The sequence below is a fragment of the Acinetobacter sp. V89_7 genome (assembly GCF_029967895.1).
GTDB lineage: Bacteria > Pseudomonadota > Gammaproteobacteria > Pseudomonadales > Moraxellaceae > Acinetobacter > Acinetobacter soli.
Genome location: NZ_JASCAJ010000024.1, coordinates 1 through 57,671, shown reverse-complemented (window position 1 = coordinate 57,671; position 57,671 = coordinate 1). Strand labels below are relative to the sequence as shown.

At 43.3% G+C, this 57,671-nt stretch carries 47 protein-coding genes and 3 tRNA genes (1 of these 50 running past the window's edge); 32 read left to right on the top strand and 18 right to left on the bottom strand.

The annotated features are described in order from the left end of the window. Positions 1-975: the end of a choline BCCT transporter BetT gene (betT, locus tag QLG00_RS05985; protein WP_282470662.1), read on the top strand. 1,005 nt of this gene lie to the left of the window's left edge; 975 of the gene's 1,980 nt are visible here — the last part of the coding sequence; its start codon lies beyond the left edge, outside the window; its stop codon occupies positions 973-975. A gap of 60 nt (positions 976-1,035) precedes the next feature. On the opposite strand, the gene omp33-36 is transcribed toward betT, so the two are convergent. Continuing rightward, positions 1,036-1,938, bottom strand: a complete 903-nt coding sequence (omp33-36, locus tag QLG00_RS05980; RefSeq protein WP_004934013.1) for a porin Omp33-36 — start codon at positions 1,936-1,938, stop codon at positions 1,036-1,038. A gap of 1,086 nt (positions 1,939-3,024) precedes the next feature. Here omp33-36 and QLG00_RS05975 point away from each other — a divergent pair. Further along, positions 3,025-4,626, top strand: coding sequence for a GGDEF domain-containing protein (locus tag QLG00_RS05975; protein WP_282470661.1), 1,602 nt, complete (start codon positions 3,025-3,027; stop codon positions 4,624-4,626). Between the two features lie 75 nt (positions 4,627-4,701). Here the strand turns inward: QLG00_RS05975 and uvrA are convergent, their stop codons facing one another. Beyond that, positions 4,702-7,533 carry an excinuclease ABC subunit UvrA gene (uvrA, locus tag QLG00_RS05970; RefSeq protein ID WP_004934020.1) on the bottom strand — a complete coding sequence of 944 codons (2,832 nt, stop codon included), beginning with the start codon at positions 7,531-7,533 and terminating at the stop codon, positions 4,702-4,704. A 184-nt stretch (positions 7,534-7,717) separates the two neighbouring features. After that, the gene (locus tag QLG00_RS05965) at positions 7,718-8,731 is read right to left on the bottom strand and encodes a hypothetical protein (protein WP_282470660.1); all 1,014 of its coding nucleotides are present in this window, start codon (positions 8,729-8,731) and stop codon (positions 7,718-7,720) included. Between the two features lie 318 nt (positions 8,732-9,049). On the opposite strand from QLG00_RS05965, the gene QLG00_RS05960 reads away from it, so the two are divergent. From QLG00_RS05960 to QLG00_RS05950, 3 genes are all read left to right on the top strand, one after another. Beyond that, positions 9,050-9,403 carry a DUF1304 domain-containing protein gene (locus QLG00_RS05960; RefSeq protein ID WP_004944844.1) on the top strand — a complete coding sequence of 118 codons (354 nt, stop codon included), beginning with the start codon at positions 9,050-9,052 and terminating at the stop codon, positions 9,401-9,403. Between the two features lie 77 nt (positions 9,404-9,480). Then, complete coding sequence (locus QLG00_RS05955) at positions 9,481-9,822, top strand: GlpM family protein (protein ID WP_004934029.1); 342 nt, start codon at positions 9,481-9,483, stop codon at positions 9,820-9,822. A 42-nt stretch (positions 9,823-9,864) separates the two neighbouring features. Then, complete coding sequence (locus tag QLG00_RS05950; RefSeq protein WP_048765367.1) at positions 9,865-10,176, top strand: hypothetical protein; 312 nt, start codon at positions 9,865-9,867, stop codon at positions 10,174-10,176. A 50-nt stretch (positions 10,177-10,226) separates the two neighbouring features. Here QLG00_RS05950 and tenA read toward each other — a convergent pair whose 3' ends face one another. Then, the gene (gene tenA, locus QLG00_RS05945; RefSeq protein WP_282470659.1) at positions 10,227-10,898 is read right to left on the bottom strand and encodes a thiaminase II; all 672 of its coding nucleotides are present in this window, start codon (positions 10,896-10,898) and stop codon (positions 10,227-10,229) included. A gap of 201 nt (positions 10,899-11,099) precedes the next feature. On the opposite strand from tenA, the gene QLG00_RS05940 reads away from it, so the two are divergent. The 4 genes from QLG00_RS05940 to QLG00_RS05925 all read left to right on the top strand — a co-directional run bounded on the left by QLG00_RS05940 (position 11,100) and on the right by QLG00_RS05925 (position 16,208). After that, the gene (locus tag QLG00_RS05940; protein ID WP_004934038.1) at positions 11,100-12,182 is read left to right on the top strand and encodes a DUF475 domain-containing protein; all 1,083 of its coding nucleotides are present in this window, start codon (positions 11,100-11,102) and stop codon (positions 12,180-12,182) included. A 140-nt stretch (positions 12,183-12,322) separates the two neighbouring features. Then, complete coding sequence (locus QLG00_RS05935; protein ID WP_004934041.1) at positions 12,323-13,687, top strand: MFS transporter; 1,365 nt, start codon at positions 12,323-12,325, stop codon at positions 13,685-13,687. Positions 13,688-13,738: 51 nt separating this feature from the next. Then, entirely contained in the window at positions 13,739-14,314 is a 576-nt protein-coding gene (gene ssb, locus QLG00_RS05930; protein WP_004944846.1) for a single-stranded DNA-binding protein, read from the top strand. A 454-nt stretch (positions 14,315-14,768) separates the two neighbouring features. After that, the gene (locus QLG00_RS05925; protein ID WP_282470658.1) at positions 14,769-16,208 is read left to right on the top strand and encodes an amino acid permease; all 1,440 of its coding nucleotides are present in this window, start codon (positions 14,769-14,771) and stop codon (positions 16,206-16,208) included. Between the two features lie 70 nt (positions 16,209-16,278). On the opposite strand, the gene QLG00_RS05920 is transcribed toward QLG00_RS05925, so the two are convergent. Further along, positions 16,279-17,778, bottom strand: a complete 1,500-nt coding sequence (locus QLG00_RS05920; protein ID WP_048765311.1) for a PLP-dependent aminotransferase family protein — start codon at positions 17,776-17,778, stop codon at positions 16,279-16,281. Between the two features lie 151 nt (positions 17,779-17,929). On the opposite strand from QLG00_RS05920, the gene gabT reads away from it, so the two are divergent. The 4 genes from gabT to QLG00_RS05900 all read left to right on the top strand — a co-directional run bounded on the left by gabT (position 17,930) and on the right by QLG00_RS05900 (position 23,369). Further along, entirely contained in the window at positions 17,930-19,225 is a 1,296-nt protein-coding gene (gene gabT, locus QLG00_RS05915; protein ID WP_282470657.1) for a 4-aminobutyrate--2-oxoglutarate transaminase, read from the top strand. Then, positions 19,222-20,670, top strand: a complete 1,449-nt coding sequence (locus tag QLG00_RS05910) for an NAD-dependent succinate-semialdehyde dehydrogenase (RefSeq protein ID WP_088458765.1) — start codon at positions 19,222-19,224, stop codon at positions 20,668-20,670. The genes gabT and QLG00_RS05910 overlap by 4 nt, the downstream gene beginning before the upstream one ends. Before the next feature lie 557 nt (positions 20,671-21,227). Beyond that, positions 21,228-22,526 (top strand): FAD-dependent oxidoreductase, encoded by a 1,299-nt coding sequence (locus tag QLG00_RS05905; RefSeq protein ID WP_039909778.1) that lies wholly within the window; start codon positions 21,228-21,230, stop codon positions 22,524-22,526. 24 nt (positions 22,527-22,550) lie between these two features. Next, positions 22,551-23,369 (top strand): methyltransferase domain-containing protein, encoded by an 819-nt coding sequence (locus QLG00_RS05900; RefSeq protein WP_282470656.1) that lies wholly within the window; start codon positions 22,551-22,553, stop codon positions 23,367-23,369. Positions 23,370-23,415: 46 nt separating this feature from the next. Here QLG00_RS05900 and QLG00_RS05895 read toward each other — a convergent pair. Next, a tRNA-Thr gene (locus QLG00_RS05895) sits at positions 23,416-23,491 on the bottom strand. A gap of 181 nt (positions 23,492-23,672) precedes the next feature. Here QLG00_RS05895 and QLG00_RS05890 point away from each other — a divergent pair. Further along, positions 23,673-25,514: a monovalent cation:proton antiporter-2 (CPA2) family protein gene (locus QLG00_RS05890; RefSeq protein WP_282470655.1), complete on the top strand. Its 1,842-nt coding sequence runs from the start codon at positions 23,673-23,675 to the stop codon at positions 25,512-25,514. 61 nt (positions 25,515-25,575) lie between these two features. Here the strand turns inward: QLG00_RS05890 and QLG00_RS05885 are convergent, their stop codons facing one another. Then, positions 25,576-26,229 (bottom strand): DUF805 domain-containing protein, encoded by a 654-nt coding sequence (locus QLG00_RS05885; RefSeq protein ID WP_282470654.1) that lies wholly within the window; start codon positions 26,227-26,229, stop codon positions 25,576-25,578. 826 nt (positions 26,230-27,055) lie between these two features. Between QLG00_RS05885 and QLG00_RS05880 the strand changes: the two genes are divergently transcribed. The 5 genes from QLG00_RS05880 (at position 27,056) to QLG00_RS05860 (ending at position 30,262) form a co-directional block, all read left to right on the top strand. Beyond that, entirely contained in the window at positions 27,056-27,568 is a 513-nt protein-coding gene (locus tag QLG00_RS05880; RefSeq protein WP_048765324.1) for a PAAR domain-containing protein, read from the top strand. Continuing rightward, positions 27,561-28,229, top strand: a complete 669-nt coding sequence (locus QLG00_RS05875) for a hypothetical protein (RefSeq protein WP_048765326.1) — start codon at positions 27,561-27,563, stop codon at positions 28,227-28,229. The genes QLG00_RS05880 and QLG00_RS05875 overlap by 8 nt, the downstream gene beginning before the upstream one ends. 1 nt (position 28,230) lies before the next feature. Beyond that, positions 28,231-28,626 (top strand): NF045616 family extracytoplasmic (lipo)protein, encoded by a 396-nt coding sequence (locus QLG00_RS05870; RefSeq protein ID WP_282470653.1) that lies wholly within the window; start codon positions 28,231-28,233, stop codon positions 28,624-28,626. A gap of 116 nt (positions 28,627-28,742) precedes the next feature. Continuing rightward, positions 28,743-29,435, top strand: coding sequence for a hypothetical protein (locus QLG00_RS05865; RefSeq protein ID WP_282470652.1), 693 nt, complete (start codon positions 28,743-28,745; stop codon positions 29,433-29,435). Between the two features lie 557 nt (positions 29,436-29,992). Beyond that, positions 29,993-30,262, top strand: a complete 270-nt coding sequence (locus QLG00_RS05860; RefSeq protein ID WP_282470651.1) for a hypothetical protein — start codon at positions 29,993-29,995, stop codon at positions 30,260-30,262. A gap of 204 nt (positions 30,263-30,466) precedes the next feature. Here the strand turns inward: QLG00_RS05860 and QLG00_RS05855 are convergent, their stop codons facing one another. Genes QLG00_RS05855 through QLG00_RS05845 form a run of 3 tightly spaced genes read right to left on the bottom strand, consistent with a single transcriptional unit; the run spans position 30,467 to position 34,584 of the window. Further along, complete coding sequence (locus tag QLG00_RS05855) at positions 30,467-32,359, bottom strand: Z1 domain-containing protein (RefSeq protein ID WP_282470650.1); 1,893 nt, start codon at positions 32,357-32,359, stop codon at positions 30,467-30,469. Further along, positions 32,360-33,400 carry a restriction endonuclease PLD domain-containing protein gene (locus tag QLG00_RS05850; RefSeq protein WP_282470649.1) on the bottom strand — a complete coding sequence of 347 codons (1,041 nt, stop codon included), beginning with the start codon at positions 33,398-33,400 and terminating at the stop codon, positions 32,360-32,362. Between the two features lie 2 nt (positions 33,401-33,402). Further along, positions 33,403-34,584, bottom strand: coding sequence for a DNA cytosine methyltransferase (locus tag QLG00_RS05845; protein WP_282470648.1), 1,182 nt, complete (start codon positions 34,582-34,584; stop codon positions 33,403-33,405). A gap of 363 nt (positions 34,585-34,947) precedes the next feature. Here QLG00_RS05845 and QLG00_RS05840 point away from each other — a divergent pair, with 363 nt between their 5' ends. The 3 genes from QLG00_RS05840 to QLG00_RS05830 are packed head-to-tail and all read left to right on the top strand — an operon-like array spanning position 34,948 to position 40,506. Beyond that, on the top strand, positions 34,948-37,686 hold the full coding sequence (locus QLG00_RS05840) for a type VI secretion system Vgr family protein (RefSeq protein WP_282470647.1): 2,739 nt from the start codon (positions 34,948-34,950) through the stop codon (positions 37,684-37,686). 20 nt (positions 37,687-37,706) lie between these two features. After that, a complete protein-coding gene (locus QLG00_RS05835) occupies positions 37,707-38,765 on the top strand; it encodes a T6SS immunity protein Tli4 family protein (RefSeq protein ID WP_282470646.1) in 1,059 nt (352 codons plus the stop codon). Position 38,766: 1 nt separating this feature from the next. Continuing rightward, entirely contained in the window at positions 38,767-40,506 is a 1,740-nt protein-coding gene (locus QLG00_RS05830; protein ID WP_282470645.1) for an alpha/beta hydrolase, read from the top strand. Between the two features lie 89 nt (positions 40,507-40,595). On the opposite strand, the gene QLG00_RS05825 is transcribed toward QLG00_RS05830, so the two are convergent. Further along, positions 40,596-40,685, bottom strand: a tRNA-Ser gene (locus tag QLG00_RS05825). Positions 40,686-40,807: 122 nt separating this feature from the next. Here QLG00_RS05825 and QLG00_RS05820 point away from each other — a divergent pair. Then, positions 40,808-42,688 carry a potassium transporter Kup gene (locus QLG00_RS05820; RefSeq protein ID WP_004934101.1) on the top strand — a complete coding sequence of 627 codons (1,881 nt, stop codon included), beginning with the start codon at positions 40,808-40,810 and terminating at the stop codon, positions 42,686-42,688. A gap of 48 nt (positions 42,689-42,736) precedes the next feature. Here the strand turns inward: QLG00_RS05820 and QLG00_RS05815 are convergent, their stop codons facing one another. Next, entirely contained in the window at positions 42,737-43,153 is a 417-nt protein-coding gene (locus QLG00_RS05815; protein WP_004944895.1) for a hypothetical protein, read from the bottom strand. A 278-nt stretch (positions 43,154-43,431) separates the two neighbouring features. On the opposite strand from QLG00_RS05815, the gene QLG00_RS05810 reads away from it, so the two are divergent. Beyond that, positions 43,432-44,454 carry a DNA/RNA non-specific endonuclease gene (locus QLG00_RS05810; RefSeq protein WP_004944897.1) on the top strand — a complete coding sequence of 341 codons (1,023 nt, stop codon included), beginning with the start codon at positions 43,432-43,434 and terminating at the stop codon, positions 44,452-44,454. 84 nt (positions 44,455-44,538) lie between these two features. Then, the gene (locus QLG00_RS05805; RefSeq protein WP_004934110.1) at positions 44,539-44,781 is read left to right on the top strand and encodes a hypothetical protein; all 243 of its coding nucleotides are present in this window, start codon (positions 44,539-44,541) and stop codon (positions 44,779-44,781) included. Here QLG00_RS05805 and QLG00_RS05800 read toward each other — a convergent pair. Beyond that, positions 44,778-45,776 (bottom strand): AraC family transcriptional regulator, encoded by a 999-nt coding sequence (locus tag QLG00_RS05800; RefSeq protein WP_119690419.1) that lies wholly within the window; start codon positions 45,774-45,776, stop codon positions 44,778-44,780. The genes QLG00_RS05805 and QLG00_RS05800 overlap by 4 nt on opposite strands. A 103-nt stretch (positions 45,777-45,879) precedes the next feature. Here QLG00_RS05800 and QLG00_RS05795 point away from each other — a divergent pair, with 103 nt between their 5' ends. Further along, positions 45,880-46,521, top strand: a complete 642-nt coding sequence (locus QLG00_RS05795) for a hypothetical protein (protein WP_119690418.1) — start codon at positions 45,880-45,882, stop codon at positions 46,519-46,521. 14 nt (positions 46,522-46,535) lie between these two features. On the opposite strand, the gene hisF is transcribed toward QLG00_RS05795, so the two are convergent. Continuing rightward, positions 46,536-47,294, bottom strand: a complete 759-nt coding sequence (gene hisF, locus QLG00_RS05790) for an imidazole glycerol phosphate synthase subunit HisF (RefSeq protein WP_004934116.1) — start codon at positions 47,292-47,294, stop codon at positions 46,536-46,538. Positions 47,295-47,407: 113 nt separating this feature from the next. Between hisF and QLG00_RS05785 the strand changes: the two genes are divergently transcribed. From QLG00_RS05785 to QLG00_RS05770, 4 genes are all read left to right on the top strand, one after another. After that, entirely contained in the window at positions 47,408-48,358 is a 951-nt protein-coding gene (locus tag QLG00_RS05785; RefSeq protein ID WP_282470644.1) for a homoserine kinase, read from the top strand. A gap of 13 nt (positions 48,359-48,371) precedes the next feature. Next, positions 48,372-49,001: a cold shock and DUF1294 domain-containing protein gene (locus QLG00_RS05780; protein ID WP_025094638.1), complete on the top strand. Its 630-nt coding sequence runs from the start codon at positions 48,372-48,374 to the stop codon at positions 48,999-49,001. Positions 49,002-49,035: 34 nt separating this feature from the next. Then, positions 49,036-49,431, top strand: coding sequence for a hypothetical protein (locus tag QLG00_RS05775; protein WP_004934122.1), 396 nt, complete (start codon positions 49,036-49,038; stop codon positions 49,429-49,431). A 578-nt stretch (positions 49,432-50,009) separates the two neighbouring features. Next, on the top strand, positions 50,010-54,002 hold the full coding sequence (locus QLG00_RS05770; RefSeq protein ID WP_282470643.1) for a Pls/PosA family non-ribosomal peptide synthetase: 3,993 nt from the start codon (positions 50,010-50,012) through the stop codon (positions 54,000-54,002). A 60-nt stretch (positions 54,003-54,062) separates the two neighbouring features. Here the strand turns inward: QLG00_RS05770 and hisA are convergent, their stop codons facing one another. The 4 genes from hisA to hisB all read right to left on the bottom strand — a co-directional run bounded on the left by hisA (position 54,063) and on the right by hisB (position 56,806). Beyond that, a complete protein-coding gene (hisA, locus tag QLG00_RS05765; RefSeq protein ID WP_004934127.1) occupies positions 54,063-54,797 on the bottom strand; it encodes a 1-(5-phosphoribosyl)-5-[(5-phosphoribosylamino)methylideneamino]imidazole-4-carboxamide isomerase in 735 nt (244 codons plus the stop codon). A gap of 97 nt (positions 54,798-54,894) precedes the next feature. After that, positions 54,895-55,464 (bottom strand): DUF805 domain-containing protein, encoded by a 570-nt coding sequence (locus QLG00_RS05760; RefSeq protein ID WP_282470642.1) that lies wholly within the window; start codon positions 55,462-55,464, stop codon positions 54,895-54,897. Between the two features lie 131 nt (positions 55,465-55,595). After that, complete coding sequence (gene hisH, locus QLG00_RS05755) at positions 55,596-56,213, bottom strand: imidazole glycerol phosphate synthase subunit HisH (RefSeq protein WP_149930057.1); 618 nt, start codon at positions 56,211-56,213, stop codon at positions 55,596-55,598. Then, the gene (hisB, locus tag QLG00_RS05750; protein ID WP_004934134.1) at positions 56,213-56,806 is read right to left on the bottom strand and encodes an imidazoleglycerol-phosphate dehydratase HisB; all 594 of its coding nucleotides are present in this window, start codon (positions 56,804-56,806) and stop codon (positions 56,213-56,215) included. Before hisB ends, hisH begins: the two co-directional genes overlap by 1 nt. A gap of 101 nt (positions 56,807-56,907) precedes the next feature. On the opposite strand from hisB, the gene QLG00_RS05745 reads away from it, so the two are divergent. Both QLG00_RS05745 and QLG00_RS05740 read left to right on the top strand, forming a co-directional pair. Then, positions 56,908-57,291: a GNAT family N-acetyltransferase gene (locus tag QLG00_RS05745; RefSeq protein ID WP_004934135.1), complete on the top strand. Its 384-nt coding sequence runs from the start codon at positions 56,908-56,910 to the stop codon at positions 57,289-57,291. Between the two features lie 105 nt (positions 57,292-57,396). Continuing rightward, positions 57,397-57,472, top strand: a tRNA-Phe gene (locus tag QLG00_RS05740). The last annotated feature ends 199 nt before the right edge of the window (positions 57,473-57,671 follow it).

Here is a 57,671-nt window from a genome sequence, read left to right as displayed (position 1 = left end):
ATTGCGCGGGTGTCTCGTGGACGAACCATTCGCGAATTTATTGTCGGCGTCATGCTGATTCCAACAGGTTTTACCCTGATTTGGATGGGCTTTATGGGCAACGCAGGACTCTACAGTATTTTGCATGAAGGCAATCAGATGCTGTTGGCGGCGGTGCAACGTGATTCATCCGTGGCTTTATTTGAGTTTCTAAATTCATTGCCATTTGCTGGACCGATGAGCTTATTGGCCACAGTGTTGATCATTTTATTTTTTGTGACCTCTGCCGATTCTGGGGCTTTGGTGGTGGATTATCTTACCGCCAAGACGGATGATTCACCGATGTGGCAACGTCTTTTCTGGATTGTGGTAATGGCGGGGCTGTCGATTGTGCTGCTACTCGCTGGCGGACTCAATGCCTTACAGTCTGCGATTATCATGAGCGCCTTACCATTTACGGTCATCATGCTGTTTATTTGCTGGGGACTGATCAAGGCATTACGGATTGACTCCACCAAAATGCAGGCGATTCAGGAAGCAAGAACCACACCGCGGGCCATTCAGAATCCACGAAGCTGGCAGCAACGTCTTGGGCTGATCATGCATTATCCACACGCTAAAGCAGACGTGGATGCATTTATTCAAGGCCGCGTAAAAGATGCTTTTCATAACTTACAGCGCGAATTTAAGCGCCGTCAGTTAATGGTACAGATTCATGAAACCGACGAAGGCTTGATGCTCAAAGTGGATCATCACAATGAAATTAATTTTATCTATCATGTGGTTTCACGTGAAACAGTTCCACCAAGTTTCATGCTGCAATCCGAGCAGGAAAGTACCGATAAATATTTTCAGGCTGAAGTGTTTTTACGTGAGGGCGGGCAAAACTATGATGTGATGGACTGGACCGAAGAAGATTTGATTCAGGATATTATCGATCAGTATGAACGCCACCTGTATTTCTTAAATGTGATGCGAAGCCAAACCATCAACTGATTGAAGCAATAAAAAAAAGGACTCAAATGAGTCCTTTTTTTATGCGTAGTTCAGTTTCGATTAGAAACGAGCTTTTGCATTTAAACCGATTGTTTGCGTATCGAATGCAGAACCTTTAGCATCTGCTTTGATGTACGATGCGCCAACAGAGATTGCTGGAGTAACGAAGTAGTTTACGTTACCACCCCACGCTTGACGGAATTCACCAAGGTCTTGACCTTTGATGTTTGCTTCGCCATCGTTACCGATGAAGGTTGCACCAACGCTCAACTTAGGTGTGAGGTAAAGGTCAGTTTTTAAACCGTATTGGTTTTCTTGACCAAATGCACCAGCAGCTTCAAAGCCGATTGCCATGTTGGTACCATCGATTGGACCAACATATTTTGCACGAGCTGTTACTGCGTCTTGATCGTTTTGGATCGCAGCAGTTTGGTTCACAGCAGAATAAATACCGTTGTTTACGATACCAAAGTTATCTAATGCAAACTGGTTTGCAACGCTGGTGTAACCTACGCTCATCAAGAAATTAGGAAGCAACATTGCACCCACTTCTAATGCATAACGGTCACCGTTGTCATCACGAGAAATCGCATTTTTACCATCAACGTCAGTATGGTTATAAGTTGCGCTTGCGTATACTGGTAGGTATGGCGTAGGGATGTATGTTTCGCCCTTCACGCCGTAAGTACCTACATGGTAGTTAAGACCGTTGTTTTGGTCATATTGCTGGTAGCTATAACCAAGCGATACGCTAGATGCTTGGTTCAAGAACGCGGCTTCGGCTAAAGGCCCTTTAGACGCATCAACATCTTTCAAATAGAAAGTACCAGCAACGTCACCAGTGAAGTTTTTGTCGTTTGCAGTCGTATCTACATATTCAGATTGACCTTGAACTTCAACTTGATACGCTTGAGCGCCGGTCATGGCGAGTAATAAAGCAGTGGCTAAACCGAGTTTTTTCATAAGAGTTTCCAGCATTAACAAGAGATTAAGCTGTGGTCATTCTATTGTAACAATTTATTTAGTCAATGTGTCTTCAGCCCGGCATCTGTTGCTCAAAAAAACACTTAAAAATATTGCACAAAAAAAATACAGTTAAATTGAGTCGTGTCAACCTGAAAAATAGTCTGTATAACAATCGACTAGATGGAAAATGAAACAATAAATATTACATTTTGGTTAAATATACATCGTTTTTTCGATTGTAAAAATAGATGGTTATTATTTAAATTATCGGTAAAAACTTATTTTAAAACTGATTTTAATGTGACTTGTGTCACAGATTTTTACCAAAGTGAAGCTTATTTAAAGTTAAATCTTAATTTTACCTATTTTTACATTGTTACATATTGGTAACTGAATATGAATATCTGACTGAAATTAAATAGATTTTAATGTGATTTAAATCTCAATATATTTTAAATATGTTGATTGTTTATCATTATGGTGGTAGTTTGATTGGGTAGTACTTGTTTTTGCTGATAATACACGTCGAATGCAATGGATGATCCCTCTATCGTTCTGTAACGCTGTCGATTGTATTATTCAACTCACCCGGTTTTCCCTAAAACTGGGTATTTTTTTGCTTTTGAATGTGTCAATTGTGTGGAACGTGACAATTATTCAGACAAAAAAAAGCCTAGTGCTCAAGAGGGGTCACTAGGCGAAAAGGATGTTATTTGATTGGGAGAACATCCTTAGAGGAAGCTAAAAACATCATGATTTAATCCTTAAGTGTATGATGCGGAATTTTTCATCATTTGCAAAATTGTTTATTTTTATAATTATGATTGAGAAACACGATGATTTCAGAGCTTCAGTGCTCGTATCGTTTCACTATGACAAGTTCTTGACAAATTTTAAGCAACTTCAGTTAAACTATGGTGACATAATCAGCAAAAAATAAATGTAGTGAAGTCAAAAAAAATAGATCCTCAGCGTCAAATTGTTTTTACTTCCACTAAAGCCAATTCATCAATACGTCATCGTTTATTCTTTTTTGTTTTCATTTTAATACTTTGTTTTTTAGTAATTGCAATTCCACTTATTTTGAGCAGCTATAAGCAATACCAGCAAAGTAATGATGCTTTAATTGAAATTAAATTATTAAAAGCACTTTCTGAGGGTGCCAATCATATTTCTAAAGAACGTGCGTTTGCCAATAAACTGATGTCTAGTCCGCCAGAGCAAATCGATCAGCGACGTGCACAATTACTTGATTATCGTACTCAGGTCAATCAATCTTTGAACACGACAATTCAATTGCTGCGCTCAAACGATAATAAAGAAATTGCAGATTATTTAATCACGAAAGCACAACCAAATTTAAATTTAGCTCGTCTGTCCGTCGATCGTTATGCACAGACCCAGCCCGAACAAAAAAGTTTTCAACAATATGATCGTGCTGTAAAACAAATGTTTAATGCGTGGGATTATTATCGTGAAGCCTTGAAAATGAAGATCATCAATTCCGATCAACAAAATGACGAATTGTTTCGAAATATGATTTTAATTTTATTGGTTTCAGATCTTCGTGATCAGTCTGGGCGAGTGGCCTCAAATATCATTGCCTCGATTAGTTATCAACAACAAATTCCTGAAGAAAACCGTGCAAGATCATTGCAAACCCAGTATCAGGCGCTATACCTATGGAAAATGATCGATACATTGCAGACACAATATCCGCGTACTGCGGAATATAATTATTTATACCATCAAGTGAAAATCCAATTTCTCGATCAAGGAATCGGATTGGTATCGGGCCTGATTCAAGAAAGTGACCGCAAACAACCGTATTCACTCACGGCAACGCAACTGACCGAACATCTTGTGAAAAAATTTAGTGCGATTATTGAATTACAAAGCTATTTGGTTAAAGAAACACTCGATGAGGCGATTAGACAGCAGGCAGAAGCAAAACAAAAATTTATTACCACTGTGATATTGTCTTTGTTGTCTCTACTGGTGTCTGTGCTAACGCTACACTATATTGAGCGTTATATTTTATCGCCATTAATTCAAGCCCGCGAAGAAGTTTTACACTTGTTCGATCCACAGACGCCGCTGCGCCAAAAACCAAAAAGTAAACGCGTACATGGTGAATTTGTCGAGCTCTTTGACGCAATTGCGAGGCTGAGAGACGTTTTAGTGGAAAAAGATAAACTCGAGCTCAAGCTTCGCAAAATTGCCCATACCGATACCTTAAGTGGTGTAGCAAACCGTAAGGCCCTTAATGCCTATTTGGGAGCTAGAACGGCACCGTGGTCAGATTTATGCTTGATAATACTGGACATCGATTTTTTTAAAGAAATCAATGATCAACACGGACACATTGCAGGTGATCATGTGATTCAAGCGGTGGCTCGGCAACTCATGGCTCACGAATCAGAATTTGATCTGGTGGTGCGATATGGTGGAGATGAATTCTTACTTTTGATTGAGCGAATCGCACGAAATGATGCGCTTGATGTCGCAGAAATGATCCGTGCCCAAATTGAGGTTATTTCGATTGAATTACAGATTGATGTATCGGTGAGTATGGGAGTAGCGGTAGGAGCAGAAAACTGGCTGACGTTATTTCAAAAAGCCGATACCGCCTTACTCCAGTCGAAAGCCAAAGGAAAGAATCGGGTGGAAGCAGCGCTTTCATAATGATTATTTAACTATAAAAAAGGATGAATAAGTCGACCTTATTCACCCTTTATAGAAACGAAATGGTGGCTTAACTTAACTCAACATCGGCTTTAAGAAACGCCCCGTATGCGAAATCTCCACTTCGGCCACTTGTTCTGGTGTACCTTCGGCAATAATCTGACCGCCACCCGCACCACCTTCTGGCCCAAGATCAATCACCCAGTCTGCGGTTTTAATCACATCCAGATTATGCTCAATCACCACAATGGTATTTCCTTTGTTGCGAAGCTCATGCAAGATGTCGAGCAGCTTGGCAATATCATGAAAATGTAGGCCAGTCGTCGGTTCATCTAGCACATACAGGGTTTTGCCCGTATCGCGTTTGGCCAGCTCACGTGCCAGTTTCACACGCTGCGCTTCACCACCAGAGAGTGTGGTGGCTGCTTGGCCTAAACGGATATAGCCCAGCCCCACTTGGGTGAGGGTTTCCAAACGACGGTGAATCACCGGAATGGCACTAAAGAATTCGGCACCATCTTCTACCGTCATCTCCAGTACGTCAGAAATGTTTTTACCTTTATAGGTCACTTCCAGTGTTTCACGGTTATAACGTTTGCCATGACAGGCATCGCACGGTACATACATATCGGGTAAAAAGTGCATTGCCACTTTGATCATGCCGTCACCTTCACAGACCTCACAGCGACCGCCTTTAACATTAAATGAAAAGCGACCAGCCGCGTAGCCACGTGCCTTGGCTTCTGGCGTCTGTGCAAATAACTCACGAATAGGGGTGAACAGTCCGGTATAGGTGGCCGGGTTTGAACGTGGTGTACGGCCAATCGGACTCTGATCGATATCCACCACCTTGTCCAAATGCTGTAAGCCATTAATCGAATCAAATTTTTCTGCGGTAAGCGTGGTGGCCCCATTTAACTGAGTGGCAGCCAATGGCAGCAAGGTCCGGTTAATGAGGGTCGACTTGCCCGAACCCGATACACCCGTCACACAGGTCATGATGCCTAGTGGAATTGTTAAATCCACATTTTTAAGGTTATGTCCGGCTGCACCGCACAGTTTAATGGTCTGATCTGGTGTAGGTGAACTCAAACGCTGCGCTGGCACGGCGATTTTAAGCGCGCCTGAGAGGTATTGCCCGGTGAGAGAGTCCTGATGCTTTTTCAGTTCATCGGCTGTCCCTTCGGCAATAATTTCACCGCCATGCACCCCAGCACCCGGCCCGATATCAATAATATGATCGGCCGCACGGATTGCGTCTTCGTCGTGCTCGACCACCAGCACGGTATTGCCCAAATCACGTAAACGAATCAGGGTTTGTAGCAGACGGTCATTGTCACGCTGATGCAAACCAATCGAAGGTTCATCCAGCACATACATGACACCCATCAGGCCAGCACCAATTTGTGAGGCCAGTCGAATACGCTGTGCTTCACCGCCCGACAAGGTTTCGGCTGAACGAGCCAAACTTAAATAGTTCAAACCGACACTCACCAGAAAGTGCAGACGTTCACGAATTTCTTTAAAAATTTTATCGGCAATTTCGCCTTTAGCACCCTCAAGATTCAAATCTTGATAATACTGTTCGGCATCACCAATCGACATCTGGGTAATGTGTGCAATGGTTTTATCTTTCACTTTCACATTTCTGGAAATTTCATTCAGACGAGATCCACCACAGGCATCACATGCAGCATTTGACAAATACTGTGCCAGATCGTCACGCACATAATTACTTTCGGTTTCACGGTAACGGCGTTCGAGATGCGTTAAAATGCCTTCAAATGGCATGACGCGGTTATGTCGACGGCCACGTTCATCGATATAACTTAAATCGATTTTTTCTTTACCGGTACCGTATAAGAATTTCTTTTGTACCTCTTTTTCAAGCGTATTCCACGGTGTATCGAGCGAGTACTCAAAATGCTCCGCCACTTTTTGCAGCATCGAATAATAATACGGGCGCTGACGATCCCAACCGCGTACCGCACCTTGACTCAGTGACAAGCTCGGATCTGGAATCAGCTTTTCTGCACTAAAATGGCTGCGCGTGCCCAAGCCATCGCAGACCGGACAAGCACCAAACGGATTATTAAAAGAAAACATCCGTGGTTCTAGCTCTGCCACAGCACGATCACATTCCGGACAGGAGTGTTTGGCCGAAAATACACGATCGGGCTGTTCGGCGTTCATCCACGATAAAATAGCCAAGTCGCCACCGAGGCGTAGTGCAGTTTCAAACGATTCTGCAATCCGGTTGCCCAAGTCATCGCGTACTTTGAAACGATCCACGACCACTTCAATGGTGTGTTTCTTCTTTTTGTCTAATTCAGGTGCCGCATCGATATCGACAATTTCACCATCGACACGAGCCCGCACAAAGCCTTGACCTTGTAGTTGTTCAAAGAGCTGTGAATATTCACCTTTACGCTCACGTACCACAGGTGCCAGCAGCATCAGTGCTGTACCTTCTTCTAAGGCTTTGACTGCATCGACCATTTCGGAAACGGTTTGTGCCACCATCGGCAAATCGTGTTCTGGACAATAGGGCGTTCCGACGCGTGCATAGAGCAAACGTAAATAGTCATAAATTTCGGTAATGGTTCCCACAGTCGAACGCGGGTTATGGCTTGTCGATTTTTGCTCAATGGCAATTGCAGGACTGAGGCCTTCAATTGCATCGACATCAGGTTTTTCCATTTGCGATAAAAACTGACGCGCATAAGCCGATAACGATTCCACATAACGGCGTTGGCCTTCGGCATAAAGCGTATCAAATGCAAGAGATGACTTGCCAGAGCCTGAGAGTCCCGTAATCACCACAAATTTATCACGTGGGATATCGAGAGACACATTTTTTAGGTTATGGGTACGTGCACCTCGAATACGGATATGGCTTTGGCTCATAAATCGATCCTAAAATGAATTTTTAAAAGAGGTATATGATAGCGCATGAAAAATGTTCAAGCCCAAACTTTTCATTTTTGTGCGACATTTTGTGTCGGAGTGTCTGATTGGCAGGAGAAACCATCATACTGAGATCCGTCATGGCACGGCGCACCGTACCATGAGGCAAACTTAGATTATTTAATTAGCGGCGATATGCAGTTGCACCGAAACGACCTGCAAAAATCGTAACCAGCATTCCAATAAACAATCCAATGAACGACCACAACGCAGTTTTGGCAGCCGCTTTGGCAGCAGCAGCGGCCTGCTCACGGACTTGCTCTTTCAACTGTTCGTATTTTTTCTCTGAATTATTGATGTTGACGGTCAAATCGTTAAAGAAGGTTTGAACTTTAACCGTCGCTTGAGTACGTGCCTGCATAAAGTTTTCTGCGGCTTGATCAGCTTCAGCAGCGGTAAATGATGGATTGTTGGCCATAATGGCTTTTTTCACATCGTCTTTACTGATGGCAGCATTGATGGTTTGTACGCGTTGCTCGATAGTGGTTAACAGATTTTTAGTGATTTCTTTGTACTGACTCGGATTCAGCGCCACTTGTTTCACGGCTTCTTCCGTCTGTTTTTTCGCCCAGTCAACTTGTGAACTTAAGTAATTCGGTTGCAGCTCCGGCACCTTACTTTTTTCAAGCGCTTGAGCAATTTTAGAATCAGTGCCATCGGTCAGGTCAGAGATAGAGGGAATGACGTTGTCTAAAATATTGTTTTCTTTAATCAGTTCTACAGAGCTTTTGCCAATACCAGAGGCGAGTGTTCCGGTCACACTGGCAATTGAGCCGACTGTATTGGCTGTTGTTTTAACTGCACTGTTTAAAGTCATGATACTTAAGATCAGACCAATGAGCAGTGACAATGCCCAGACCAAAAATCCATGCATGCCACCATCTAAACCTGCGAACTTACCCGCCAGATAAGCACCAATGCCAAGGCTGACCAGTAACGAGATGAGCGTCCAAATGGTCACCACTGTGCCAGAGCCATTGGAAATGTCATCATGAGACATCGGGTCGAGTAAAGAAAATCCAAGCGCAGCGCCGAGTAATGAAAGCAAAAAGGAGATTGCAAGTACAGCGAGTACACCTGCAAAGATACTGGCCCAAGAAATTGTTTTAACAAATGTGCGATTGATAGTGTTATCCATTATTGTGTCCTTATTGAGTAAATAGTTGTTGGATTTCTCACGTGTTTTTGGAGCAAACACGTCAATAAGCTGTATTTATATTAATCACTCAAATCGTGTTTGACTGTTTAAAAAAAGAATTTTTTGTGATTTTTTACACAATTTGTAACGTATTCATGTAACTTTTTATGTCTGCGTCATCTGGTATTTATTTTCAGTCAGCTAGAGCTTTCATGAGTATAAAAACGGTCAGGTTCACAATTTATTCTGTTCAGCAATCATCTAATATGGCTATAGTGAGCGTTATCACATTGAATACAATAAACAAGAAGGAACACCATGCTTGCACTGATTTTGATTGCGCTGATTGCACTGCTGCATGTTTATATTCTGGTGGTCGAAATGTTTTTGTGGGATCGGCCTTATGGCTTAAAAGCCTTTGGAAATACGCCTGAAAAAGCCCGAATCACCAAAGTGATGGCACAAAATCAGGGCCTATATAATGGTTTTTTAGCAGCCGGTCTTTTTTGGGCATTGTGCGCGCCCGAAGCGTTATTTGTTCCACTGGCGAGCTTTTTTCTGGGTTGCGTATTGGTGGCTGGCCTCTATGGCGGCATGACCGCCAATAAAAAAATCTTTTTTATTCAGGCATTACCTGCATTTTTAGCACTGTTAAGTGTTTATTTACTATAGCGTGTAGCGATAGGCTTTATTTTGACGTCTAATCTGCATATGTTGTTTCAACTCAGCAAATAAAGTGACGTATTGGCATGCTTGGTTTGTTTTTTAAATGCACCCTAGGTGCAGCAGTTGTGCTGCTCATTTCCATTTTATCTAAAAGCAAAACCTTTTATATTGCGGGCTTGGTGCCGCTTTTTCCGACCTTTGCTTTGATTGCGCATATCATTGTATTTGGTCAGCAAGGTGCTGAGGCACTGCGTAAAACGGCGCTATTTGGTTTATGGTCACTGATTCCCTACGCAATCTATCTAGGGATGGTGTATTTTCTGGCTGAACGGGTCTCGATTGGGTGGTGCTTAAGTCTGGCGACACTGGCGTGGGTACTGGCTGCAGGTCTTCTGTTATTGGGCTGGAATACTTATTTTAATTAATATGAATTATCGTATATTTAATATATAGAGGAGATGACCGAAATGATTGTCAGAACATGGCATGGATGTGTACCACTACTACATGCTGAAGACTTTGCCTTACATTTGCAGCGTACAGGCGTAAAACATGCAAAGACGATTGCAGGAAATCAGGGTGCTTTTGTAAAACAGGTTATTCAGAATCAGTGGGCCCATTTTTTTCTGGCGACTTACTGGGATGATTTAAGCTCAATCAAGGCATTTGCAGGTGACGATTATCAGATTGCAGTCACGTATCCAGATGATGAGCAATACGAATTAATTTCAGATCCCTATGTTTTTCATCATGCAGTGAGTACACAAACCGAACTTTAATCTTGCCGTAACAGCAGATTCAATTTGTGACTCACTTTTGATAGATGATTTTAGTTGGATAAGCCTAACCACTGACGCTGATGGTAGGCGCTGTCCCAAAACAGCCATTCTAGCTTGGCACCCATGGTATAAGCCGCATGCATTTTTTCTAGCGTATCGGCGTCGCAGCGCGCTGCAACCTTATCGACGGTTGCAATCACATTACGCACGGCAGTGTGAAATTCTTCACCCGCATAGGTATCAATCCATGCCTGATACGGATTATTGGGCACCGACTGACTGACAATGGCACGGCCGACTTCGGCATAAATCCAGAAACAGGGCAGAAGCGCTGCCAATACCACAGGATAACTTTCAGACCACGCCGTCGCAGTCAAAAATGACGTGTAATGATGACAAGCCAAAGTTAGTGGTGTCGACTCAAAGGTTTCTTTACTCACATTAAATGCCGTCATAAAGTCATTGTGCAGACTACGCTCAACCACAATCGCGATTTTAGCAGCTTCAGAAAACTGCATTACGTCGTCTGCATCGTAAGCTTTGGCAGCTGCCACTGCCAAGGCACGACCATAGGCCAACAAATAATGCGCATCCTGAATCACATAATGACAAAATGCCTCAGGCGCCAATGTGCCAGTAGTCAGCTCCTGATTAAACGGTAAATTGAGGATCTGCTCATATAACGCGGTATTTTTTTGCCAAAGTAATTGAGTAAAGCTCATAAGTCGTCTGCTCTAAATCCGATTTTTTGCGTGCCAAGAACTATAACAAAAATCGATCGGCGTGAGCGTTGTAAACCACTTTATTAATTTAGACTTAATATTTTGCGTAAAAGTGATAAATGTCATCTGCTTTCAGCTAAAAAACGCGCATAATACATCCCGAAATTCTAATACTTGATCTTATTTTGATTTAGGGCATTCATGAAGCATTTTCGTTTTTCCATTTTCTTTACCGTCATCTGTCTGGCGTTATCGGCGTATTGGGGCTATACCCATGGTCCGGAAGCAGGCATTTCGACCATGTTTAAAGCACTCACCATTACCGCTATTCTGGCGGTGATGGAAGTGTCGCTGTCGTTTGATAATGCAGTCGTCAATGCGTCTGTTTTGCGTGGTTGGGATCATTTTTGGAAAATGCTTTTTCTCACTGTCGGCATCTTAATTGCCGTATTTGGCATGCGTTTGATTTTTCCGGTGGCCATCGTGGCGGTCACCGCCGACATGGGCATGATTGAAGTGGCCCAAATGGCACTGAATGATCCAAAAACCTATTCTGCACGCCTGATGGAACATCATGCTGAAATTGCAGCATTTGGTGGAACGTTCCTGCTCATGGTGTTTTTAAACTTCTTTTTCGACGACGGCAAAGACACTCACTGGTTCAAATGGATTGAAGCCAAGCTGGCCAATCTGGCCAATGTGCCGGCAATGTCGGTCTTTATTGCCTTGGTTGCGCTGCTGATCATGGCAACCTATGTGGCCGACGATAAACGCCTTGTGGTGACCATGGCGGGTATCTGGGGGCTGGTGGTGTATATCGGTGTTCAGGTGTTGAGTCACTTACTCGGCGGCGAGCCTGAAATTGATGAAAATGGCAATGCAGTATCGCATGATGCTTCTGGTGCATCTAAGGGTGTGATTAAAGCGGGTTTTGGTGGTTTCTTATATCTTGAAGTGCTCGATGCATCGTTCAGTTTCGACGGTGTGATTGGTGCTTTTGCCATTACCAGCGATGTGGTGATTATTATGCTCGGTCTGGCCATTGGTGCCATTTTTGTGCGCTCGATGACCGTTTATCTGGTCGAAAAGGGCACTCTCGATGCATACATTTACCTCGAGCACGGTGCGCATTATGCCATTGGTGCCTTGGCCTTTATCATGCTGGCAAGTGGGACTGGTGTACACGTACCTGAAGTGGTTACAGGGTTGATTGGGGTTGCGTTTATTGTATGGGCTGTCTTGGCTTCGATTCGATACAGCAAGCATCACGCGCAAACCGATTAAGCTGGCTTTCAGTTAGCTTGCGTAGTCTAAAAAGGGTGCTTCGGCACCCTTTTTTATCAGGTATCAGAATTTCGTCAATTTAGGCGAAGTTTAATCTTGAATCCTCTATAATTTGATTAAGTTTAGATAAGCGTGTCGATATGATGAATGCGTTGGAGCGTCGCTCAACCTTTGCATTAAGCAGTATTTTTGCCTTGCGTATGTTGGGTCTGTTCATGATTATTCCTGTATTTTCAATTGCAGGGCAGTCCTATCAATACGCAACGCCCGCCTTAATTGGTCTTGCAGTCGGTATTTATGGTTTGAGTCAGGCCATTTTGCAAATTCCGTTTAGCCTGATAGCCGACCGCTTTAGCCGTAAACCGCTCGTGGTGCTGGGTTTGTTGCTGTTTGCTTTGGGCGGCGCGGTCGCGGCCATGTCGGACACCATTTATGGCGTGATCATCGGGCGTGCCATTGCAGGCGCCGGGGCTGTATCGGCGGTCGTTATGGCCTTGCTGGCCGATGTAACACGTGAAGAGCAGCGTACCAAAGCCATGGCCGCAATGGGCATGAGTATTGGTTTATCTTTTGTGGTGGCGTTTAGCCTAGGGCCTTGGCTCACCAGTCTGGTAGGCATTTCCGGACTATTCTGGGTCACCACCCTGATGGGGCTGGTGGCAATTTCGATGCTGCTATTGGTGCCTAAAGTCACGCGTCATCATAAAAATTATCAGCAGGGTTATCTGGCTCAGCTTAAACAAGTTATCAAGATGGGCGATTTAAACCGCTTGCATGTGTCGGTATTTTCACTGCATTTGTTGCTTACCGCGATGTTTATTTATGTGCCTTCTCAACTGATTGAGTTTGCCGATATTCCACTTTCCAAACATGGCTTAGTGTATTTACCGCTGCTTGTAGTAAGTTTGTTTTTTGCTTTTCCAAGTATCATTGTGGCAGAAAAATATCGCAAAATGCGCGGCATCTTCCTGACCGCGATTGCCGGTATTATTGCAGGTTTGCTCATTCTGATTTTTGGTTATGAGTCGAAGTATGTACTCTTAACAGGCTTGGGTATTTTCTTTATTGCATTTAACGTGATGGAAGCGCTGTTACCGTCTTGGTTATCGAAATCTGCCCCGATTCAATCTAAAGCCACTGCTATGGGCATCAATGCCAGTAGCCAGTTTTTGGGTGCCTTTTTTGGTGGTACGCTGGGTGGACAATTGCTGATGCTGCACAACACTTCACTGGGTTGGAGTATCTTGGCCGCGATTGCTATACTGTGGTTGCTGGTGAGCTTCGGGTTGGCGCAGCCGCGCTATTTGTCGTCGATTGTATTGCCTTTACCTGAGGTAACTCACACAGCCGAGTGGACGTCTAAACTGCTGGCGATCCGCGGAATTGAAGAAGTCGTGGTAATGACCGAACAGCGTGTAGCGTATATAAAAGTGGATAAACGCGTCATCGATGATGCTGCGCGACAACATTTAACGCAGTTGTTGGGGTCAGAGGTAGCCATTTAATCATAACTCTTATAAAGTAAAAGACAGAAATAGATAGGAAGATTAAAGCTCATGCGTGGTGTGAATAAAGTAATTTTAGTTGGGACCTTGGGCCGTGACCCGGAAACCAAAACGTTTCCAAATGGCGGGTCATTGACTCAATTTTCGATTGCAACCAGCGAATCGTGGACAGATAAAAGTACGGGTGAGCGTAAAGAGCAAACCGAATGGCATCGTATTGTGTTGAATAACCGTTTAGGTGAAATTGCACAGCAATATCTGCGTAAAGGTTCAAAAGTGTACATTGAGGGTTCATTGCGTACCCGCCAGTGGACAGACCAAAACGGTCAAGAGCGCTATACCACCGAAATTCGTGGCGACCAGATGCAAATGCTTGATACACGTAGCCAAGGCGAGCAGCCTATGGGTGGTGGTCAGGACTACAATCAGCCACGCTTTAACAACAATGCACCGCAGCAAAACACCGGCTACAACAACCAAGGCGGTGGTTATAACAACAAAAATAACGCTGGTGCCAATCAAGGTGGCGGTTATGGCAACAATGCTGCGGGCAATCAAGGTGGTTATGCGCCTAAAGCTCCACAGCAACCTGCTCCAGCAGATCTAGACGACGACTTACCGTTTTAAAATACATGACTTAAAAACCTCACCTTGCGTGAGGTTTTTTTATCTCTAAATTTTTATATTTTTTAAAAATATGATGATCTGAGCTATATCGTACACACTATTTTTTACTTAAATTAAAGAAAATATCGAAGCGCGATAAGTAAAAATAATAAATCAAAACATCCAATTAACCCGAGCGCATTTAGGAGCGCACTGATCCGAATCGTTTTTTAGCACTATTTTGGTGCAAAAAAACAAGATTGGCCCCCAATTACCATAGACAAATGGCTCTCGTTTATTGGCCACCAAAAAGACACATTAGATTCATTAGAAGTATGCATACGGAAACGTTCGATTGGGCCTTATACAGGCAGTTAAAGCCGGCATGGCCCAGTCAACAACAGGTTAAAAGGAGAGGCACACTGCAAAGGCGATGTTGCAGGCCTCTACTTTTGAGGTATTAAGGAAAATAGTTATGGCAGCGCTCAAAACAGCGACTGAATCAGGCCAAGCCGAAGGGCTTAAAAGTGGCTTGAAGTCGCGTCACCTCACCATGATTTCAATTGCCGGCGTGATTGGCGGCGCTTTATTTGTGGGCTCGGGCAGTGTGATTTATTCTGCGGGCCCCGCAGCGATTTTAGCTTATGCCATTGGGGGATTGCTGGTTTTACTGATTATGCGAATGCTCGGTGAAATGGCAGTCATGAATCCAGACAGCGGATCATTTTCTACTTATGCTGATCGTGCGATTGGTCGTTGGGCTGGTTTTACCATTGGCTGGCTGTATTGGTGTTTCTGGACTTTACTCATGGGTTGGGAAGCCTATGTGGCCGGTAAGATTCTCAACAGCTGGTTCCCGTTTATCCCCATTTGGGGCTATATGCTGATGGTGATTATTGGCTTGGTCTGGGTCAATCTGCAAGACGTGAAAAACTACGGTGAATTTGAATTCTGGTTTGCCTTGATCAAAGTTATTGCAATTGTATTGTTCTTGGTTGTGGGAAGCTTGGCTATTATGCATTTATGGCCATGGGGTGAACCTGCTGTAGCAGGCATTACCAACTTAACTGCACAAGGCTTTATGCCCGGGGGCTTTTCATCGGTAGTCACGGCATTGCTTGGGGTCATGTTTGCCTATATGGGCGCCGAGATTGTGACCGTTGCAGCCGCAGAATCAAAAAATCCGGCACGTGAAATCCGTAAAGCCTCAAATTCGATTGTGTGGCGGATTATCCTGTTTTATGTCGGCTCGATGTTTATCACTGTGTGCTTGATTCCACACAACAATCCATTGTTAAAAGACCCAACATGGGGAACCTATAGCGTCACGCTGTCTGCGCTTGGTATTCCAGAAGCGCGTCATATTGTGAACTTTGTGGTGCTGACTTCGGTGTGTAGCTGCTTTAACTCGGCACTTTATACCTGCTCACGCATGATGTTTTCATTGTCTAAGCGTGGTGATGCACCAAAAGCGTTTTCAAAAACCAACCACAACAGCAGTCCATGGGTTGGGGTCATTTTCTCAAGTATTTTCTCTATCGTGGCGGTGTACCTCACAGCCAGTGAAAGCATGAATGTATACGATGTTCTTATGCTGGCAACCGGCACGGTGGCATTGTATGTGTATCTTGCCGTGGCATTTTCTCAGCTACGTATGCGTAAGAAAATCGAAGCCGAAGGCAAAGCCATCGACTTTAAAATGTGGTTATTTCCATGGTTAACCTATCTGGTCATTTTCATTATCATTGGTGCGATTGTGACCATGTTGATCGAAGGAACATATTTTAAAGAGGTGATTTACACCACAGGACTGGCGCTGGTGATTGTGGCGCTGGGCGTACTGACCCACAAATTTAACTGGGGAAAGGAAGCTCGCCAACACATGCTGCAAGAAAATAAAAACTCAGCCAGCTAAATCATCTGGCTTAAAAAAAGAACCTCTTCAAGAGGTTCTTTTTTTGTCTGTCAATTCTGCTGGCTTGCCGTTATGAGCGGGTTGGAATATTGGCTTCGCGCAAACACTGCAGCAATACCCCAAAGGCCATGACCATGTCTTTTTCACTCACACAGGCAAAGCCCATGAGTAGGCCACGTTCGGCGTGGGCATGCGCATGCATATAATATTGCGACAATGCCCGAACCTTAATGCCCCGCTCGAGTGCAGCCGAGGCAACCGCAACGTCATCGCAATTGTCAGGTAATTTAAGCACCAAATGCAAACCAGAATCGTCGTTGTATTCATGCAAAAATTCTGGGCCTAAATAACGCTTAATCAGATCGACCAGATAAGCACGCCGTTTGCCGTACAACAGCCGCATACGGCGAATGTGTGCTTCGTAGTGGCCTTCCCGAATAAACTCGGCCAATGCCTTTTGCTCAAGCAAATGCCCGCCGCGATAAAGCTCGGCAGCCAATATCCGTAAAGATGAAAACAGCGGCTTTGGCACCACCAAATAGCCAATGCGTAAGGCAGGATAAATGGTTTTACTAAAAGTACCCATATAAATTACGGGCGCATCACTTTCGAGGCCCTGTAAAGACGGATAAGGCTGCCCAGAAAAACGAAATTCACTGTCGTAGTCGTCTTCTACAATCCAACTGCCGTAGCGCTTGGCCAAATTGAGCAAAGATTTGCGGCGCTCAAGACTCAAATGCGACCCCAGCGGATACTGATGCGACGGCGTCACAAAAATCAGTTTGGGGGGCTGTTCGGGATACTGCTTGGGAACAATACCATCGGCATCGACCGGCATGGGCTGAATATTCAGTCCATTGATGCGCAATGTATTGCGCATGCCCCAATAGGCCGGATCTTCAATCCAGACCGGATCGCCAATATCGCTCAGCGCACGCGACACCAGATCAATCGCCTGATGAATACCTTCGGTAATAATGATCTGATCGGGATCACACTGTACCGAGCGCGCCACGCGCAGATAATCGGCCAAGGCGCTACGCAGTTCGGTGCAACCGCCTGCATTACTGTAAATCAGGTGATGAATATCTGGCTCGCGACTTAACCGCGCTTGAATACGGCTAAAAATATGATGTGGAAATTCGGTCACATCTGGCGCACCCGGCACAAATGCACCCCATTGGTAAGGCGAGGCACCAGCATAACCAATCAGTTGGCTACCGCGCTGCGACAATTGATACGAGCGCGGCGGATTCCGCAGCCCCACGCGCTGTTTGCCGTTGGGCGTGTTTAAAAAGGCTTCGGGTAACTGCTCGGCCACCCATGTGCCATGTCCGGTTTTTGCCTCCAAATAGCCTTCAGCCTGAAGCTGTTCGTAGGCCGATAACACTGTATTTCGTGAAACATGAATTTCTTTGGCGAGGTCACGTGAAGCCGGCAAACGCGTTTTTGGGGGTATAACACCTTCAACAATCGCGCCTTGCAAACAGCGAAATAAACGTTGATGAAGTTTTCCGTCTACATCTTGTTGTAAACGTTGTAATAAATGATCGCCCAGCAAACTACGCAATTGGCTCTCTCCCTGAGTTGATAAATGGCTCTCGTCAGTCGACGCAAGACGCGCGAAATTACAGTGGTAGACAGCTATTGTAAAGCATCCTGTAAAAGATGGCGGGAATGTGTGACCAAAGCTGTAATGAATAACACTAGAGGATAGATAGATGGACACTAAACATTCTGCACTTAATCAGCGTAAACAGCAAGCAACTCCACGTGGTGTGGGTGTGATGTGCCAGTGGTATGCAGACAAGGCTGAAAACGCCACAATCTGGGATGCACAAGGCAATGCCTTTACCGATTTTGCAGGCGGTATTGCGGTGTTAAATACGGGTCATCGTCATCCGAAAGTGATTGCTGCCGTTCAAGCACAGCTTGAAAAATTCACACATACTGCTTATCAGGTTACACCATACGAAAGCTATGTATCGCTTGCAGAGCGTATTAATGCACTTGCACCGATTGCAGGCCCTGCCAAAACCGCATTTTTCACTACAGGTGCAGAAGCGGTTGAAAATGCAGTTAAAATCGCACGCTCATACACGGGTCGCCAAGGCATCATTACCTTTGGTAATGCGTTTCACGGCCGTTCATTCATGACCATGGCCATGACCGGTAAAACAGCACCTTACAAACGTGATTTCGGTTTAATGCCAGGCGGTGTGTTCCATGCGCGCTATCCAGTTGCATCACGTGGTATTACTGTCGATGCCGCAATGGAAAGTATCGACAACATTTTCAGTGAAGACGTTGCACCGCACGACGTTGCAGCGATTGTACTTGAGCCAGTACAGGGCGAAGGCGGCTTTAATATTGTACCGGCCGATTTCTTAAAACGCGTGCGCGCACTCTGTGACAAACACGGTATTTTACTGATTGCCGATGAAGTACAAAGTGGTTTTGCCCGTACAGGTAAAGTTTATGCGATGGATCATTACGAAACCAAAGCAGATCTCATCACCATGGCCAAGAGCTTGGGCGGTGGTTTCCCGATTTCAGGCGTCGTTGGCCGTGCAGAAGTGATGGATGCACCAAACCCGGGTGGTTTGGGCGGAACCTATGCAGGTAACCCAATTGCGGTTGCAGCAGCACACGCGGTGATTGATGCCATCGAAGAAGAGCAACTGTGCGAACGTGCCAATGTACTCGGTGCAGAGCTGGTGAGTGTACTTGAGCAGCTTCAGCAAGCAACCGATCAGGCGATTATCGATATTCGTGCTTTAGGCTCAATGGTTGCCGCAGAATTTGAAACAGCGGAACAGGCCAAAGCCGTACAAACCTATGCCATGGAGCATGGCTTGTTATTACTTACCTGTGGTAAGTATGCCAACGTCATCCGTTTCTTGTATCCATTGACGATTCCGACTGAACAGTTCCGTTCTGGTCTTGAAATCTTGAAACAAGGTGTTTTAGCGTTGAATGCAGAAACCTACAGCACAGCAGTTGGACAAACAGCATGATTCAAGAAAATTTACAGTATTTACTCGCACATCCGGATATCTCGTTTACTGCACCTGCAACTGGTACAGCAATTGAGGTCAAAGATGCCGCGACAGGTGCATCACTGGCTTGGGTAAAAACCAGTGACCGCGCCGCTGTAGAAGCCGCAATTCAACGTTCGGAAAAAGCGCAAGCGGCGTGGAAAACCCAAACTGCCTTGCAGCGCGCCGATATTTTGTGGGCGTGGCACAACCTTATGCTTGAGCATAAGGAAGATCTGGCACAGATTTTAACTGCCGAGCAAGGCAAGCCACTGGCAGAAGCGCGTGGTGAAATTGGTTATGCTGCTTCGTTTATTCGCTGGTTTGCAGAGCAGGCGCGCCGCATTGATGGCGAAATTTTACCGCCAACCGTTGCGCATCAGCGTTTACTGGTGATTAAGCAGGGCATTGGTGTTACGGCGGCCATCACACCGTGGAACTTCCCGGCGGCCATGATCACCCGTAAAGCAGCGCCGGCCATTGCTGCCGGATGCTCAATGCTGGTGAAGCCGGCAGACCTGACACCACTGACAGCCTATGCGCTCGAAGTACTGGCTTTAAAAGCAGGCTTGCCACAAGATGTATTGCTCAACATTAGCGGTGATGCAGTGGAAGTGGGCAAAACCCTGTGTGAAAGCGATGTGGTCAGAAAGCTCAGCTTTACAGGCTCTACGCCAGTGGGCCGTATCTTGATGCAGCAGTGCGCACCAAGCATCAAGAAGCTCTCGCTTGAGCTGGGCGGCAATGCGCCGGTGATCATTTTTGACGATGCCAACCTAGAGCAGGCGGTTGCAGGCATTATGGCCAGCAAATTCCGTAACAGCGGTCAAACCTGTGTCTGTGCCAACCGTATTTACGTTCAAGCGGGTATTTATGACCAGTTGACCGAACGTCTGACTCAAGTTGTGGCAGGCTTACGTGTGGGCGATGGCCGTGAAGATGGCGTGACGCAAGGGCCACTGATCGACGAGCGTGCCGTAGCCAAAGTGCAGTCGCATATCGATGATGCCACCCAAAAGGGCGCTAAGGTCGAAATCGGTGGCAAACTCGCGCCGCAGGGCGGCACCTTCTTTGAACCAACGGTACTCAGTGGTGTTACCCAAGACATGCGTGTTGCTAAAGAAGAAACCTTTGGCCCGCTGGCTGCGTTATTCCGCTTTGAAACCGAAGCGCAAGCCATTGAAATGGCCAACGATACCGAGTTTGGTCTGGCTGCGTATGTGTTTACCCAAAACGCAGCGCGTCAGTGGCGCGTGGGCGAAGCACTTGAGTATGGAATGGTTGGGGTCAATACCGGCGCTATTTCCAATGAAGTGGCACCATTTGGTGGGGTAAAACAGTCCGGTTTAGGTCGTGAAGGTTCCCAGCACGGAATTGAAGAATATTTGGAAATGAAATACCTGTGTATCGATGTTTCTGAGTAGGTTTCATAGCTGATCCTTTAAAACCCGTTATGCCCATTCATAACGGGTTTTTTATTGTTCGACAAAACCCAAAGGCAGGAGCAGCCTGATCAGTTTGGTCAACGCCAAATGCTCGTCATACACCGTGCTGTATTCAGGACGTTGAAGCAGAGCCAAAGAAAAAGCCCTTTATCAATTTTGATAAAGAGCCGTACGCTGTTGTTTCATTATTTTCATGCACTGATTGTTTGGAACCCTCATTTAATTAATGTGATGTGGTTCTCATTTTTGAAGCATGATAGCTCAAAATTTAAGATGATGAAAGTGCTGTTACAAAAAAATTGGTTAATTTATCTTACTTTTTTTTATCAGCTTTTTAAATAAAGCAGAGTTTTGATTGCCATTTTTATATCTGTAATACTTTATTAATGAATTGTTTCAATATGTATATGAAAAACCTCAAAAGATTGCAGGAGGCGCGCCGCACAAAACCCTTAAATCTGGTAGTTTTTAATACCGCATTTTAAGATTTTGTGGGTCATAATCAAAAGAAATATTCTCACGAATGGAACATCATTTTGGATATCGCAATTATAGGTAGCGGCATGGCAGGCCTTGCGACCGCAAGAATTTTAAAAGATGCAGGACATGCAATCACGATATTTGAAGCCCTTCCTGGTCGAGGAATGGATAGCCATAGTATTGAATTTGAGGGTGGAAACATCGATGCGCCACTGCGTGTGATGAATCCGTATTTATGGAAAAATACCTTAAGTTTGGCCACGCACCTGGGTATGACCATGTTTCCGGTGCGTACCTACATGGCGTGTAGCTGGTTGTTTGAAGACAAAACCGAAACATGGTTGACCACAACGCGTAGCCGCATTGGAAATTTTCCAATCATTAACAACCGTAAGGGCATCAAGCAGTATGGCTGGCGACTGGTCAAAGGCATGTTGCAGCTAAAAACCGCGATTAACCAGTTTTTCAAATCTAAAAATCAAGATATTACCCTTGCCGAGTTTATTAACCAAAACGATATCGAAGAAGTGTTTTGGCACGGCGCCGTGATGCCGGTGCTGTATACCATCTGTACCTGTAACCCAAAAACCATTGGCGACTGGCCTGCAAAACCACTTTTGACCTTTTTACGTCAGTTAACCGATGGCGATGCCTTGCTGCGTATGCAAGGCGGCACGCCGGCATTTGTCGACCGTTTGATTCAAGGTATCGACATCCGTAGTGGCTCTGCGATTGTGAAGGTTGAACAGCAAGGCGAAAAAGTACTGGTCGAAAATGATCAGGGCGAACAGCAGTTTTTTGATCGTGTGGTGGTGGCCACACCAACCGATAAAATTGATGTGTTTTTAAATACTACACAGTTTGCAGACGATTTGGCGCTGTTAAAGCAATTCCGTTTTGAGCAGGGTGATCTGGTGATTCATACCGATAGCACCGTAATGCCGCCAAAGCGTAAGGACTGGTCAGTACTGAGCTACATGATGGACCGTAAGTTTACCCGTCAACAGTTTACTGTATGGATGAACGCCGTCGAGCCAAGTTTGGTGGGTAAATCTCCAGTATTTCAAACGTGGCGCCCGGTTACTCCAATCGATCCGAAAAAAGTGATTTCGTCGGTGAAGCTGACGCGTGCTGTGGTCGATTCGCAAACTGTAGCGCTTAACCAAGAGTTGCAACAGCGCCATAAAGACCCAGATCGTAAAGTGTTTTACTGTGGTTCGTGGTCGTGTGATGGCTTACCGATTTTAGAATCGGCAGTGACCTCTGCCATGAATATTGCAGAAATTTTTGGTGCGCCGCTGCCATTTGTCGGGGTTAAACCTAAAGTAGAAGTGGCACCGCAACTGGGCTATTAAGTCTGGTTATTAGGTGAGTAAACTATGAAGCTACCGCACGCCCTGACACGCCGCCTACCGCATAAATATGCCATTAATGCGGCGGCGCTGGGCGATGCGCGCGCACTGGCATGGAGTAATCTGGGGTACTGGAAAGAGACCGCCGACTACCCAGCGGCCTGTGCACAACTGGCCGATCAACTGGCCGCTGCGGTCAGCTTAAAGCCGCATGACCGCCTGCTCGATCTGGGCTGTGGTCAGGGCGCCAGCTTACAGCACTGGCTCAGCGTGCATCATGTTCAACATGTCACGGGCGTGGAACTACAGCCGGCACAGGTAAAGCGGATGCAAAGCCAATTGGCCGCAGTCGATCAGGTATTACAAGGGTCTTTTCTGGCGCTCGATCCGGCTGTTTTTTCGCAGCCCTTCGATGTAGCTTTATGTATCGATGCTGCCTATCACAGCCCTTTGGCGGCATTTTTAACGTCCACCAAACGCGTACTTGCCACACACGGACGGCTGGGCTTTCATACCCTGATGCTTTCAGCGCAGTGGTATAAATTATCGATGTGGCAAAAACAGAAATATTATTATTTACTTCGGGCGGCCGATGTCGATTTAAGACAATTACACGACCAGCAGCGCCTTGAGCAAAGCATTGAGCAGCAAGGCTTTAAATTGTTAACACTGCGTGATATCAGTACGCCAGTTTTAAACGGATTTGCAGATTACATTACACAGCGGCAGGGTACACCAGATCACACACTCGACCTGCTTAAAATACAGATGACCGCGAAGCTATGTCGATATTTATATGACGATGGCGTGATTCGTTACGTCGAAATTGCCGCAGAAAAGCAATAAGCGAAGAAAATAAAATAGAGAAAGAGAAGAACAACAGAAGGGAAGATGGTGCCGGCACACGGATTCGAACTGTGGACCTACTGATTACAAGTCAGTTGCTCTACCAACTGAGCTATGCCGGCATCTTTGAATAGGCTGAATTTTACAGGAAGCTTAGCAAAGGTCAAGTATTGCGCGGTGTTATGTGCATAAACTGTGTGCAATTGCAGCACATACTGGCTTACATAGAAAAAAATTGTGCTTTTGAATTCATGCATTTCGCCCTATAGTCAAACCAAGAAACATAAAAAAGAGAAAAACAGCATGAGCGAGGAAGCGCATTCGATTGGTCTGTTGGCGCCTGTGGTGTTACTGGCGGCGGCCGTTATTGCGGTGCCGATATTTAAGCGGCTTGGTCTTGGCTCGGTACTGGGGTATCTGATTGCGGGGTTGGTGATCGGGCCATTTGGGCTGGCTTTTTTTCAAGATCCGGCTTCTATTTTACACATTGCCGAGCTGGGCATTGTGATGTACCTGTTTATTATCGGGCTTGAAATGCAGCCTTCGCATTTGTGGGGGCTACGCCGTCAGATTTTTGGTTTGGGCACCTTGCAAATTGTGGCCTGTGCGCTGGCGCTGACCGGCACCGCCATGCTGTTTGGCCTGAAGTGGCAAATTGCCTTTATTGCGGCGGCAGGCTTTGTACTGACCTCTACAGCCATTGTGATGCAGCTTCTGGGTGACCGTGGCGATCTGAACCAGCCCAAAGGGCAAAAAATTGTCTCGATTTTGCTGTTTGAAGATTTACTGATTGTACCGCTTCTGGCTTTGGTGGCCTTTATGGCGCCTACGCACGTGATCGAAACCACCAGCTCGCGCCTTGAAAGTATCGGCATTGGGTTACTTGCCATTGCCGGCCTGATTGCCGCAGGCTACTGGCTGCTCAATCCGCTGTTTCGTTTGCTGGCTGCCTCTAAAGCCCGCGAAGTGATGACTGCGGCCGCGCTGTTGGTGGTGCTGGGTGCAGCATTACTGATGCAGGTGAGTGGGCTTTCTATGGCAATGGGTGCATTTTTGGCGGGTGTGTTGCTGTCGGAATCGACATTTCGACACCAGATTGAAGCCGATATCGAACCCTTTCGGGGAATTTTACTGGGGCTATTTTTTCTGGGTGTGGGCATGTCGCTCGACCTGACCGTTGTAAGGCAGAACTGGCCATTTATTTTGGCGGCAGTGCTGGCTTTTATGGCGGTAAAAACTCTCATGATTTATATCGTGGCACGCATGACCCGCAGTTCGCACCATGAGGCGCTTGATCGTGGGGTATTAATGGCGCAAGGCGGCGAGTTTGCCTTTGTGCTGTTTGCCGCAGCGGCCAGCGCACAGGTGATTGATGCCAGCACCAAAGCCAATCTGACTGCGATTGTGGTGCTCTCGATGGTATTTACACCGGTACTCGGCATCTTGCTTAAGCGCTTTACCCAAGAGAAAAGCCAGCATTCACTGGATGAGGTTGAGGTGGCTAAAGACCTTTGCGGCAGTGTGCTCTTGATTGGTTTTGGGCGCTTTGGGCAGGTCACCAGTCAGCTTTTACTGGCACGCGGGGTAGATGTGACCATTATTGATACCGATATTGACATGATCAAAAATGCCGAGAGATTCGGTTTTAAAATTTACTATGGCGACGGCTCTCGGCTGGATATTTTACAGGCCTCCGGAGCGGCACATGCCGAAGCGATCTTGGTGTGTGTGAATCAGAAAGAGATGACCAATCAAATTGTCGATCTGGTGCAGCATGAGTTTCCACTGGCCAAGTTGCTGGTTCGATCTTACGACCGTGAGCATTCGCTGTATTTGGTTAAGCAAAATGTCGATTATATTTTGCGCGAGACTTTTGAGTCTGCCATTGTGTTTGGCGGGGCCGTGCTGAAAGAGCTGGGCATCGATGAGCGCGAGATTCTGCAGATTACCCGTGAAATTCGTGAGCGCGATGAAGAGCGCTATGAAACCGAAATTGCAGCCGACGATATGTATGCCAGTGTGGGCATGCAGTACACCAATACCCACCCACGGCCTACGGCGCCCTTAATTGCACCCAAGCATTCGGCACAGTTTTTAAATGATGCAGAAACCCAAGACGAACCCGACCAAAATGCGCCAAAATAAGCGCAGTGAAGGGAAGTGACGCAACCCGCTCACTTCCTGAATGCCTTGCACTAAACACATTTTACTTTGAGGCTGGGCCATAGCGATTGCTGTGCGTATCGCCTTCTTCAAGGGTAAAGAAAAAGATCACCATCACAATACCCACGATGGGCACTAAATTGATAAGTAATAGCCACCCCGTGCGGTTAATGTCATGCAGGCGGCGCACACTCACCGCAAGCGCAGGTATGAGCATAGCGAGCATAACGCCCCAAAACAGGCTATTTTCCAAGTTAAATACATGGCAACACACCAGCAGGCTTAAGCCGAGCAGGGTATAGCACCCCATAAATGACCAGTACTCGCGGCGGCGGGCACGGCCTTTAAAATCGAAGCTGTGCTTTATGCATTTTAACACCCAGTCTAAGGTGCGGTAGCGGGCTTGTTTTTCTAAATTTTTTTGATGCTGCGCAGCGCGTATATTGTAGGCGTTGGCCTTGGCCAAAACCGTGTGTGAATGGTCTGTTGGCGCAATAGGTGGCTCGTCGGTGGGCACATCGATAAATACCTCACTTACTTCGCCTTGCGCATCTAATTCAAAAGATACATGCATGCCCGGCATGGGGACAATCCACTCACGCCACACAGCGCCTAAAAATGAATAATGCTTTTGGTCTTCGGTACGAATAATGACGGTATTGGTTTGAACGGAATAATCGAGTATTTTGCCTTTCATCTATTGTTATCCTTATTTTTTATGATGGAATGATTTTTTTGGCGCTAGAGTTTTTTTGGGCAAGCGAACCTATGGAAAAGCATTCCAAATATTAAAAATTAAACGTAAATATGCCGTGATCTGAATTTAAAAAAAGATCATGAAGGTATGGGCGATCTGCGTTTGGATAAGCATAAAGACAAAACGAGCGGGTGCGATAAACAAAGAAATAAACGGGCGATGTGAGTCATGGTGACTGCTCCTGTATGTATCAAGAAGCTCTACCAACTTACTGCTAAATAATGGTGGCAGAACGAAAAGGGGTTAGCAGACTGGACATACAGAACCAGCACGCGCGGACGCGTCCCCCTCCCGTTCTACCGCAAAGGGGGACGAGAAGGTTTTACGCATGTGGGTAAGACTCAGAAGATTATACCCTGATGCGCTGTATGAAACGGTCTGCTAAAACCGACTGGCAATGTAGGCCAGTAGGAGAATGATAAAATTTAGGGTGGGTTTAGTCAATTGGATGTTTTTTCAAATTTTAAACGTTGAGTATAACTGGTGGTTGTAGCTACATTAGAACTTATATAAAGTGATTTCTTAATATGAAAAAACAAGACATATCAAATATTTATTCTGGAAAAGTAATTGCTGTATTTAATTAGCCTATAAAATGAATTTAAAATCTTATATCACAGAGATATTTATTTTTTTAATTTGACGATATATTACTTTATGGATATATTTAAAAAGATAGATAAAAATCAATTTTTAAAATATAGAAGATATTGTAAGTGAGCTAAATATTTTCTTGCATAACGTGAAGATAAATTTATATTGAAAAATGAAAGCATTAATAACAGTTGGTTGCATGACGGACCATGGTGGTCAAATTATAATTGGTGATCATACATTTTTAGTGGAAGGAAAAGCTGTCCATCTCGATGGTATGCCTCATTTTTGTCCAAAGTGTAAGATTGAAGCACGTGCTATTGCTTCAAATAAAGGATTTATGCTCGTTGGGGGTAAAAGTATTGTTGCTGTGGGGGATAAAGCAACATGTGGAGCAAAATACATAAAAATATCTGATCTTGCAGTATTATCAAATGGAATTGGTAACTCAAGAGATATAAAAAGTAGCGGAACTATTTCACCAATTAAGGCATATGGTCAACGTTTTGTATTGAAAGATGAGCTAACAGATGAGCCTTTAGCTAATGTCTGTTATGAGATTCATCAAAATGGCAATGTAATTCATGGTAAGAGTGATCACGATGGATTTACTCAATTGATTACTAGTGATCAGTTTGAGGAAATAGAAATCAGAATTATCTCTAAGGAACATAATCATGACTAGTAATCTTATATCAAATTATTTCGAAAAATTAAAAAAAATTGATGGAGATATGAAGAAAAATGCAACTGTTATAAAACTTAATACGAAAAGAAAAATGACATCGGGCGAAATCGAGATGTCGAAACTTATATTTAAAGACTCAATTGATTATTCCAAAGTTTGGATACATCTTGGAGGTTTAATACACACTCGAACAGGTAATGCTATGACACCTGCGGGTGAAATTTATTTGCCTAAAGATGAGTATTTAAATACTCCGGATTATAGTAAGGCACCTGGTGCTGATAGGCACTGGTTTATTCATGAAATGACTCATATCTGGCAGTATCAGATGGGAGTTTCTAATGGCTGGCTTGCCATAAAACAATTATGTAACGGAGGATATACGTCACAAGTTAATTCTGTCGATTCCGGAGATCGAGAGTTAAAAGCATATGATACTGACCTAGTAGGTCGAGATAAAAATAAAAAATTTCAGGATTTTAACTTTGAACAGCAAGGACGTATCATTGAGTTTTGGTTTGATGCAATGTATTTACAACATGTCAACCCTAATCGTAAACATCATCAAGTAAGTCTAAAATTGCAAGGTTATGTAGAACAAATATTGAGAAGTTTTTTATTGAATCCTTATGATAAAAAACTGCTCCCGAGATCTTGAAATGTATAAATTTATAATAAACTTAATAATTGTTTTTGCACTTATTGCATGTAACAAGCAATCAGAAGAATTAAGCACTAAGATCAAAGATGCGAACTTATGCGTTTATACAAATGAGTCGAAAAATGATAATAAGGTCAGTTTTTTAGTTGAATTGGCTAAAATTAACTTTACTCAAGATTACAAAACTATTTATGAAAAATCTTTTGATAATGTCGATTTACCAATTTCGGAAAAAAGTTGTGTTTTGATTCCATTAAGTAATTTTGAAAAAAATCAGCCGTATGTGATTACTCTTGGTACTATCAATCATACATATAGAGCAAGAATTTGCGTAATAGAAAACAATAACCAGAAAATAATTAAATCTGTTGAAGATGGAAAAGATAGTTGTTAAGGCATAATTTTATTATGATAGTATAGCAAAATTTTCAATCTAGTTGCTAATCTCATTTTATCTATATGAGAATAAAAAACAAGATCGGATTGGGAGTATTACGTGAAAATTAAGAAATGAATCAAAATCAATTTATACAACTAGCAGAATCATTGCATTTAGACACTACTATTATTCACTGGATAGCACTCATTTTAACAGTGATTGGTTTATTGATACCTTTCATTACTCTGATAGAGAAATTGGGAGTGATTAACTGGATTATGAAGTGGATTTCACCAAAAATTGATTACGAAGAGGAAATTGCAACAATAGACTTGCTAACTAATTTTAAAGTTCAGATTGAGGGTGTAAATGATGATCATCCTTATGCAATAATTACTAATCAGCAAAAGGAAATAGTTTTACTAAATCGCTTTTATAACAGCCGTTTAGAGGATTTGTATCTACTTAGATATTGTATGAGTAGAAAGGAACGTAAACGAGCTTTTCGTTTATCAAGACATACTATTTTTCCTATTTTTATCAAAAAAGATCTTATTAGTAATGGTTATATTCTGCGGAAATTTGTAGTTAAGCCTTTTATTTATACTTGTTTAACTATTTGGATTTTAATATACGCCTCTATTACATTAGGTCTTTTGTATTTACTAATGAGTTTTTACAAAGAATTAAATTTAATTCAAATTTTAGCTATATATTTATGTGCTGCTATTTTGCCCTTGAGTGTTGGATGGTTGCTTGGTTTCTTGTTGGTACCCTTTCAAGCGAAATCTTTCGTAGAATTAAAAAAATATAATGAACTTTAATTATAAAAATTCTTCAAAAAAAGCTCTATAAGTAGAATTTTCTATTAAGATGCGAGAAGGAGGGGCTGCATAAAAAATCAAGATTTATAAAATAAAATTATAAGTATATTGAAAGACTTTAATGCTGTAATGGAATGAGGGTTAATGATATTTATCGTAAATATGATATTGGCAATATCGTTTATGGTGTATGCAAAAAATATGAAGGTATGGACGTATTTGGTGTCAAGAGTATGCGTGAGTTAAAAAAGAAAATATTAAACTTAAAAAATGTTTGCTGAACTCAGTCTGGAAAACCATACAATGAAAAAACTATTTGCAAAAAAGGGGGTGATAGCAGATCGGCGAGATTGTGTGAATACGGTAATTTTATTTGAATTGTCAGTCATAAAAGCCTGTTGTTCAAGTGGGCTCAGCAAAGCCAGCTACTATAGAGGAAGTACAGGTTGGCGTAAGCGAGAAGCTACTGTCATTGAGATTTTGAATGGTGTCTTGAAAGAATATATACAATTTGACTTTTGGAAATGTTCTGGTCGTATTCGTGGTCAAGGTCATGGTTGGAATCACAAAATGATTTATCGAATACGCTGTTTGATGTGCTTAAATCTGCCATGTCGCCAAAAGTGATTTATTCCCAAGTGTATTGCACAGTCATTGGAAGTGGTGGTTCAAGCCAATCATTGATGGAGGCTCGATTTATGAATGACAATCTGTATCGCAGTGAATATGTGAATGAAATTATCAAAAAATGTCTAGGAATTAAATTTGATATATCATCACTACCCGCTGAACGTGTTGTCACAGTATTAGATAGATTTGTTCAGTAACGTGGTTTACCTAAACAACTTACAGGATAAAAACTGAAAAAATTTAGTTGTTTCTCAATAATGCGCAAGTAAAGAATACAAGCGGAGAAAAAATTGTAATCAACAAGTGCAAACCATAAATTAGATCAATCTTTTTTATAGTATAATTTGTACTAAGAGAAAGAATTCTCAGTACAAATTTAAACAACCTCTAAAATTAACTTTTTAAGAATTTACATCCCAAAATATCATATTTTGGGGGAATTTAATATTAGGTAACCAGAATGGATTTCCATTCCAGTTTGATTCAATATCACCAGTTACTTCGTAAAGAGTAAGAATAATATCATCAGATTTAGTATCACCGATCTTTCGATCATTTGGTGATAGCATTGTTCCAGTTCCTTTGGAAATTTTACGATCTGTTTTTATTAGTAAGTAGTATTTAATGCTTGGTCGTTTACTCTTTATTGCATTTATACAAGAAATAAATTTAGAAATATCCCAGTCCCATTTGTTATAGGTTCCTAATGCTTTTAAAATAGAAATCATAAATTCTGAGTCAATTTGATATAAATCTTTATTTTCTTGAATATAATCATCAAGATCATCCAATAATGAATTAATATAATTAAGATTTGTTTGGTCTGGATTATCTGAAAAATAATTTTTTCCACCAGCAATTAATCTTAAGCTTTTATCATTCAATACATTTTTTCTTGTGGGTTGAATTTTATTTGGATAAATAATCTGTATTTTCTTCTGATCATTATCATAAGATTGTTTGATTAATAAGTTGTTAGCTGAATTTAATTCAATAAAGAATTTATAAATATCATTGGGGATAAATAGCCTTAGTAAACTTTTTTCTCTATCATAACCAAAAATTCTTGAATGTTGCCAGAAAGTATCTGCATTTGGAACCTTGGATATTCGACTGTAATATACTGTTTGAAGTTTAGGAATAGTTAATCCTCGACTAATTACATTTCCACCTATAATAATATTGTAGCCTTTATTTATATTAAATGTTGTTTCAGTTTTAGAATTTAATGTATAAATTTGAATACATCGATTTTCTAAGAGAAAGATTATCGTTTGATATATATCTTCAAAGTGATTGATATCTGGTTTTGTCATTTTGAGATCTTGCCATATAGATAAAAACTCACTTGACAAATCTAAGCCATCATTTAAAGCAAAAGTCATAAAATTTAGATGTTCAATAATTTTATCTGCAAATGCTTGATGATCACTGATACGTACACTTGGATGGACAATAAAATTACAATTACTTTGTGAGTTTAGATAAAACTCAGCACATGTAATTACAAAACTTTTTAGAGCTTGATTTAGCCCTTCTGGTATTTCTGAGCTTTCATCTTTTGCATTTTCAGATTCTTCACTAATAAAGCGTGTTACAAAACTTTGTGGTTCAGTAAATATAAAATTACCACTTATATATCCATCACCAGGTTCAAAATATTGCGTAAACTCTGGGTACCAATCTGAGTTTTTATCTTGTAATAGAATTGCTTGAGGTGTAGCCGTTACTTCAATAAATATTGATTGGTTACAAGTATTTTTTATATTAGCTAATAAACTATTAACGGTACTTATACCTTTTTGGCTGCTGGTTTTTGTGTTAAGGCTTGCTGCGTCAGCCTCATCGTCAATTATAATAAGCTGATATCCATTAAGATATGATTTACTACTTAATGTATCACGCCATTTTTTTAGAATTCTACTGTTCTTTTTTAAAACCACAATTATCGGTTTATTTAATCGGAAGGAATCATCAAAATTATGAATATCATTTTCTGATAAAACTGAAAAATCTTTTAAACTAATTTTGACTCGTTCAAGAGTCTGTTTTTGCAAATCCACACTGTCAGTAGTTAAGTAAATGAAAAACTTATAGTTTTCATCAGCTAAAAAGCTTACTAGTCCAAGAACTTGTCCAGTTTTTCCACTTTGAACGTTACCTAATAAAAGTGTGTTACGAATTTTTTTTTTAGGATCCGTCTTTTTTAATTTCTCTGAGAAAGATTTTGAAACCTCTTGTATTGATTTTCGCTGATATTGAGGTAAGGAACTTAAATAATTTTCTAAATACATTTATTTACCTTTAAATGATAATAGCCACAAATTCGGATCATCTGTTGACCTAAGATCTATTATATTATTTCCATATTCTAATAATACATCAGTAGTAATTTTTTGTCCTGTTTTTAAACAACCATTTATTTCTAACCTTCCCTTTATCCATTTACCTAAGACTTTTAAATCATCTTCTGATCTAAAGTTTTTTGAGAAATCACCAGATGTTTTACATTTGAATTGCCATCCATCGTCAGTGATTACGGAGAAAGAGCGCTTTACAGGATAACCTGATTGAGAGGTAGTCGTATTAGAAACAATAAGCTCAACTTCATACCATGAGCGTGGTATAATAAATCCTCGTTGATCTTTTCTTCCTTTACCCAGATAAGCATTTACATTGCTTTTATCTGTAGGTTTTACAGGAATTTTAAAATTATATTTTGAGGGTTTTTCAAATAATGATTTAACTTTTTCTAAAGTAACTTTTTCTACTCCTAAATGCTCATCTAAATGCAAATTATGTAATATAAATTTTGATGGGGTAGGGGCATCAGAAATCAAAGTTCCTAAGGCTTGAATTGTTTTTTTTATATCTTTATACACTGCATTTGCTACAATCTGCTCTTCTATATGTAACATAGTTTCATATGTTCTTTCGAGATTGTTCATAAAACAGCTAAAGTTAGCAGATCCAATTAAACTATCAATTTTCTCTTTAGTCTTAAATGAGTATAATTTACCGTGAAATTTCATAAACTCAGATATATATACAGCACCTCTATTAGTGGTAACTAAAAAATTATTTAATTTTATCAAGCTATCATATTGAAGCTTAGTAAATCCCTCTAAATAATGCATACCTACTAATATTTGAATATTTTTTATGAAGTATGGATTCTGTTGAAGAATAGAATGAAGGTCTTCTATTGAATCATTAGAAATATAACCCGTCGCAATTAATACTTCATCAGCAGATTTAAATAACTTTAACCAAGTATCTTGCAAAGATTTATTAGTGATTTTTGCTGGAGAAAAATTTGAAAAAATAAGTTCCATTTTCAACCTTTAATCTTATTAAGTCTATCTTGAAAGTGAGCGCTTTTTTCTTTCTCAAAACGTTCATATAAATCAACTTTTTCATAACTATTACTAAAAATTGGTAAAATGGTTTTTGCAAGTTCATATACTCCTTGAGGAGGAACCGCATTACCAATTTGTCGTCGAACTTCTGTAGTTGTCCCAATAAATTCAAAATTATCAGGAAACGATTGAATTCGTGCTCTTTCACGATTGGTAAAGGCACGCGGTTCTGGGTAGTGGTAGCCCCACGTTCCGCCACCACCCGCAGCAATAATGGTTTTAGATGGTTCATCCGGATGCATTCTTCTATAGACATGACTAATCATACCTTTTACATATAAGGGGTGCTCTTTTGGAATATCTGTAAAATTACCACCTGGAGGGATTAAATTCAGCATATCAACTGTTTTAGGACTAATACGTAGTAACTCATTATTAGTGGCATTCGCTGGAATATCTTTTACTGCCTCACCAGCTGTCACAAATGGTTTTAGTCCTTTGATTGAATCCTGTCCATGAGTGGGAGTTGGATGTTTAAAATCAAAACCTGTATCTACTCTAATTCCAACAATTAATACACGTTCTCGTAGCTGAGGAACACCATATTCAGCAAAATTATAAAGTTTTGCTTGCACATAATATCCTGGACAAATTGCTTCAAAGTCTTCAATAATTTGTTTAATTGCTTTTTTCTTATTTGCAGTTAATAACCCTTTGACGTTTTCAGCAACGAATACTTTAGGCTTTTTTGCATCAACGAATCGGAGAAAACTTTTGTAAAGATTTCCACGCTCACCTTCTAGGCCTGGTTGTTTCCAGATCATAGAAAAGTCTTGGCATGGGAACCCACCTAATATAATGTCGCAATCAGGAATATTTTTATCGTAAGGATCTATTTGCTCAATATCTCCTTCTACAATGACGTCAGCTATATTCTTTTTAAAAGTTTCACATGCCCATTTAGAAAGATCATTTGCCCAAACTGTTTCATAGCCAGCCATATGAAAGCCTAGGTCTAGCCCCCCGCAGCCAGTAAACAATGACAAAATCTTAGGCTTCTTATTTTCACTAAGTATTTGTTTTTTAAATGTATCTTGCTGTGATTCTGCCTCGTAAGAACCAGAACTATTTTCTGCAAAATCTTGAAGTACTACACTCATTACTCAGCCTGATCGTTAAATTTATATAAAACCATTGTGAATATTAACATATGTTGTGAGATTTGAATTATTAGAAAATTTTTGAGCGTCAAATAACGACGTCATAGAGATATTAAAGTCATGATGGAAATTTTATATTTTGATTATAAATACTTAGCAGTGATTCAAGATGAAGAGCTTAGAATTTTTTGGCTTAAGGACCTAAGTTCATCAAAAAAATTGAAAATAATTAATTATTAGAAAGTTAAAAAAATTAAGGTATTAGTTCTTGCATTACGATGTCCAAAAAATTAAGTACACAAAATTGAGATAGACAGATGGTTCTGGTAATCTGGATTGATCAATAATAAGGCAAACACAATAATGTTAAATAGTATTTTTGGCATTCTTGATAAGTTGGGTTTCAATCAGCAAAAACGTGCAATCAGTATTCAGTTTTCAAATCAAGAATTAAACCATCACATCATGTTACAGCGTATCGATGGCTATCACGCCATTAACGATGGGCTGTCTGTCGAGCTTATTTGTATTTCAACAAATCCATATCTTTCTTTAAAACAATTCATCGGATGTCAGGCTGCAATCGATCAAGTTACAGATACCGGAAAATTATTTAGAACAACGGGCATTATTACCGAAGCAAGCCAAGGGCAAAGTGATGGTGCATTAACACTGTATCGGCTACGGCTACAAGATGCGACGAGCTTATGGCATAAACGGCGTAACAGCCGTGTATTTATGAACAAGAGTGTAGTCGAGATTATTGAAATTGTTTTTAGAGAGTGGCAAAGCAAAAGCCCACTCTTTGCCGCAACCCTTAAATTAGACACCAGCCATCTCACCAATAAACAGTACGATATTCGACCTTTTTCGATGCAGTCAAATGAAAGTGACTATACGTATTTAACACGTTTAATGCGTGAAGAAGCAATTAATTGGCTCATTGACGAATCTAATTATCTGGTAATGAGTCAAACTCAAGCGATCGAACCGCAGTACCTTCGCCTAGTCGATCAGAATACCGAATATAGTTGCTTAGAGCGTAGTTCTATTCGTTATCACCGTAGTCATGCCACCGAACAACAAGACAGCATTACCAGCCTCATTGCACAACGCCAATTACAGTCAACTGCTATTTACGTACAGCGCTGGCAAGCAGATGCTTTATCTCAAGAAGATGCCAGCGGTTCAGTCTTAAGTAATCATCAACACAGCCAGCAACATGGCAATGAGAGCCTTAGTCTTGAACAGGCATGGAACATTTCCCCAGCATGGATGACCGATTTAAACGGTGAAGATCAAGCCACTGCATCGGACAGTCGCCAGCTTGAAAAACTCAATAAACAGCTTCATCTGTATCAGGCATTACAGGCAAAGTCATTTACTGCTTTTAGTAGCGTCCGGGATACTCAGGTTGGATATTGGTTCAGGTTAGTCGATCATCCCGAGTTAGATAAAAATCATAATGAAAGTGATAAAGAGTTTTTGATTGTGAGTAAGCATTTTTACAATCAGAATAATTTACCTAAGGATATACAAGATCAAATACAACAACTGCTTAGCTTAAACCATTGGTCAATTCATCAAGATAGTTTTCAAGAAAGACAAGCCAATAAGCTTACGCTGATTCGACGTAATATCGACATTGTGCCTGAGTATGATCCTTTAAAACATCGGGCAATCGCTCATGTCCAGCGTGCCAGAGTAGTCGGCAGTGAAGCTGAAGAAATTCATGTCGACGAGTGGGGGCGTATCAAAGTCCGTTTTTTATTTACACGTACTGAAGATCACGAACATGATGGTGGTGCGGGTTCAAATGAAAGTGACACAGATTCGGCATGGGTGGATGTACTTACTCCATGGGCTGGCGAAGGTTATGGGGCTCGCTTCTTACCGCGTGTAGGTGAAATAGTCGTAATCGACTTTTTTGATGGAAATATTGATCGGCCATTCGTAACGGGGCGAATTCATGAAGCTCATCGTTCACCAACTAAGTTTGATATTAAAGGGCAACTTCCAGAGACTAAAAAATTAAGTGGTATTCGCTCAAAAGAAGTCGCTGGGGAAGGTTACAACCAACTTCGCTTCGACGACACAACAGGACAAATCAGTGCGCAGTTACATAGTAGCCATGGGAGTACACAGCTCAATTTAGGTCATTTAAGCCACCCTAAAGACAAGACTGAGAGTGAAGGGCGTGGAGAAGGGTTCGAGTTAAGAACAGATGATTGGGGCGCTATCCGTGCTTCAAAAGGAATACTTCTCACATCGGAAGCATCTGAGCAGGCACAAGGTGAGCAGCTCACAAGATCCAGTATCGAAGAAAATCTTCATTTTCACACTAAAAGTAACCAATACTTTAAAGAACTTGCTCAAGCTCACGAAGTTGATGAGCCTGATTTAGAAGCGCAAAAGTCATTAAAAGAAAAATTTGAATCATGGGCAGACAATAACGATGCACTTGTTGCATTACATAGTGAATCTGCACTGATTTTAGATAGTAAAGAGAGTCTGCAACTGACATCAAAAGATAATATCGAGTTGAGTACACCAAAAAATCTGCAATTTTTTACGGGTAAAAGCTGGATTGCAAAGGCACTCGATAAAATTAGTTTATTTGCCAAACACGCTGGAATCAAAATTAAATCGGGTGAGGGAGATATAGAGGTCGCCGCTCAAAAGGGAAAAATGACTTTATCTTCTAAACAACTAATGCATGTTTACTCACTTAATGATTTTGTTCGAATCGAAAGTGGCAAAGGAATCTTGATTACCGCTGGTGGTGGCTATATCAAAATTCAAAATGGCAATATAGAAATTGCTTGCCCAGGCTTGATGGAACTCAAAGCGGGCCAAATTCAAGCCAAAAGTGGGGCTTCTCTTTCTAGCGAACTACCCGCAATGCCAGAATTAAAATCGCAATACGACGAGCATTTTATTTTGCATTATCCAGATGGCGAGCCTGCAAAGAACCTGAAATATCGGATTACGGCAGAAGATGGTCAAGTTTTTGAGGGGGTATCTGGTGAAGATGGAAAAACCACAGTTTTTACCAAAGATGCAATGACTGCATTAAACATAGAAGTTTTTTCTCCAGAATAAAATACGAAGGAAAGTCACGAATGAATGTATTGAAGTGCTTAACACTTTGTTTATTAACAGTAGTTTCTTTTAGTGCGTGTTCAAATGTTGAAAAAGAACAAGAAGGAATTAAAGTGATCGATTATCGTAATCCTAAAAAAGTGTGTTTCGGCCGAATTGAATTAACGGTTCCGAAAGAAACAGAAGTTGAATACAGTAACTTCAACTATAACGGCAGTAATATAGAAGTAGATGAAAGTGTAAAAACATACGAAGCATATCAAAAACTGATTAATGACAAGATCCAGTATTTAAAGCATGAGCCACATGAAACAGAAGGTGTTTTATTGAAACAAGAAATACTAGGTCCAGTAAATCAGCTTAACCGTTCTGTTAGTCATATTATTGTTTTTCGAGATGGGTTGTATGTTACATCAGCTTATGAAGTTTATGGTTACCTTTATTTAGGCCCGAGAAGATTAGTTGTTCTTAAAAGTGGAGCAAGTAATGATTTATTGAATGAGGCCATTGAGGACATGAAACAAACTTTAAGGAGTATAAAAATAAAATCGGCTAAAGGCGAAGAACAAGCCGGTTTATGTTGGAAGGATTTTTTTATTTTAGACGATATGAGCAAAAACATTCCATTTGGGGGAGGATATTTACATTTCAAATTCCCTAGTTATCCAAGAGTTAGAGTAGATATCGAACATCGAGTAAGACTTGAATCAGATCGTCCATTAATTGAGATGGTAAAGGAAAATGAGGCGAATGCACCGCTCATTTTTAAAGCAATGATGAGTACAACAAATTTAAGAGAGCAAAAGAAAGAAATTCACGGTTTAGCTGGTGAAGAGATATTCGGCCATGCTCACCGTAGAGGTTTTGTTGAGCGAGGTTTTGAATCGGCGGCTTGGCAGTATATGGGTTCTTTAGAAAATAATAATGATCCTTTTATTCATTATAGCTTGGAAAGTGCTGAACTAGTTCATGATGATGAACCACTAGAGTCTACGATTAGTCAAAAGAAAGTCTTTCAGTTACACGATTTTATTTTAAACAGCATCCAAATTGCGCCCAATAATAAAAAGGAACAATAAGATGGCAAATAAGTCTATTGCTCAATCAGGTTCAGCCACTAGTCCAACTACCAATAAAGCTGGAACTTATGTAGAGGTGCCTTTACAGGATACGATTCCGATTATCTTTGTACCTGGAATTATGGGGTCAAATATTTTTAATACAGCTTTAAATAAGCCTGTATGGAAGTTGGGTAATGGCGGTGGCATGATAGGAACTATTTATTCGCAAATGCAAAAAAGTCCCGCTGTGCTGCAAGCTGAGTTAGATCCATTAAACACGAAAGTGGATACGAGTGGACATATAGCAGTTGATCGACGACTAAAGCTGACTGAAAAAACACTGCGGGAACGTTATTGGGGAACTGTACATTGGGACAGTTATGGTGGAATTCTAACTTATTTGCAATTGGTATTAAATAACGTCGATTTAAATGAAAAGCCGATTTATACAACTGGCTTGGGAGGAGGATATGCTGCTGTTCAACAAATGAAGCAGCAAGAGTCAGTTTATGAGTGGAAAAGTCTAATGAATAAAACTGAATCCTCAAAATGGTCCCCTCAAGAATCAATTGTACCGATTAATCAACAAGAGATAGAACATCTTAAGAAATTCCATTTTCCTGTGTATGCCATGGGTTATAACTGGTTACAGTCGAGTGAAAACGGTGCAGCGCTTGTTGCTCAAAAATTAGATAAAATAAAACAAGAGTATGGTACTAGGTTTCATAAATTTATTATTGTGAGTCACTCGATGGGAGGGCTTTTGACGCGTAGACTAGTTCAATTATGTGGTGAAGATGTTGCTGGTGTGGTTCATGGCGTTATGCCCGCAGAAGGAGCGGCAGCAGCCTACCGTCGACTCGTTGCTGGTTCTTCCGAAGGTGGTCTGGTAAGTGCAGTTGCTGCTAATGTGATTGGTAAAAATACAGAGCATGTGACAGCAGTACTTGCAAATGCACCAGGTGGTTTAGAACTGTTACCAACCAAGGCTTATAACAGCGGAAAGCCATGGTTATTCTTAAATGGTTCAGGATTAATGAATGGAAAAGACCTGCATACCAATGTTGTTCCTCTTCCTAAAAGTGATCCATATGAAGAGATTTATAAGGCCGATGGGGTTTGGTGGGAAATGGTTAAGGATGAACTAGTCGATCCTGCCAAGTTAATTAAGAAAGACAATCCCAATCAGAGAGCCAAAGATGTATATTTCAAAAAAATTGAGAAAGTAAAAGAATTTCATTCTAAGATTACCAATAAATATCATCCTTGCACTTATGTAAATTATGGACATGACTCTAAACATTTAAGTTTTGGAACACTTACATGGACATTAGATCAACCATTACGGGGATTAACTGCTGAACAAATGAAAAGGTTACCAAGAGCGACAGCAAAACAAATAGGTACATATCGTCAAAAAATTGTTCAAGAACAAATGGTCAAAATTAAAGAGGGCAAAGGTACAGATGTGAACAATCGTGACTTAGCACTTGAGAATAATGGTATCCGCTATATCGCGTTAGTAAGTGGTAATCTGGGTATTTTTTCAATCTCCAATCAAGACGCAGCTGGGGATGGTACCGTACCGCATCAATCTGGTTCTGCTCCACTAAAACAGTCTGGTGTTAAACAGGTATTCAAAATGGCAGGCTTTGATCATCAAGGAAGTTATAACAATGCTCAAGTTAAACGTTCAGTCTTATATTCAATAGTAAAGATTATCAAAGAAAATAATATTCAGCCAAAATTTAGATCGTAATTCGAAAATCTTGTTTTTATATCGTTATAAAAAAAGCCCAATCTCTTCAAGATCAAGCTTTTTCATTACGGTGGCTACTTCGTATATTTTGGCGGTGAGAGAGGGATTCGAACCCTCGATACGCGTAAACGTATACACACTTTCCAGGCGTGCTCCTTCAGCCACTCGGACACCTCACCAAGGCGAGCGATAATAGCGAATATTTTGTATTCTGCCAAGTATGAAACAATTGATTTAGAGAAAAACTTAGAACTTAGTGATAATATTGCGAAAAAATACTGTTCCAAATCGAAGATATTATATGCAAAGTTCTGCAAAAAAAGTCGCGCTTCCAGCGATGACTTTAGCCGCCTTAGGGGTAGTGTTTGGGGATATCGGGACCAGTCCCTTGTATGCCTTTGCTCAGACGTTCACCAGTGCGCATGTGAATATCTCTGAAGCGACGGTCTTTGGCATCCTATCTTTAATCTTTTGGTGCATTACGCTCTCCATCAGTTTCAAATACGTCAGCATCGTCATGCGTGCCGACAACAACGGCGAAGGCGGCATTATGTCGCTACTGGCCTTGTTGCTGCGTATCAAACAGCTTGATCCCAACAAAAAAATCTACCTGATTGCGCTGGGCTTTATTGGTGCCTCGCTATTTTTTGGCGATGGTATTATCACGCCTGCCATTTCGGTGCTCTCGGCCATCGAGGGCTTAAGTATTGCCACGCCTGCGTTTGATCAATGGCTTATGCCAATCGGGCTGGGCATTCTTACGGCACTGTTTGTAATTCAGCGCCATGGTACGGCCACCATGGGCAAATTTTTTGGCCCGATCACCATGCTCTGGTTTATTTCCATTGGTGCACTTGGGCTATGGAGTATTATTCAAACTCCACATATTTTATGGTTTATCAATCCAATCTGGGCGTTTGAGTTTGCCATACATCAGCCGTTTGTGGCTTTTGTGGCCATGGGTTCTGTGGTACTCACCATGACAGGCGGCGAAGCCTTATATGCCGATATGGGCCATTTCGGGCGTATGCCAATCCGTCTGGCATGGTTTATTGTGGTGTGTCCAAGCCTGATGCTGAACTATGCCGGTCAGGGCGCGCTGTTATTGCGCGATCCGCAAGCGGTGTCGAATCCGTTTTATTTACTGGTACCCGAGTGGGCGCTTTTCCCCATGATCGGGCTGGCCACTGCGGCCGCCGTCATTGCCTCACAAGCGGTAATTACTGGTGTATTTTCTATGGTTAATCAGGCCATTCAGCTGCGCTATTTACCGCGTTTAACCGTGATTCATACCTCCGATGTCGAGCAAGGCCAGATCTATGTGCCGTTTATCAACTGGGTGCTGTATATCTCGGTATTTATCCTGATTATCCTGTTTGAAAAAAGCAGCAATTTGGCCAGTGCATACGGGGTAGCAGTCACCATGACCATGCTCTGTGTCACCATTTTGATTGCGGTACTTGCACATGGTGCCTGGGGGTGGCCGTGGTGGAAAGTGGCGCTGTTTGCTATTCCGTTTTTTACCCTCGATGCAATTTTTGTGGCGTCGACCTCGCTTAAGATTCTATCTGGTGGATGGGTGCCGTTTGTGATTGGGGTGGTGGTGTTTACCATCTTGATGACATGGAAACGTGGCCGTGAAATTGTGCATCATCGTTTGGAAACCGATGCCTTGCCGATTGGGCTGTTTATTAAAAGTATCGGTTTAAGCTCGGAAACTCATTTTGTACCGGGCGATGCAATTTTTCTGACGGGGAATCAGAATATTGTGCCGCATGCCATGTTGCACAACATCAAGCACAACAAGGTATTGCACAACCGCAATATCATGGTGACGGTGTTTACCAAGGATATTCCGTATGTAAGTGATGCCGATCGGATCGAGATTGAAAAAATGGACGATCATTTTTATCGTATCTCGATGAATTACGGCTTTAAAGATCAGCCTAACATTCCGCAAGCGTTACAGCAGGCTTATGAGGCATTGGGTCTTGAATTTGACATGATGCAAATCAGCTTCTTTATTTCTCGTGATCGTCTCATTCATACCGTAGGAGACGGCATGTCGCCTTGGCGTGAAAAGCTGTTTATTTCGATGCAACGTAATACCAGTCCGGTGAGTGATTTTTATCAGATCCCGCCTAACCGTGTGGTCGAAATGGGCAGTCAGATCGAAATCTGAACATAAAAAAACCAAGGCAACTGCCTTGGTTTTTTTATGTCGGTTGGCTTATTCAGCTTGCATTGGCGCAGGCTGCTCAGGCATGGCGTTGGCATGTGGAGCCTGTGGCGCTGCTGCACCAGATGGTTGTGCAGTTGCTTCAGGTGCCGGCATTGCTGCGGCTTCGGGTGCTGGCATCGCTGCATTTGCTGGCGCCTGCATAGGCGCTTCGGCACCACCCGCCATTTCAGGAGCGGGCGCTGGTTGCATCGCTGGTGCGCTAGGCTGAGCACCTGCAATCACTTGCACTTTACCGCTGTTGACCAAATCTGCAATTGAGCCTGGCTGACCATTCACTGTGGTGGATACTTTCACTTGCGATAAGCTTTCAAGCGTTTCGCCTGCTTGTACAGGCGCTTCGGCAAATGCGGTCATGCTAAGCGTACCTGTAATCAACGCGACTGAACACAATAACTGGGCTTTCATATGTAATACCTATTTTTCATCTTATCGTTTACAGGGGTCTACCTTGTCATAACCTTGACGGCTGTTTCAATCAAAGATACGAAACATAAGCACTTTGAAAGCGAACAATAAAATTAAAACGACAAATTGTTACGCGTATAGATTATTTATTGATCAATTTGTGTTGATGCTTTGATCGATTGGGGTGTGCCTTGATGTACAGGTAAATCCGGGCTTGTTAAGCTTTTGTTTTGGTTTTAGATATCGAATCGCGCGTGGCACGAAAAAAGAATCAGTACATGGGAAAACTCCTGTTGGGCGTAGTGGCCGTGGGCAGTTTTGCGGTCGCTTTTGGCGAAGGCAAAATCAGCCAGTGGATATCACCGCTCAAACATAACACGGGCTGTTTAAATCAGTTTTACCGTGACGTTCCGCCTGTGCTGATGAAGCAAAGCCTGCAAAACAATAGTTATGCGCTGTGCTTTAACGGCTTTAATGTGATGTATTCCGGGGTTTCCAAAACACCATTGTGGTCGGCCGAATATCTCAATCCAGCGCGCCTGAGTGTGAAGCTCAAGCGTGAAGACAGTTTTCATGAAGAAACCCGTGTAGGCAATGCAGCACATCGCGCATTATTGAGCGATTATCGTGGCTCGGGCTACGACCGCGGGCATATGGCACCCAACGGTGACATGGGTGATTTAAAAGCCCAGCATGACAGTTTCTCACTGGCAAACATGGTGCCACAGGCACCTAAAAATAATCAGCATATTTGGCGTGAGCTTGAAGAGGCCACCCGTGCGATTGTGGTCAAGCAAAAGCAAGATGTCTACGTGGTCACCGGGCCATTATTTGAAGGGCAACGCCTAAAAACCATTGGCCGTGGCGTGATTGTACCAACTGCGGTGTATAAGGCGGTGTATATTCCTAAAACAGGTGCTATTGGCGCGTACTATGCACCCAACAACAACTCGTTGCAGGTCAATGTGGTCAGTGTGTGTTATTTAGAGGAAAAACTCGGAATCAACTTGTTTCCGCAGCTGACCGAAGAACAAAAACGCAATGTCTATCAGCTACCTAAAACCGCTGCGCAGGTTAAGCCAAACCAGCCACTGGCCTATGCACACTGGGATGGCGAGAGCCAATGTGCCGAAGAGGCATCTTCTGACACCATTGCAGCCACAAGCAAGCAGTTTACCCAGCAAAGCAGCGGATCGACGCCACCGTCGTCTTCGGGCGGAATCGACGACGACACCAAGCAGGCTTTAATCAAGCAGCTGGTCGATGCCTTACTGCACTATTTCTTGCAGATTTTACGCTAACAGCATACAGCGATTTGCCCGTTGCAATCACACGCAAATCGCTGCAAGCTAAAACACTCATACAATCATAAGAAAAGGCCGAGCATGTTTACACCTTATGTCAATGGCACCGAGTCCATGGCAATTGACGATCTTACCATCGAAAACCAGACCGACTGCGTGAGTGTTTATGGCAATCTACAACTGACCAAAGATCAGCAAGGCCTAGCATTTGCCAAAGCCTTACAAAGTGTCATCAATGCTGTGGTGACCGAACTTGAGGCATCACCTTTGCCCGAACGTTTAGAGCGCCCCGATCCCGACGAAATCGATAATCCATTTGCCTAACGGCGCGATTGCTGTCGCCACTGCTGCGGTGTTTGCCCCGACCAGTGTTTAAAGGCCCGTTGAAAAGCACTTTGTTCTGAATAACACAGTAACAAGGCGATGTCTTGCAGGCTGAGGTGCGGGTCGCTCAGATATTCGGTGGCCAGCATGTAGCGCACTTGCTGTACCCGCTGCTGATAGCTACTGTGTTGCTGCTGCAAATGGCGCTGTAACTGGCGTACCGAAATACCCAGCTGCTGTGCAATGACTTCAATCTGGTACTGGTTTTGCTGTAAGCCTTTTAAAATCATTTGCTGCAAGCGCTGGTCGAGTTGGGTCGAGTGTGGCAAGCGATCGAGCAGGGCGTGTGCTTGCTGCATCAGCAATTGCTGTAAGGTGTGATCGGCATTGCCCACGACCTTGCTGGCTTCACTGAGCGGAATCAAAAGCTGGGTTTTCGGCTGTGAAAACCGTACAGGACATTGAAAATAACGGTTATAGACTGGCGCATCTTTGGGAAGTGGATTGATAAAATGCACTTCATGCAGCTCGATACGGGTTTTGCACATAAATTGCTGTAAAAATTGCAGCATCAGCGCCATGGCTATTTCGTCGGTAAGCTGGGTCGGGTGGGGTTCGGGCTCTTCCCAGCGAATAGAAAAATAAGCACCGTGCTGCTCGACCTTCAGCGGGCTACCATCGTAAACCAGTCGATAAAAATCTTGATAGCGCTTGAGTGCATCGCCCAAACTTTCACACGACAGCGCAATATAAGCCAAAATGCCCAAATGTTTAGGTTGTACGTGGCTCGCAATTTTTAAGCCCAGCCCCGCTATAGGGCGCAACTGATACAACTCATCTAATAGCTCACGCCACAGTACATAGTCAAAGCGCTCAAGCCGTTGAATCGACTGTAAACGGTCGGGTACAGGCAGCTGTTCGGCCTCGCAATAGCACATCAGGAGTTGCCCAAGTCCGCCATAAACCGAGCCTGCATAATTTTTCACTGTGAGCATAGCGACTTTCCATGTTGTCGTGTTTTGTCAATATTGCGTGGTTTTTCGTCAATACATAGCACAGAAAAATTCATATATTCAAGTCAGGATTGAGGAGAACACTATGATTAAAGGATTTATTGCCGGGTTAATTGTGGCCAACGGCTTTGAATGGGTGGCGCATAAATATATTCTGCATGGCGTACACCGTACAGGACAGCCGCGCTATAGCCCGGTTCCTCGAAGTATGGCGTCACACTGGGCACATCATCGTGAAGTAAAAACACAGCATTTTCATGATGACTGTTATGTCGAGGGGCTAGCCAGTTGGCGTACACGTAATGAACTGCTGTCACTTGGCGTGGTCGCAGCGACCTCTATGGCCATATTTGCACCGCTTTCCAAAGGCATGGCCATTGCGGCGGCCTACAGTGCAATCAATTATTTTTATGTGCATCGAAAAGCGCATTTACAGCCCGATTGGGCCAAGCGCCGTATTCCATGGCATGTCGATCATCATATGAATGCCAATCAGGATGCCAACTGGTGCGTAACCAAACCGTGGTTTGACTATCTGCTTGGAACACGTGTGGTGTCTTCGCCCGATTTAAAAGAGGCCAATCCGCTGGGTATTTGGTTGCCTCGGGCTGTTTCACAGCGATTCACCCATGCGGTTGAACGCTTACGCCCTGTAAAGTGGACACCCACTGAGCTGACTGCTACCGATTGCGCCCATCAACAAAACAGGCCACGCAAGGTGGCCTGATGATGTGCTGCCAATTAAAGACGCATTTCAATGCCTTGCGCTGCCAAAAACTGTTTGGCTTCTGGAATGGTGTGCTGACCAAAATGGAAAATACTGGCTGCAAGCACGGCATCGGCACCGCCCTGTAAAATACCATCGGCCAAATGCTGCAAATTCCCTACGCCACCAGAGGCAATGGTCGGAATTGAAACGCGGTTGTTAATTTCGCGCATCAGAGCGATATCATAACCGGCTTTGGTGCCATCGGCATCCATACTGGTTACCAGCAATTCGCCGGCACCGTATTCGGCCATTTTGACTGACCATTCCAGCGCATCAATGCCGGTGGGTTTGCGTCCGCCGTGGGTAAAGATTTCCCATTTGTTTTCGCCAGTTTTTTTGGCATCGATGGCCACCACAATGCACTGTGCGCCAAAGCGTTGTGAGGCTTCTTGTACAAACTCCGGATTAAACACTGCGGCAGAGTTAATACTGACCTTGTCTGCACCGGCATTGAGCAATAAACGGATGTCTTCAACTTTACGTACGCCACCGCCTACGGTAAGCGGAACAAAAACGCTTTCTGCCATGCGTTCGACTGTACGATAGGTGGTGTCACGTCCATGATGCGTTGCTGTAATATCCAGAAAAGTGATTTCGTCTGCACCTTGTTCGTTGTAGCGGCGTGCGACTTCCACAGGGTCACCTGCATCACGGATATCTAAAAATTGTACGCCCTTTACGACACGGCCATTGTCGACATCAAGGCAGGGAATAATACGTTTTGCAAGCATTGTGACATCCAACAGTATGAGTCTAAATAAATAAATTTTCCGAGATCATCAAGAATCTTGGTAAACTGTGTGGCTATTCTATCAAACTTATATTTGTTTCACGCAGGTTTTCTATGTCGGTTTATACCCCGTTGAGTTTACAGGACGTTCAAGCATTCGCATCGCCTTACGGATTAGAGGTGATTGACTTGATTCCAATTCAGGGAGGTATTGAAAACACCAACTACTTTATAGTCGACAGCGCGCACAAACAGTATGTGCTGACTGTGTTTGAACAACTTGACGAACAAGGTGCCAGTGAATTACCCCCTGTGCTTGAACATTTAGGCCAGCATCACGTACCTGTGGCGGTGCCTTTAAGCTATGCGGGCAAATATATTCATAGCATTGCCAACAAACCGGCACAGATTGCGCCGCGTATTGCAGGCGAGCACCCGATTCCGGCTACACAAGCCCAGATTGAAGCCATCGCCAAAGCGCAGGCTGATTTACATCTGGCGTTGCAACACAAAACCTTCGAACGCGGTGTGCGCCGTAATCATGCCTACTGGACTGCTGTGGGCCAGCAACTCAAGCCAAAAATGTCATCGGAAGATGCTGAATTGCTGGATTATGTTTACGCGCTATTTAACCAGACCCGTACGCAGCATCCCGATTTACCTCGCGGCTGGATTCATTCGGATATGTTTAGAGACAACACCTTGTTTGTGGGTGATGTGCTGGAAGGTATTTTAGATTTTTCCGAACTCAATCAAGATGATTTCTTGTTTGATATCGCCATTACCATCAATGATTTTTGTACACGCTATCCATTGCCAGAGCTTGATCAGGCCCATGCCGATGCGTTTGTTGAAGCCTATCAGCGCGTGCGTGTTTTAACTGAAGATGAACAGGCGTGTCTGGGTGTTTATCTGGCTATGGCAGCCTGTCGTTTTTGGTTAATGCGTTTGCAAGTGGCTCAGCGTAATCTTGAAGAAGGGCGTACGGGAGACGACATCATGCAAAAAAATCCGCTTGAAATGCGTCAGATGTTAATCAATCGTTTACAGGTTGTTGCTGCCTAAGGAAGACATTGCCATGCGTGATCAGGGACGCTTAGTCGAATGGTTTGATGAAAAAGGCTATGGCTTTATTCAACCCGACGATATGAACAAAGAACGTGTGTTTTTACATATCAGCGACTTTGCCCGCAAAGGGCCGCGTCCTTTGGTGGGTTGTGCACTGGATTATGTGGTGATTTTAGATGAGCAGGGGCGTTTTCGGGCCAAGCAGGTGGTTTACGTCAAAGCCAGAAATAGCCGCGCGCCAAGTCGTTCAAAGGCGCCTTCGGTGGTGCCTGCGGCGCGTCCTGCGCTGGTGCCTATGCAGCTGGCTGCTGTGCTGTATATTGTGGTGGTGGCCGTTTTGAGTTTTAGCAAGCTGCTGCCACCCTTTAGCTTTATTTTTATTACGCTCATGAATGTGTTGAGCTACTGGTTATATGCACAAGACAAAGAAGCCGCGCAAAACGGTACTCGACGTATTGCGGAAAGTACCTTGCATGTGGTGGCTTTTTTGGGTGGCTGGCCGGCTGCGTGGCTGGCACAACAAAAATTGCGACATAAAACACAAAAACAACCTTTTCGTAAGATTTATTTTTGTACCATAGGGTTAAATATAATTTTATTACTGTGGTTGGTCTCTCCGCTGAATGTTTTGATCCATTAGAGAGGCCTTAAATAGAAAAACGAAAAGGTGACGTATGAATCTTCCTGCTGAACAACTTCAATCTAATAAAACCCTCACACTGGTCCTTTATATTTTATATATTGCTGCAATTTTTAGTGCCGGCTTGCTCGCAATTATCGCGCTCATTATCAATTATGTGAAGCGTCAGGATGTAGAAGGCACTTGGCTTGCCTCGCACTTTACATGGCAGATCCGTACCTTTTGGTGGTATCTGTTCTGGAATATTATTGCCTTTGTGCCATTTTTCTTTTTATTTTTCACAGGCAATAACGACAATCTATTTGCCGGCGTGGCGTTGTCTGCGAGTACCTTCTGTGTGGCGGTGATTGGTCTTTCGTGGATCTGGATTGTCTACCGTGCAATTCGTGGTTTGATTGCGTTAAATGACAATAAGGCGATGTATCTTTAATTGTGTGATTGTATCTATATTAAAAAAAGAGGCTTAGGCCTCTTTTTTATTTCATTCATGACTCTATGCAATAAAAAGCAAGAAAGAATTTTGAATAATTATATCCAACTTTAGTATATTGCTTAAAATATAAAAATCGATAGGATAGTTTTCTTATCAGATTTTGATGAGTGCCATATTATTTAAAAAATAAATGAATTAAAAAATAAGATATTGTTTTTTATATAAAAATTAAAATTTAATCTTGATGTAAATAATTACACAGATTTTGTAAAGCGTTCTCCATGATTATTTTTGATCTTTTTGAAATTGAATAAAATACATTTACTTATTCATGAACGAATATGAAAACTTAAAATCAGATTAAAAAAACAGGTGATTTTTTTAATTCTGAATTAAGCAATCTTGCCTAGTATAAAACCTGAACAATCTGCCTAAAGAATAAATAAAACTCTTGGGTGCTTGTTTGTGGTGATGCGCTGATATTAACCGCAGCAGATCGACCACGGGGTTTATCCTCAATTTTGTTCCGCAAAATGAACGATAAATACAATCGATGGCGAACATTTGGATATCCTATGAACGCAATAATTCATATTCCTTCAGTCATTCGTGGCGAACAGCGACCCGACTTTATCCAGGCTGAGGTTCTCTCAGATATTTTAGACACCACAGCAGCACAGTACCCGACGCATATTGCCTTAATCGATCAAGATCGTCAGATCAGCTACGCAGAGCTTGCAGCACAAGCCGATCAGATTGCGCAGCAACTGATCGCACGCGGTATTCGGGCTGGTGATATTGTGGGGTTGTGGCTACCGCGCGGTGCCGATCTGTTAATCGCACAAGCCGGGATTTGTAAGGCAGGCGCGGCATGGCTACCCTTCGATATGGATGTGCCTGTCGAGCGCATTCAGGTCTGTCTAGACGATGCACAAGCCAAGGGAATTGTGACCAGCACAGACTGGGCAGCGCAGTTGACCCAACTGGCTCAGACCGTGTGGCCTGTGGCCGAGCTGAACCAGCCAACGAATTTACCACCTGTGATGCAGCGTGCGGCGCGCTCCGATCCGGCCTATATTATTTATACTTCGGGTTCGACCGGAAAACCCAAAGGGATTGTGATTGAACAATCCAATATTTGTCATTTCTTACGTTCTGAAAACTCAGTGCTGGGAGTTCGGCATGACGATAAAGTCTATCAAGGCTTTTCAATTGCCTTTGATATGTCTTTTGAAGAGGTCTGGATTTCATATCTGGTGGGGGCCAGCATCTGGATTGCACCCAAAGATCTGGTAACCGACCCAGAGCGTTTATGTAAAGCGCTACAGCAGCACAACATCACGGTGCTGCATGCAGTTCCAACCTTACTGGCTTTATTTCCAGAAGATGTACCCAACCTTCGGATTATCAATTTAGGCGGTGAAATGTGCCCCGAAGCACTGGTTGCACGTTGGGATTTACCGCATCACCAGATTTTTAATACCTACGGACCTACAGAAACTACGGTTACTTCAAGTCTGGCACGGGTCTATGCCAACGAACCGGTGACCATTGGGGTGCCATTACCGAACTACGGGATGTTGGTACTCAATGACCAGCTTGAGCTGGTGCCACAGGGCGAAGTGGGCGAATTGTGTGTTTTTGGACCAAGTGTCGGACGTGAATATCTCGGGCGACCGGAACTTACGGCAGAAAAATTTATTCAAAACACGTGGGCCAACAACGAGCACGAACTCAAACTTTACCGTACCGGTGATTTGGCGCGTCTGGATGAAAACGGACAGATTCAATGCCTTGGCCGTGCCGATGATCAGGTCAAAATTCGTGGCTTTCGTGTCGAACTGGGTGAAATTGAAGCCAGCCTGTGTGATTTAAACGGCATCGGAACCGCGGCCGTGGTGCTGCGCCGTGACGACGATATGGACCAGTTGGTGGCTTTTATTGTTCTCGATCAGGAACAAAAAGACCGCATTCAGGTGAAGGACATTCGTGCCTATTTAAAAGCACGCTTACCGGCCTACATGGTGCCGAACCGCTTTGAACTGGTCGATCAGGTACCACGTCTACTTTCTGGTAAAATTGATCGTAACGCGCTGCGCAAACTAGAGTTAAGTCAGCACATCGATAGCGCAGTATCTGACGAGCCACAAAACGAAGCCGAACAGATTTTATTTGATTGTCTGGCGAAAATTTTTCCGAATCAGGCCATTCAGCTTTCGGCAGATTTTTTTGATGATTTAGGTGGGCACTCGCTACTGGCTGCCGTTTTAACTTCGCATTTGCGTGAATATCCGCAATATGCACAAATGACCATTCAAAATATTTACCAGCTTCGTAAAGTCGGCGCGATCAGTCAGTTTATGCTGCAACAGGCCAAGCAGCAGCAAATGCGTGAAGTCAAAGCCTATCATATCGATAATGCCAAACGTATCCGCTGTGGTGTGGCACAAATGATGGTGATTCCAGTCTTGATTGGCTTGACCATTTTGCAATGGTTGGCGCCATTTTTTAGCTACCATTACTTTACGGGAAGTCCGGGTGACAGCGTGCTTCGCGCCATGGGAATTTCGCTCGGTGTATATGTGCTTAGCCTGATCCTCAGTTTTGCCATTTCAATTGTGGGCAATCGTTTACTGTTAAAAGGCATTCGTCCGGGCCAGTATCCACTCTGGGGCAAAACGTATTTCCGCTGGTGGTTGGCAGATCGTTTAAAAGGCATTGCGCCGCATTATTTGCTGGCAGGTTCAACACTCAATAATCTGTATCTGAAAGCTTTGGGTGCCAAGATTGGACAAAACGTTCATATCGGATCGGTGCATATCCGTATGCCTAATCTGTTAACCATTGAAGATGGGGTCAGTGTGGGTTCGCAGGTCAATCTGGAAAATGCCAAAATTGAGCAAGGTCAGTTGGTACTCGGCAAAATCCGCTTGCAAAAAGAAAGCTATGTCGGTTCGTACAGTGTGCTTGAAGAAAATACCGAACTGCAAGAGTACGCCCATTTAAATGCGCTCTCTGCCTTAAGTAACGGTAAAACCGTGCCCGCTTTTGAAGTGTGGGATGGTGCACCAGCACGCTATAGCAAGCAGTTAGATGTTGCGCATTTGCCTTCACGTGCCCAAGCATCGGCAGGGCGTAAAGTAGTAGAGCTGGGTTATTACGCCTTAAGCGTGGTATTTATTAGCTGCTTGTTTTTCATTCCGATTTTCCCAAGTTTTATTTTGGTCGATTGGTTTGATGTGAACTACTTTCACGGTATTTTGCAGGCATCCAACAGTGTGTCTACCGCGTTTCGTTACTTCCTGTTTGCCATTCCGGCCAGTGCGGTCATGGTGGTGTTTACCGCACTCTTTGCTGCACTGCTACGAAAATTGATCTTGCCGAATTTAAAAGCAGGTACCTATTCGTTACACAGTGGTACTTATTATCGTAAATGGTTTGCTACCCAGATTTTTGAAACCAGTTTGCAAACCCTTCACGGCCTCTTTGCCACGATTTATGCGCCTGCTTGGTTTCGCCTTATGGGTGCCAAGGTTGGACGTGACAGCGAAGTCTCGACTGCAACCGGTGTGGTGCCCGAACTATTGTCATTGGGTGACGAGAGCTTTATTGCCGATGCAGTCATGCTTGGTGATGAAGAAATTAGCCGCGGCTGGATGGTATTGCAGCCGACCGTGATTGGTTGCCGTAGTTTTGTGGGCAACAGTGCTTACATTGCCGACGGTACGAGCTTGCCAGATGGTGTACTGATTGGCGTGCAGTCAAAAATTCCAGAGCACGATGTTTTAAAAAGTGGTGAAACTTGGTTTGGTTCGCCTGCACTACGCTTGCCTGCGCGCGAATCGGTTGGTGAATTTCCAGAGCATCTTACTTTCCGTCCAAGCCTTGGTCGTCGCTTCATGCGCGGTATAATTGAAGGGTTACGCATTGTATTGCCGCTGGCCTTCTCCATTGGCATGGGTTACATGATTGTATTGTCTGTGATTGACCACGTGGTACATCAGGGCTGGGCAATCGGGTTACTGACTCTAGCGGTGTCTGGTGTGGTGTACGGCATTGCCAGCTTCTTGGTGATTGTATTGCTGAAATGGGCATTGATTGGTCGTTATACGCCGCGTTCAGCCCCGATGTGGACCATGTTTGTATGGGTGAGTGAGGGCATTACCAGCCTGTACGAATCGATCGCGATACCAAACTGCCTCAACTATGTGCGCGGTACGCCGTTACTCCCAGCCTTGATGCGCTTATTGGGCGTTAAAGTGGGTAAGCAGGTGTATATGGACACCGCAGACATTACCGAATTTGACTGTGTCTCGATTGGAGATTACAGCGAACTCAATAGCTTTAGTGGGCCGCAAACACATTTGTTTGAAGATCGCATCATGAAAATCGGTCGTGTGGAAATTGGGCAGCATGTGACCGTACATTGTCGCAGTATCGTGCTGTACAATGCTGAGGTGGGCGATCAAAGCTTACTTGGGCCACTGACCTTGGTCATGAAAGGCGAAAAAATTCCGGCACAATCGGCCTGGATCGGCTCACCGGCACAGCCGTGGACCAATGGATAAGTACACAGTAATAGCAAAAAAAAGATGCCTCAAGGGGCATCTTTTTTTGTACTAATATTTTTAGTTCAGTACGTTTTGATCCAGCAATAGCTGTGCTTCACGCAGACTTAAACTGCCTTCATAAATGGCACGACCAGTAATGGCACCTAAAATTCCCGGCTGGCCTTTGAGCAAACGCACGTCGTCCAGATTGGTCACACCGCCTGAGGCAATCACAGGTAGGCCAGAATACTGCGCCAAATGAACGGTCTGTTCTACGTTAACGCCTTGCATCATGCCGTCACGCGCAATATCGGTATAGACAATGCTTGATACGCCTGCATCTGCAAAGCGTTTGGCTAAATCGGTGGCCTTCACGTTGGTCACATTGGCCCAGCCATCGGTTGCCACCATGCCATCTTTGGCATCGATGCCCACAATGATATGACCGGCAAACTGTTTGCAAGCCTGCTCAACAAACTCAGGCTCTTGCACAGCTTTGGTTCCAATAATCACAAAGGAAACGCCAGCATCGAGATAATGCTCAATGGTTTCAAGTGAACGAATACCACCACCAATTTGAATTGGCAGTTCAGGCTGAGCTTTGGCAATCGCTTCAACGACAGGCTTATGAATTGGCGTACCTGCGAAAGCGCCGTTTAAATCGACCAAATGTAAGCGACGCGCGCCTTCATTGACCCAATGCTGTGCCGTTGCCACCGGATCGTCAGAGAAAACGGTATCGTCTTCCATACGGCCTTGTTTTAAGCGAACACATTTACCATCTTTCAGGTCAATTGCAGGGATGATCAGCATGTTTTCGTTCCTTGCATCATCATGTAACTAAAATTTGATCCATCTTAACAAACTAATTGCAAATCGCTAAGCCCATAAGTATCGGTTTTTCGCGAAATCAGCTGCTTAAACGTGTCGAATGCTGGACTGGCAATGTATCTGGCTGAAACACCGTCGCGCGCTCGGTATATTCTTGATACGAGCTGAACATGCTGGTACTAAAGCCAACAATAAACAGAATCGGCAACAGCACCAGATACATCCAGCCCATTACTTTTTCCCAGCCCGGTGTGCCACGCGGCAGACCAAATCGGTTGGCGCCTGTATCGCCCTTGGCAAACAGTAAATACAGCACCAAAATTGCATTAATCAGCGGCACAATAAACAACAGAGACAACCAGCCACTGTGGTTACGGTCGTGCAGTCGGCGGATCATAAAAATAAAGCTATAAAATAAAAACACCACATAGCAGGCAATCAGCAATAACGTGCTGATCAATTGCACGGCTGTCGATTCAGAAGGAAAACTTGTAAAAATCAGACTAATAACCAGAACGGCAACCACTACCAAAATGGTAGAGAGCAGGCTCCATGCTGCAAAGGACAAACGGCCCATACGGCCTCGGGAGTTTAAAGGGCGATCAATGCTGCCAGGTAGGGCAGGCGGAGTATTATCAGGTATCGTCATTTTTATAGGCCTTTTCATCAATGCTATTGTTATGGAAATGATTTAATCAGTAAAAATATAGTCAAACATACCATTCAAAAATGTTATTGCTGCCACTTCGCCCGATCTTAGGCGAAGTGACTAAAAAAGGTTTAGATGTTCCATTCCACAAAGTTTTTGAGCAGTTGCAAGCCTGCGGTATGACTTTTTTCTGGGTGGAACTGCGTGGCAAACAGGTTGTCTTTGTGTATTGCCGTACAAAATTGCAGACCATAGTTACAGGTTGCTGCAATCACGTCGTGCTGCTTTGGCTCAACGTAGTAACTATGCACAAAATAAAAACGGGCATCTTGCTCAATGTTGTTCCACATTGGATGGCTCGGATCGCCCTGATGGACCTGATTCCAGCCCATATGCGGTACTTTAAGGCCATCGATATCGGGGAAGTGCTTCACTACACCTTCAAAGATACCCAGCGCATCCGCTCCGCCATTTTCTTCCGAACGCTCAAGCAAAGCTTGCATGCCCACACAAATCGCCAGTACCGGTTTATTAAATGCAGCATGACGCACGACTTCGTCAATACCGGCATCACGCATACCTTGCATACAATCACGCATTGCACCAACACCCGGAAAGACAATTTTATCGGCTTTGGCAATCAGTTTTGGGTCATTGGTCACATCGACCGTAGCCCCCACATGCTCAAGCGCTTTTGCCGCAGAGTGTAAATTTCCCATACCATAATCGAGAAGGGCTACACGGGTCATTACAGGCTCCCTTTGGTCGATGCAATGGTACCTGCCGCACGCGGATCGATTTCACAGGCCATACGCAGGGCACGGGCAAAGGCCTTAAATACGCTTTCGATTTGATGATGGCTGTTTTTGCCTTTGAGATTGTCGATATGAAGTGTCATCAGGGCATGATTGACAAAGCCTTGGAAAAATTCGGAAAACAAATCCACATCAAAGCTGCCAATGCGAGCGCGCGTAAACGGAATATCCATGAACAGACCCGGACGGCCAGACAGATCGACCACCACACGCGATAAGGCTTCATCGAGCGGTGCATAAAAATGACCGTAGCGACGTAAACCTTTTTTATCTCCCAAAGCCTGTGCAAAGGCTTGGCCTAAGGTGATACCACAGTCTTCGACAGTATGATGGTCATCGATCTCCAGATCGCCATCACAGTGAATATCAATATCAAATAGTCCATGTCGCTTGATTTGATCAATCATATGGTCTAAAAATGGAACTCCAGTGTTCAGTGTACCCTGACCCGATCCGTCGAGGTTCAAACGAACTCGAATCTTGGTCTCATTGGTATTTCTTACCACTTCACTGATACGTTCTGTCATGGACACGTTCCTCAAAAAACGTCAAAAATGATGAATATAAAGATCAATTCGCTGTGACAAAAAAAGTGACAGCACCATCGCTTGCTCAGGAGGGTTAATCAATGCCTATAACCGTACATGCTTATACTTCACTCGAAAACGAAGAAATGCGCACCCAGCTTGAGCGACTGTACGATACAAGTCCTGAATTTGGTGACGGGCAAGATGCAGTTGAACAATTAGAGCAAAATCTGGCTCAGTATACCACGGTTTATACAGCCGAATTTAACAGCAAGATTATAGGTGCAATCTGGTGTACAGGACAAGGAGAAAGCAAGATTCTTGAATATGTGGTGGTGCATCCAGCCAATCGTGGCCGAGGTGTCGCCGAGCGCTTGGTCAGCGAGGCATGCCGCCTTGAAGAAGAAAAAGGTGTAAACAGTTTTGAGCCGGGCTGTGGGGCCATTCACCGCTGTTTGGCGCATATTGGCAAACTATCGACTTGATCGGAGCTATTTATTGAGTGGTTTGGTTTAAAAATAGCCGCTTAAATAAAAAAACGCGTAACTGACTTGACCTTTGATGACGAAACCTGTTTAATACGCCCCATCGGCGCGATAGCTCAGTCGGTAGAGCAACGGATTGAAAATCCGTGTGTCGGCAGTTCGATCCTGCCTCACGCCACCATATATTTGAAAGTTTCTAATCCCTGATCCCATCAGGGATTTTTTTTGGGCGAAATTTTACGCAGTTAGTTAAAAAATCACGATTTTTTGTTGACTAATGCCGACAGATACGGCTTAATACATCCCATCGGCGCGATAGCTCAGTCGGTAGAGCAACGGATTGAAAATCCGTGTGTCGGCAGTTCGATCCTGCCTCACGC

Excerpts from the sequence above, each read along its gene's own strand:
- omp33-36 (WP_004934013.1), bottom strand. The coding sequence starts at position 1,938 with ATGAAAAAACTCGGTTTAGCCACTGCTTTATTACTCGCCATGACCGGC.
- uvrA (WP_004934020.1), bottom strand. The coding sequence starts at position 7,533 with ATGAGCCAAAGCCATATCCGTATTCGAGGTGCACGTACCCATAACCTA.
- QLG00_RS05965 (WP_282470660.1), bottom strand. The coding sequence starts at position 8,731 with ATGGATAACACTATCAATCGCACATTTGTTAAAACAATTTCTTGGGCC.
- QLG00_RS05960 (WP_004944844.1), top strand. The coding sequence starts at position 9,050 with ATGCTTGCACTGATTTTGATTGCGCTGATTGCACTGCTGCATGTTTAT.
- QLG00_RS05955 (WP_004934029.1), top strand. The coding sequence starts at position 9,481 with ATGCTTGGTTTGTTTTTTAAATGCACCCTAGGTGCAGCAGTTGTGCTG.
- QLG00_RS05950 (WP_048765367.1), top strand. The coding sequence starts at position 9,865 with ATGATTGTCAGAACATGGCATGGATGTGTACCACTACTACATGCTGAA.
- tenA (WP_282470659.1), bottom strand. The coding sequence starts at position 10,898 with ATGAGCTTTACTCAATTACTTTGGCAAAAAAATACCGCGTTATATGAG.
- QLG00_RS05940 (WP_004934038.1), top strand. The coding sequence starts at position 11,100 with ATGAAGCATTTTCGTTTTTCCATTTTCTTTACCGTCATCTGTCTGGCG.
- QLG00_RS05935 (WP_004934041.1), top strand. The coding sequence starts at position 12,323 with ATGATGAATGCGTTGGAGCGTCGCTCAACCTTTGCATTAAGCAGTATT.
- ssb (WP_004944846.1), top strand. The coding sequence starts at position 13,739 with ATGCGTGGTGTGAATAAAGTAATTTTAGTTGGGACCTTGGGCCGTGAC.
- QLG00_RS05925 (WP_282470658.1), top strand. The coding sequence starts at position 14,769 with ATGGCAGCGCTCAAAACAGCGACTGAATCAGGCCAAGCCGAAGGGCTT.
- gabT (WP_282470657.1), top strand. The coding sequence starts at position 17,930 with ATGGACACTAAACATTCTGCACTTAATCAGCGTAAACAGCAAGCAACT.
- QLG00_RS05910 (WP_088458765.1), top strand. The coding sequence starts at position 19,222 with ATGATTCAAGAAAATTTACAGTATTTACTCGCACATCCGGATATCTCG.
- QLG00_RS05900 (WP_282470656.1), top strand. The coding sequence starts at position 22,551 with ATGAAGCTACCGCACGCCCTGACACGCCGCCTACCGCATAAATATGCC.
- QLG00_RS05890 (WP_282470655.1), top strand. The coding sequence starts at position 23,673 with ATGAGCGAGGAAGCGCATTCGATTGGTCTGTTGGCGCCTGTGGTGTTA.
- QLG00_RS05885 (WP_282470654.1), bottom strand. The coding sequence starts at position 26,229 with ATGAAAGGCAAAATACTCGATTATTCCGTTCAAACCAATACCGTCATT.
- QLG00_RS05880 (WP_048765324.1), top strand. The coding sequence starts at position 27,056 with ATGAAAGCATTAATAACAGTTGGTTGCATGACGGACCATGGTGGTCAA.
- QLG00_RS05875 (WP_048765326.1), top strand. The coding sequence starts at position 27,561 with ATGACTAGTAATCTTATATCAAATTATTTCGAAAAATTAAAAAAAATT.
- QLG00_RS05870 (WP_282470653.1), top strand. The coding sequence starts at position 28,231 with ATGTATAAATTTATAATAAACTTAATAATTGTTTTTGCACTTATTGCA.
- QLG00_RS05865 (WP_282470652.1), top strand. The coding sequence starts at position 28,743 with ATGAATCAAAATCAATTTATACAACTAGCAGAATCATTGCATTTAGAC.
- QLG00_RS05855 (WP_282470650.1), bottom strand. The coding sequence starts at position 32,359 with ATGTATTTAGAAAATTATTTAAGTTCCTTACCTCAATATCAGCGAAAA.
- QLG00_RS05850 (WP_282470649.1), bottom strand. The coding sequence starts at position 33,400 with ATGGAACTTATTTTTTCAAATTTTTCTCCAGCAAAAATCACTAATAAA.
- QLG00_RS05845 (WP_282470648.1), bottom strand. The coding sequence starts at position 34,584 with ATGAGTGTAGTACTTCAAGATTTTGCAGAAAATAGTTCTGGTTCTTAC.
- QLG00_RS05840 (WP_282470647.1), top strand. The coding sequence starts at position 34,948 with ATGTTAAATAGTATTTTTGGCATTCTTGATAAGTTGGGTTTCAATCAG.
- QLG00_RS05835 (WP_282470646.1), top strand. The coding sequence starts at position 37,707 with ATGAATGTATTGAAGTGCTTAACACTTTGTTTATTAACAGTAGTTTCT.
- QLG00_RS05830 (WP_282470645.1), top strand. The coding sequence starts at position 38,767 with ATGGCAAATAAGTCTATTGCTCAATCAGGTTCAGCCACTAGTCCAACT.
- QLG00_RS05820 (WP_004934101.1), top strand. The coding sequence starts at position 40,808 with ATGCAAAGTTCTGCAAAAAAAGTCGCGCTTCCAGCGATGACTTTAGCC.
- QLG00_RS05815 (WP_004944895.1), bottom strand. The coding sequence starts at position 43,153 with ATGAAAGCCCAGTTATTGTGTTCAGTCGCGTTGATTACAGGTACGCTT.
- QLG00_RS05810 (WP_004944897.1), top strand. The coding sequence starts at position 43,432 with ATGGGAAAACTCCTGTTGGGCGTAGTGGCCGTGGGCAGTTTTGCGGTC.
- QLG00_RS05805 (WP_004934110.1), top strand. The coding sequence starts at position 44,539 with ATGTTTACACCTTATGTCAATGGCACCGAGTCCATGGCAATTGACGAT.
- QLG00_RS05800 (WP_119690419.1), bottom strand. The coding sequence starts at position 45,776 with ATGCTCACAGTGAAAAATTATGCAGGCTCGGTTTATGGCGGACTTGGG.
- QLG00_RS05795 (WP_119690418.1), top strand. The coding sequence starts at position 45,880 with ATGATTAAAGGATTTATTGCCGGGTTAATTGTGGCCAACGGCTTTGAA.
- hisF (WP_004934116.1), bottom strand. The coding sequence starts at position 47,294 with ATGCTTGCAAAACGTATTATTCCCTGCCTTGATGTCGACAATGGCCGT.
- QLG00_RS05785 (WP_282470644.1), top strand. The coding sequence starts at position 47,408 with ATGTCGGTTTATACCCCGTTGAGTTTACAGGACGTTCAAGCATTCGCA.
- QLG00_RS05780 (WP_025094638.1), top strand. The coding sequence starts at position 48,372 with ATGCGTGATCAGGGACGCTTAGTCGAATGGTTTGATGAAAAAGGCTAT.
- QLG00_RS05775 (WP_004934122.1), top strand. The coding sequence starts at position 49,036 with ATGAATCTTCCTGCTGAACAACTTCAATCTAATAAAACCCTCACACTG.
- QLG00_RS05770 (WP_282470643.1), top strand. The coding sequence starts at position 50,010 with ATGAACGCAATAATTCATATTCCTTCAGTCATTCGTGGCGAACAGCGA.
- hisA (WP_004934127.1), bottom strand. The coding sequence starts at position 54,797 with ATGCTGATCATCCCTGCAATTGACCTGAAAGATGGTAAATGTGTTCGC.
- QLG00_RS05760 (WP_282470642.1), bottom strand. The coding sequence starts at position 55,464 with ATGACGATACCTGATAATACTCCGCCTGCCCTACCTGGCAGCATTGAT.
- hisH (WP_149930057.1), bottom strand. The coding sequence starts at position 56,213 with ATGACCCGTGTAGCCCTTCTCGATTATGGTATGGGAAATTTACACTCT.
- hisB (WP_004934134.1), bottom strand. The coding sequence starts at position 56,806 with ATGACAGAACGTATCAGTGAAGTGGTAAGAAATACCAATGAGACCAAG.
- QLG00_RS05745 (WP_004934135.1), top strand. The coding sequence starts at position 56,908 with ATGCCTATAACCGTACATGCTTATACTTCACTCGAAAACGAAGAAATG.